General features: G+C 71.8%; 53 protein-coding genes and 2 pseudogenes (1 of these 55 running past the window's edge). 36 read left to right on the top strand and 19 right to left on the bottom strand.

Annotation, left to right across the window (positions count from 1 at the left end):
• Positions 1-557 carry the 3' portion of a DUF5995 family protein gene (locus ACIHEI_RS18815; RefSeq protein ID WP_392953687.1) on the top strand. It extends 118 nt beyond the left edge of the window, so 557 of the gene's 675 nt are visible here — the last part of the coding sequence; its start codon lies beyond the left edge, outside the window; the stop codon is at positions 555-557.
• An 82-nt stretch (positions 558-639) separates the two neighbouring features.
• Here the strand turns inward: ACIHEI_RS18815 and ACIHEI_RS18810 are convergent, their stop codons facing one another.
• Positions 640-2079: a GuaB1 family IMP dehydrogenase-related protein gene (locus ACIHEI_RS18810; RefSeq protein ID WP_392953690.1), complete on the bottom strand. Its 1440-nt coding sequence runs from the start codon at positions 2077-2079 to the stop codon at positions 640-642.
• Positions 2080-2269: 190 nt separating this feature from the next.
• The gene (locus ACIHEI_RS18805; RefSeq protein ID WP_392953693.1) at positions 2270-2899 is read right to left on the bottom strand and encodes a hypothetical protein; all 630 of its coding nucleotides are present in this window, start codon (positions 2897-2899) and stop codon (positions 2270-2272) included.
• Between the two features lie 203 nt (positions 2900-3102).
• Here ACIHEI_RS18805 and ACIHEI_RS18800 point away from each other — a divergent pair, with 203 nt between their 5' ends.
• Complete coding sequence (locus tag ACIHEI_RS18800; protein ID WP_396607388.1) at positions 3103-4386, top strand: hypothetical protein; 1284 nt, start codon at positions 3103-3105, stop codon at positions 4384-4386.
• A 59-nt stretch (positions 4387-4445) separates the two neighbouring features.
• Here ACIHEI_RS18800 and ACIHEI_RS18795 read toward each other — a convergent pair whose 3' ends face one another.
• The 4 genes from ACIHEI_RS18795 to ACIHEI_RS18780 form a co-directional block, all read right to left on the bottom strand.
• Entirely contained in the window at positions 4446-5090 is a 645-nt protein-coding gene (locus ACIHEI_RS18795; protein WP_392953698.1) for a response regulator, read from the bottom strand.
• Positions 5081-6253 carry a sensor histidine kinase gene (locus tag ACIHEI_RS18790; RefSeq protein ID WP_396607387.1) on the bottom strand — a complete coding sequence of 391 codons (1173 nt, stop codon included), beginning with the start codon at positions 6251-6253 and terminating at the stop codon, positions 5081-5083. Before ACIHEI_RS18790 ends, ACIHEI_RS18795 begins: the two co-directional genes overlap by 10 nt.
• 153 nt (positions 6254-6406) lie before the next feature.
• The gene (locus tag ACIHEI_RS18785) at positions 6407-7081 is read right to left on the bottom strand and encodes a DedA family protein (RefSeq protein WP_396607386.1); all 675 of its coding nucleotides are present in this window, start codon (positions 7079-7081) and stop codon (positions 6407-6409) included.
• A gap of 215 nt (positions 7082-7296) precedes the next feature.
• Positions 7297-8025 (bottom strand): transglycosylase SLT domain-containing protein, encoded by a 729-nt coding sequence (locus ACIHEI_RS18780; RefSeq protein WP_396607385.1) that lies wholly within the window; start codon positions 8023-8025, stop codon positions 7297-7299.
• Positions 8026-8778: 753 nt separating this feature from the next.
• On the opposite strand from ACIHEI_RS18780, the gene ACIHEI_RS18775 reads away from it, so the two are divergent.
• The 6 genes from ACIHEI_RS18775 (at position 8779) to ACIHEI_RS18750 (ending at position 15403) form a co-directional block, all read left to right on the top strand.
• Complete coding sequence (locus tag ACIHEI_RS18775; RefSeq protein WP_396607384.1) at positions 8779-9720, top strand: AEC family transporter; 942 nt, start codon at positions 8779-8781, stop codon at positions 9718-9720.
• A 112-nt stretch (positions 9721-9832) separates the two neighbouring features.
• Positions 9833-11332, top strand: a complete 1500-nt coding sequence (locus tag ACIHEI_RS18770; RefSeq protein ID WP_396607383.1) for an SDR family NAD(P)-dependent oxidoreductase — start codon at positions 9833-9835, stop codon at positions 11330-11332.
• Positions 11329-11835: an NUDIX hydrolase gene (locus ACIHEI_RS18765; RefSeq protein WP_396607382.1), complete on the top strand. Its 507-nt coding sequence runs from the start codon at positions 11329-11331 to the stop codon at positions 11833-11835. Before ACIHEI_RS18770 ends, ACIHEI_RS18765 begins: the two co-directional genes overlap by 4 nt.
• A gap of 581 nt (positions 11836-12416) precedes the next feature.
• The gene (locus ACIHEI_RS18760; RefSeq protein WP_396607381.1) at positions 12417-13964 is read left to right on the top strand and encodes a hypothetical protein; all 1548 of its coding nucleotides are present in this window, start codon (positions 12417-12419) and stop codon (positions 13962-13964) included.
• Between the two features lie 304 nt (positions 13965-14268).
• Entirely contained in the window at positions 14269-14808 is a 540-nt protein-coding gene (locus ACIHEI_RS18755) for a hypothetical protein (RefSeq protein ID WP_392953719.1), read from the top strand.
• Between the two features lie 4 nt (positions 14809-14812).
• Entirely contained in the window at positions 14813-15403 is a 591-nt protein-coding gene (locus ACIHEI_RS18750) for an O-methyltransferase (protein ID WP_396607380.1), read from the top strand.
• A 66-nt stretch (positions 15404-15469) separates the two neighbouring features.
• Here ACIHEI_RS18750 and ACIHEI_RS18745 read toward each other — a convergent pair whose 3' ends face one another.
• Positions 15470-16534: an LUD domain-containing protein gene (locus ACIHEI_RS18745; protein ID WP_396607379.1), complete on the bottom strand. Its 1065-nt coding sequence runs from the start codon at positions 16532-16534 to the stop codon at positions 15470-15472.
• 195 nt (positions 16535-16729) lie between these two features.
• On the opposite strand from ACIHEI_RS18745, the gene sigJ reads away from it, so the two are divergent.
• On the top strand, positions 16730-17608 hold the full coding sequence (gene sigJ, locus ACIHEI_RS18740; RefSeq protein ID WP_396607448.1) for an RNA polymerase sigma factor SigJ: 879 nt from the start codon (positions 16730-16732) through the stop codon (positions 17606-17608).
• Positions 17609-17655: 47 nt separating this feature from the next.
• Here sigJ and ACIHEI_RS18735 read toward each other — a convergent pair whose 3' ends face one another.
• Together ACIHEI_RS18735 and ACIHEI_RS18730 are read right to left on the bottom strand one after the other, a co-directional pair.
• On the bottom strand, positions 17656-18171 hold the full coding sequence (locus ACIHEI_RS18735) for a DinB family protein (RefSeq protein ID WP_392953726.1): 516 nt from the start codon (positions 18169-18171) through the stop codon (positions 17656-17658).
• A 43-nt stretch (positions 18172-18214) separates the two neighbouring features.
• Complete coding sequence (locus tag ACIHEI_RS18730) at positions 18215-18628, bottom strand: DUF6223 family protein (RefSeq protein WP_396607378.1); 414 nt, start codon at positions 18626-18628, stop codon at positions 18215-18217.
• Positions 18629-18820: 192 nt separating this feature from the next.
• Between ACIHEI_RS18730 and ACIHEI_RS18725 the strand changes: the two genes are divergently transcribed.
• Both ACIHEI_RS18725 and ACIHEI_RS18720 read left to right on the top strand, forming a co-directional pair.
• Positions 18821-19948, top strand: a complete 1128-nt coding sequence (locus ACIHEI_RS18725) for a sensor histidine kinase (protein ID WP_396607377.1) — start codon at positions 18821-18823, stop codon at positions 19946-19948.
• Positions 19945-20607 carry a response regulator gene (locus tag ACIHEI_RS18720; RefSeq protein ID WP_396607376.1) on the top strand — a complete coding sequence of 221 codons (663 nt, stop codon included), beginning with the start codon at positions 19945-19947 and terminating at the stop codon, positions 20605-20607. The genes ACIHEI_RS18725 and ACIHEI_RS18720 overlap by 4 nt, the downstream gene beginning before the upstream one ends.
• A 316-nt stretch (positions 20608-20923) precedes the next feature.
• Here the strand turns inward: ACIHEI_RS18720 and trxB are convergent, their stop codons facing one another.
• Both trxB and ACIHEI_RS18710 read right to left on the bottom strand, forming a co-directional pair.
• A complete protein-coding gene (gene trxB, locus ACIHEI_RS18715) occupies positions 20924-21919 on the bottom strand; it encodes a thioredoxin-disulfide reductase (protein WP_396607375.1) in 996 nt (331 codons plus the stop codon).
• 5 nt (positions 21920-21924) lie between these two features.
• A complete protein-coding gene (locus tag ACIHEI_RS18710; RefSeq protein ID WP_387861709.1) occupies positions 21925-22356 on the bottom strand; it encodes an arsenate reductase ArsC in 432 nt (143 codons plus the stop codon).
• 154 nt (positions 22357-22510) lie between these two features.
• On the opposite strand from ACIHEI_RS18710, the gene ACIHEI_RS18705 reads away from it, so the two are divergent.
• The 4 genes from ACIHEI_RS18705 to ACIHEI_RS18690 all read left to right on the top strand — a co-directional run bounded on the left by ACIHEI_RS18705 (position 22511) and on the right by ACIHEI_RS18690 (position 25649).
• Entirely contained in the window at positions 22511-22843 is a 333-nt protein-coding gene (locus ACIHEI_RS18705) for an ArsR/SmtB family transcription factor (protein ID WP_392956189.1), read from the top strand.
• On the top strand, positions 22834-23949 hold the full coding sequence (gene arsB, locus ACIHEI_RS18700; protein WP_396607447.1) for an ACR3 family arsenite efflux transporter: 1116 nt from the start codon (positions 22834-22836) through the stop codon (positions 23947-23949). The genes ACIHEI_RS18705 and arsB overlap by 10 nt, the downstream gene beginning before the upstream one ends.
• Before the next feature lie 72 nt (positions 23950-24021).
• A complete protein-coding gene (locus ACIHEI_RS18695; RefSeq protein WP_396607374.1) occupies positions 24022-25083 on the top strand; it encodes an ArsO family NAD(P)H-dependent flavin-containing monooxygenase in 1062 nt (353 codons plus the stop codon).
• Positions 25084-25409: 326 nt separating this feature from the next.
• Positions 25410-25649 carry a hypothetical protein gene (locus ACIHEI_RS18690; protein WP_396607373.1) on the top strand — a complete coding sequence of 80 codons (240 nt, stop codon included), beginning with the start codon at positions 25410-25412 and terminating at the stop codon, positions 25647-25649.
• A gap of 8 nt (positions 25650-25657) precedes the next feature.
• On the opposite strand, the gene ACIHEI_RS18685 is transcribed toward ACIHEI_RS18690, so the two are convergent.
• Entirely contained in the window at positions 25658-26020 is a 363-nt protein-coding gene (locus ACIHEI_RS18685) for an ArsR/SmtB family transcription factor (RefSeq protein ID WP_396607372.1), read from the bottom strand.
• A 105-nt stretch (positions 26021-26125) separates the two neighbouring features.
• On the opposite strand from ACIHEI_RS18685, the pseudogene ACIHEI_RS18680 reads away from it, so the two are divergent.
• Together ACIHEI_RS18680 and ACIHEI_RS18675 are read left to right on the top strand one after the other, a co-directional pair.
• Positions 26126-27458 (top strand): annotated as a pseudogene (locus ACIHEI_RS18680) (NAD(P)-binding domain-containing protein); the annotation flags it as partial.
• 214 nt (positions 27459-27672) lie between these two features.
• Positions 27673-28875: an MFS transporter gene (locus ACIHEI_RS18675; protein WP_396607371.1), complete on the top strand. Its 1203-nt coding sequence runs from the start codon at positions 27673-27675 to the stop codon at positions 28873-28875.
• A 371-nt stretch (positions 28876-29246) separates the two neighbouring features.
• Here ACIHEI_RS18675 and ACIHEI_RS18670 read toward each other — a convergent pair whose 3' ends face one another.
• Positions 29247-30074, bottom strand: a complete 828-nt coding sequence (locus ACIHEI_RS18670) for an SAM-dependent methyltransferase (protein WP_396607370.1) — start codon at positions 30072-30074, stop codon at positions 29247-29249.
• A 420-nt stretch (positions 30075-30494) separates the two neighbouring features.
• Between ACIHEI_RS18670 and ACIHEI_RS18665 the strand changes: the two genes are divergently transcribed.
• A complete protein-coding gene (locus ACIHEI_RS18665) occupies positions 30495-31019 on the top strand; it encodes an RNA polymerase sigma factor (protein ID WP_396607369.1) in 525 nt (174 codons plus the stop codon).
• A complete protein-coding gene (locus ACIHEI_RS18660; RefSeq protein ID WP_392956202.1) occupies positions 31016-31630 on the top strand; it encodes a hypothetical protein in 615 nt (204 codons plus the stop codon). Before ACIHEI_RS18665 ends, ACIHEI_RS18660 begins: the two co-directional genes overlap by 4 nt.
• Positions 31631-31638: 8 nt before the next feature.
• Here the strand turns inward: ACIHEI_RS18660 and ACIHEI_RS18655 are convergent, their stop codons facing one another.
• Positions 31639-32148 (bottom strand): SRPBCC family protein, encoded by a 510-nt coding sequence (locus ACIHEI_RS18655; RefSeq protein WP_396607368.1) that lies wholly within the window; start codon positions 32146-32148, stop codon positions 31639-31641.
• Positions 32149-32441: 293 nt separating this feature from the next.
• Between ACIHEI_RS18655 and ACIHEI_RS18650 the strand changes: the two genes are divergently transcribed.
• A complete protein-coding gene (locus ACIHEI_RS18650; RefSeq protein WP_396607367.1) occupies positions 32442-33116 on the top strand; it encodes a carbonic anhydrase in 675 nt (224 codons plus the stop codon).
• A gap of 43 nt (positions 33117-33159) precedes the next feature.
• Positions 33160-33714 (top strand): hypothetical protein, encoded by a 555-nt coding sequence (locus ACIHEI_RS18645; protein ID WP_387642862.1) that lies wholly within the window; start codon positions 33160-33162, stop codon positions 33712-33714.
• 52 nt (positions 33715-33766) lie between these two features.
• On the opposite strand, the pseudogene ACIHEI_RS18640 reads toward ACIHEI_RS18645, so the two are convergent.
• A pseudogene (locus ACIHEI_RS18640) lies at positions 33767-33931 on the bottom strand (pirin family protein); the annotation flags it as partial.
• Between the two features lie 203 nt (positions 33932-34134).
• Between ACIHEI_RS18640 and ACIHEI_RS18635 the strand changes: the two are divergent.
• The 4 genes from ACIHEI_RS18635 to ACIHEI_RS18620 all read left to right on the top strand — a co-directional run bounded on the left by ACIHEI_RS18635 (position 34135) and on the right by ACIHEI_RS18620 (position 40778).
• Positions 34135-35322, top strand: a complete 1188-nt coding sequence (locus ACIHEI_RS18635) for a transcriptional regulator (protein WP_396607366.1) — start codon at positions 34135-34137, stop codon at positions 35320-35322.
• Between the two features lie 328 nt (positions 35323-35650).
• On the top strand, positions 35651-36346 hold the full coding sequence (locus tag ACIHEI_RS18630; RefSeq protein WP_396607365.1) for a WXG100 family type VII secretion target: 696 nt from the start codon (positions 35651-35653) through the stop codon (positions 36344-36346).
• Positions 36343-40455: an RHS repeat-associated core domain-containing protein gene (locus tag ACIHEI_RS18625; protein WP_396607364.1), complete on the top strand. Its 4113-nt coding sequence runs from the start codon at positions 36343-36345 to the stop codon at positions 40453-40455. The genes ACIHEI_RS18630 and ACIHEI_RS18625 overlap by 4 nt, the downstream gene beginning before the upstream one ends.
• The gene (locus ACIHEI_RS18620) at positions 40452-40778 is read left to right on the top strand and encodes a hypothetical protein (RefSeq protein ID WP_396607363.1); all 327 of its coding nucleotides are present in this window, start codon (positions 40452-40454) and stop codon (positions 40776-40778) included. Before ACIHEI_RS18625 ends, ACIHEI_RS18620 begins: the two co-directional genes overlap by 4 nt.
• 88 nt (positions 40779-40866) lie before the next feature.
• On the opposite strand, the gene ACIHEI_RS18615 is transcribed toward ACIHEI_RS18620, so the two are convergent.
• Positions 40867-42399 carry a UDP-N-acetylglucosamine 1-carboxyvinyltransferase gene (locus ACIHEI_RS18615; protein ID WP_396607362.1) on the bottom strand — a complete coding sequence of 511 codons (1533 nt, stop codon included), beginning with the start codon at positions 42397-42399 and terminating at the stop codon, positions 40867-40869.
• A 280-nt stretch (positions 42400-42679) separates the two neighbouring features.
• Between ACIHEI_RS18615 and ACIHEI_RS18610 the strand changes: the two genes are divergently transcribed.
• The 3 genes from ACIHEI_RS18610 to ACIHEI_RS18600 all read left to right on the top strand — a co-directional run bounded on the left by ACIHEI_RS18610 (position 42680) and on the right by ACIHEI_RS18600 (position 44898).
• Positions 42680-42835: a hypothetical protein gene (locus ACIHEI_RS18610; RefSeq protein ID WP_396607361.1), complete on the top strand. Its 156-nt coding sequence runs from the start codon at positions 42680-42682 to the stop codon at positions 42833-42835.
• 75 nt (positions 42836-42910) lie between these two features.
• Positions 42911-44110 (top strand): JmjC domain-containing protein, encoded by a 1200-nt coding sequence (locus tag ACIHEI_RS18605; protein WP_396607360.1) that lies wholly within the window; start codon positions 42911-42913, stop codon positions 44108-44110.
• An 8-nt stretch (positions 44111-44118) separates the two neighbouring features.
• Complete coding sequence (locus ACIHEI_RS18600) at positions 44119-44898, top strand: aldo/keto reductase (protein WP_396607359.1); 780 nt, start codon at positions 44119-44121, stop codon at positions 44896-44898.
• Here the strand turns inward: ACIHEI_RS18600 and ACIHEI_RS18595 are convergent.
• Both ACIHEI_RS18595 and ACIHEI_RS18590 read right to left on the bottom strand, forming a co-directional pair.
• Positions 44882-45742, bottom strand: coding sequence for a hypothetical protein (locus ACIHEI_RS18595; protein ID WP_396607358.1), 861 nt, complete (start codon positions 45740-45742; stop codon positions 44882-44884). The genes ACIHEI_RS18600 and ACIHEI_RS18595 overlap by 17 nt on opposite strands.
• A complete protein-coding gene (locus ACIHEI_RS18590) occupies positions 45739-46119 on the bottom strand; it encodes a helix-turn-helix domain-containing protein (protein ID WP_396607357.1) in 381 nt (126 codons plus the stop codon). The genes ACIHEI_RS18595 and ACIHEI_RS18590 overlap by 4 nt, the downstream gene beginning before the upstream one ends.
• A 329-nt stretch (positions 46120-46448) precedes the next feature.
• Between ACIHEI_RS18590 and ACIHEI_RS18585 the strand changes: the two genes are divergently transcribed.
• Positions 46449-47561 (top strand): NAD-dependent epimerase/dehydratase family protein, encoded by a 1113-nt coding sequence (locus tag ACIHEI_RS18585; protein WP_396607356.1) that lies wholly within the window; start codon positions 46449-46451, stop codon positions 47559-47561.
• A 72-nt stretch (positions 47562-47633) separates the two neighbouring features.
• Here ACIHEI_RS18585 and ACIHEI_RS18580 read toward each other — a convergent pair whose 3' ends face one another.
• Positions 47634-48962 (bottom strand): DNA-binding protein, encoded by a 1329-nt coding sequence (locus ACIHEI_RS18580; protein WP_396607355.1) that lies wholly within the window; start codon positions 48960-48962, stop codon positions 47634-47636.
• A gap of 383 nt (positions 48963-49345) precedes the next feature.
• Between ACIHEI_RS18580 and ACIHEI_RS18575 the strand changes: the two genes are divergently transcribed.
• The 7 genes from ACIHEI_RS18575 (at position 49346) to ACIHEI_RS18545 (ending at position 56008) form a co-directional block, all read left to right on the top strand.
• Positions 49346-50326 carry a hypothetical protein gene (locus ACIHEI_RS18575; protein WP_396607354.1) on the top strand — a complete coding sequence of 327 codons (981 nt, stop codon included), beginning with the start codon at positions 49346-49348 and terminating at the stop codon, positions 50324-50326.
• Between the two features lie 58 nt (positions 50327-50384).
• Complete coding sequence (locus tag ACIHEI_RS18570) at positions 50385-51893, top strand: amino acid permease (protein ID WP_396607353.1); 1509 nt, start codon at positions 50385-50387, stop codon at positions 51891-51893.
• The gene (locus ACIHEI_RS18565; RefSeq protein ID WP_396607352.1) at positions 51890-53239 is read left to right on the top strand and encodes a glutamine synthetase family protein; all 1350 of its coding nucleotides are present in this window, start codon (positions 51890-51892) and stop codon (positions 53237-53239) included. The genes ACIHEI_RS18570 and ACIHEI_RS18565 overlap by 4 nt, the downstream gene beginning before the upstream one ends.
• Before the next feature lie 90 nt (positions 53240-53329).
• Complete coding sequence (locus ACIHEI_RS18560; protein ID WP_396607351.1) at positions 53330-54871, top strand: Mur ligase domain-containing protein; 1542 nt, start codon at positions 53330-53332, stop codon at positions 54869-54871.
• A gap of 26 nt (positions 54872-54897) precedes the next feature.
• Positions 54898-55398 carry a hypothetical protein gene (locus ACIHEI_RS18555; RefSeq protein WP_396607350.1) on the top strand — a complete coding sequence of 167 codons (501 nt, stop codon included), beginning with the start codon at positions 54898-54900 and terminating at the stop codon, positions 55396-55398.
• On the top strand, positions 55395-55724 hold the full coding sequence (locus ACIHEI_RS18550) for a hypothetical protein (protein ID WP_396607349.1): 330 nt from the start codon (positions 55395-55397) through the stop codon (positions 55722-55724). The genes ACIHEI_RS18555 and ACIHEI_RS18550 overlap by 4 nt, the downstream gene beginning before the upstream one ends.
• A complete protein-coding gene (locus ACIHEI_RS18545; protein WP_396607348.1) occupies positions 55721-56008 on the top strand; it encodes a hypothetical protein in 288 nt (95 codons plus the stop codon). The genes ACIHEI_RS18550 and ACIHEI_RS18545 overlap by 4 nt, the downstream gene beginning before the upstream one ends.
• Positions 56009-56044: the final 36 nt, after the last annotated feature.

Below are 56044 nucleotides of genomic sequence, written 5' to 3'. Positions count from 1 at the left end.
TGACCCGCCTGGTCCGCGACCATCTCGCCGTCGCGTACTTCGACGACCCCGCCACCATGGCGGAGCTCGACGCCGTGTTCGCCGCCCGCTACCTGGCCGCCGTCGACGACGACCGGGCGGGGCGGCGGCCGGCGGCCTGCTGGCGGCCGTTGTTCGAGCTGCGCGGCGCGGCGAACGTCCACCCGCTGCAGTTCGCGCTGGCCGGCATGAACGCCCACATCGAGAACGACCTGCCGCTCGCCGTCCTCGACACCTGCCGGCTGACCGGCCACCGGCCGGACCAGCTGCACGCCGACTACCTGCGGATCAACACCCTGCTGGCCGAGGTGGAGGCGCAGGTCCGCGCCACGTTGCTGCCGCTCCCGGCCGGTGACCCGCTGCTGCACATCGTCGGCGTCTGGAGCATCGACCGGGCCCGCGAGGCCGCCTGGGCGTCCGTCCTGGCGCTGTGGGAGCTGCACCGCCTGCCGCCCGCTTACCGCCTGGTGGCGGACGCGCTGTCGGGGTCGGTCGGCATGGTCGGCCGGGCCCTGCTCACCCCGCTGTCGCTCAACTGAAGCCCCCCTCGTACAAACCCGGGCGGGCCCCCCGCGAGGGGAGCCCGCCCGAAAAGCCCGAAAGCCCGAAAGCCCGAGACCGTCAGGCCCAGCTGGAGTGCAGCGGCTTGCCCTCGGCGTAGCCGGCCGCGCTCTGCACGCCGACGATCGCGTTCTGCCGGAACTCCTCGAGGTCGGCCGCGCCGGCGTAGGTGCAGGAGGAGCGGACGCCGGCCACGATCGAGTCGATGAGGTCCTCGACGCCGGGGCTGGCGGGGTCGATGAACATCCGGGAGTGCGAGATGCCCTCCTCGAACAGCCCCTTGCGGGCCCGGTCGTAGGCGGACTCCTCGGAGGTGCGGTTGCTCACGGCGCGGGCCGAGGCCATGCCGAAGCTCTCCTTGTACTGGCGGCCGTCGGCGGTGGTCTGGACGTCGCCGGGGGATTCCAGGGTGCCGGCGAACCAGGAGCCGATCATCACGTTGGACGCGCCGGCGGCCAGCGCCATCGCCACGTCGCGCGGGTGCCGGACGCCGCCGTCGGCCCAGACGTGCTTGCCGAGCCGGCGGGCCTCCTCGGCGCACTCCAGGACGGCGGAGAACTGCGGGCGGCCGACGCCGGTCATCATCCGGGTGGTGCACATGGCGCCGGGGCCGACGCCGACCTTGAGGATGTCCGCGCCGGCCTCGACCAGGTCGCGCACGCCGGCCGCGGAGACCACGTTGCCGGCCACGATCGGGACTCGCGGGTCGAGGGCGCGCACGGCGCGCAGCGCGGCGATCATTCCCTCCTGGTGGCCGTGCGCGGTGTCCACCACCAGCACGTCGGCGCCGGCCTCCAGCAGGGCCTTGGCGCGGCCGGCGACGTCGCCGTTGATGCCGACGGTGGCGGCGACCCGCAGGCGGCCGGACGCGTCGACGGCGGGGGTGTAGAGGGTGGCGCGCAGCGCGTTCTTGCGGGTGAGGATGCCGACCAGGGTGCCGTCGGGGGCGACCACGGGGGCGAGCTTGCGGTGCGCCTCGTTGAGGCGGTCGAACGCGGCGCGCGGGTCGATGTCCCGGTCGAGCAGCAGCAGGTCGCGGGACATCACCTCGGACAGACTGGTGAACCGGTCCACCCCCTGGCAGTCGCCCTCGGTGACGACGCCGACGGGCCGGCCGCCCTCGACCACGACCACCGCGCCGTGGGCGCGCTTGGGCATCAGCACCAGGGCGTCGGCGACGGTGTCGCCGGGGGCGAGGGCGAGCGCGGTGTCGTGCACGAGGTGACGCTGCTTGACCCAGCCGATCACCTCGGCGACGACCTCGATCGGGACGTCCTGCGGGATGGCGACCAGTCCGCCGCGGCGGGCGACGGTCTCGGCCATCCGGCGTCCGGCGATCGCGGTCATGTTGGCGACCACCAGCGGGATGGTGGTGCCGGTGCCGTCGTGGGAGGAGAGGTCGACGGCTTGCCGGGAGCCCACGGCGGAACGGCTGGGGACCATGAAGACGTCGTCGTACGTCAGGTCGTACGCGGGCTTGAGGTCATTCAGGAAGCGCATGAAGAGGCTCTCTGGCTGGGGAGGAACGTTTCACCTGGGGCGCAGGTACGGCTGTGCCATGAGACACACCGGGCGCGCCGCACCCAGCGTTCAATCCTCACCGATTCCCTGGTCGGAGGCCAGCCCACACGGGAATCCTGAAGATCGACACAAGCGGACGGCCACCGCTCCACAAGCGACTTGGAGGAAGCTACAAGAGCGTGGAGGTGAGCCGACGGCCCTCCGCCAGGAAAGCCGTGGTCGCCGACAGATCGCCCAGCTCGGCGAGGGTGCGGGCGGCACCGAACGGGGCGTTCCAGAACGCGCCGGTGCGCGGCGCCGACGGGCCGACGTACGCGTACGGCTCGGCCAGGAAGGTGTCGCCGGGCGAGACGCCGTAGTTCACCTCGTCCACCGTCACCGCAAGGTCGAAGTGCTCCGGCCACAGCACCGGATCGGCCTGCGCGAACAGCGCCCGCAACGCGGCATCGCCGTGCGCGAAGCAGGCGGCGACGGCGTCCGCACCCGCCGCGTCCAGCTCCAACGGCTGGTCGAGGGCCACGCCCGAACCGTCCCCGTACAACCCCTCGGGGCGGCCCGGCACGATCCCGACGAGCGCCCCGAGTTCCGCGCAGCTCGCCCCCGCGAGCTCCAACGACCGTCCGGCGCTGAGCAGTTGAGCACCACTGACCCGCAGCCGAGGCTCGAACCGAGTGGCGAACCCACCCGGATACGCACGCAACCTCACCGTCCCCGCCGCCCGGTACTGCGGACCGGCCAGCAGGTGCTCGGCCACCGCGTGCAGCGCGGTGCGGGCCTTGGCGAACCGCTGCGCATCCATACCGCCATCCTCGCGCGCGAGCCTGCCCGGGGCCAGGCCTGGAGGGTTCCGATCCGGTTGCCGAACGGGCCGATGCCGTGCGGCCGCGGCGCAACCCCCGGCGGGCCCGCGGCCACTGGGCGAAATGGCGACATTGATTCGATCTGGAATTCGATTATTTGACGATCCGTTTAAAGGGTCGGCCCAGCTCCCAATCTTTCGTCATGGCGAACGGCGTGTTCCACACCGGATACGGCATCGAGATCAACCTGACCGAGCCCGACCTCGGCCACCGCGACCGACCAGAGCTCCTGGCCCAGATCACCGCACCGATCGACCAACGCGAACGCGAACTCCTCGAATGCCTCCAGCACCACCACGAAGGCCGGTGCGAGGCAGAAGAACACGACGCGGAACGCTCACCCTGGATGACGATCCGGCGCCGCACCGTCCGCGGTCGCACCACCTGGGTCGCCGCACACCTGCCGATCCGCCGCACGCCCACGGCGGAGGAGAGCGACAAGCACAAGGCGATGAAGGAACGCATCGCCCGCGCCGCCGACCGCCACGGCTGCACCTGGGAGCTCGAGGCCCGCACCGCCGACGGCAAGGTGCGCACCGACGTCCTCGTCACCGGGCCGGGCGGGCTCCGGATCGGCTGGGAGGCGCAGTACTCGCCGATCACCGCGGAGACGGTGCGCCGGCGCTCCCGGAACGCGGCCGCGCACGGGATCGTGCCGCTGTGGGTGACCAGCAGCGACCGTGCCGCACTGATCGACCGGGCACCGTGGGCACGGGTCGACGACCTGTCGTGGCGGCAGATCGCCTCACCGCTGGCGATGGTCGTCCGCGCCGGAATCCGACACCTGCAGCAGTGGAAATGCACCGCGAGCAGCGTACGAACCTGCCCGGTGAACGGATCGTGGTGCGGGAAGATGCACACCGGCTGGTACCTGCCGGCACTGTGCCTGCCGGAGAAGGCACCGACCCAGGTGGACGAGCTGGTCGGGGCCAGCGCCACCGGCGAGTTCGTTCCGATGCGGGTGCCGATGCAGACCGACGGCAGCACCGTCTCCAGGATGTGGGTGCCGGCCGCCGACCGGGACCGCTGGAGAGCGACCTTCGCCGAGGACACCGAGCCGGGCACCGACGAGCAGGCCCCGGCCGACGCCGCGATCACCTACACCCGCGGGGAACTCGACCCCGTCTGCCGCTACGGCGAGGAGACCTACACCTTCAACGACCCGCGCCCCCGCCGGGGCAACGCCGACGCCGCGTCCCTGCACACCTTCGACACCGTCCCCGACCGGCTGCTGGCCATCCCCCGCCAACTCCGCCGCCTCGCCCTCACCCCCGAAGAACGCCACCGGGCCGCGGCCGCCCTCGGCTGCGACATCGCCGACCTCGGCCCGTGCGCCGGCTGCGGAGAACCCATCAACCGCTACGGCCCGTACGGCATCCACGCCTGCGCACCCTGCCGCCTGCGGGTGCTCACCCACCGTCCCTGAACCTTCGGGCCACCCGCGGACGGCCGGATTGTTCGCGCTGAACCGGCCGCAGGCGTGGCTCAGGCGCCGAGGTAGCGCAGGACGGCCAGGACGCGGCGGCTGTAGCCGGCGGTGCGGGGGAGGTCCAGTTTGTCGAACAGGGCGTTGAGGTGTTTTTCGACGGCGCTCAGGGAGAGGTGCAGGCGGGCGGCGATCGCGGTGTTGGTGTGGCCCTCGGCGAGGGCCTCCAGGACGGTGCGTTCGCGGGGGGTGAGGCGGGCCAGCGGGTCGGCGTGCTCGGTGCGGACGACCAGGCGGCGCACCACCTCCGGGTCGATCACCGTACCGCCGGAGCCGACCCGGGTGAGGGCGTCCAGGAACTCGTCCACCTCGGCGACCCGGTCCTTGAGCAGGTAGCCGACCCGTTCCGCGCCGGACGCCAACAGCTGGGCGGCGTAACCGCGTTCGATGTGCTGGGAGAGCACCAGCACGCCGACCTCGGGCCGGCTCCCGCGGATCCGCACCGCGGCCCGCACGCCTTCGTCGGTGTGCGTGGGCGGCATTCGGATGTCGACCACCACGACGTCCGGCGGGTCGGCGTCGACCGCCGCGAGCAGGGCCTCGGCGTCGCCGACGGCGGCCAGCACCTGGTGGCCCTCCTCGGCGAGCAGCCGGACCAGGCCCTCCCGCAGCAGGGTCGAATCCTCGGCGACGATCACCCGCATGGCAGCTCCGCAGTGACGACGGTGGGGCCCCCGGCGGGGCTGTGGACGTGCAGTGTCCCGTCGAGCGCGGCGACCCGGCCGCGCAGCCCGGACAGGCCGCCGCCCGCCGGGTCCGCGCCGCCCCTCCCGTCGTCCTCGACCCGGACGGTGAGCCGCGCGCCGTCCCGCCCCACGACGACCTCGACGGTGTTGGCGGCGGAGTGCTTGGCGGCATTGGTGACGCACTCGCTGACCACGAAGTACGCGGCGGTGAGCACCGGTTGGGGCAGCGTCCCGGCCTCCCGGGGGCAGTGCACCCGCAGCGGGATCGGGCAGCGCTCGGCGAGGCCGGCCAGCGCCTCGTCCAGCCCGAGGGTGTCCAGCGCGGACGGGAAGACCCGCCAGGCGACCTCGCGCAGCTCGGTCAGCACCTCGGCCGCCTCCCGATGCGCCTGGCGCAGCAGTTCGTCGGTGCGCTGCGGGTCACCGCCGCGCCGGGCCCGGCCGAGCAGCAGCCGCAACGCGACCAGCCGCTGCTGGACGCCGTCGTGCAGGTCACGTTCGATCCGGCGGCGTTCGGCGTCCACGGCGTGCAGCACCGCGGCCCGGCTGTCGGCGAGTTCGGCGATCCGGTGGCGCAGCAGCTCGGCCTCGGACGGGCCGAAACAGTCGCGGGCCAGCCGGGCGTCCAGGTCGGCGAGCGAGGCCAGGCCCTGAACGGCGAGAAACAGCAGCACACCGCCGAGCAGCACCTGCCCGAACAGATCGGCCACACTCAGCGTGCCGCGCAGCGCCCCCGCCGCGAGCAACACCACCAGAACGGCGCCGAACCCGATCAGACCGAGCACCAGCCCCGCCACCAGCCCGACGCCGGTGCGACGGGCCAGGTAGCGCAGCAACTCGCGGTCCTCGGCGCGGTAGTGGACGGGGAACCGGTCGCCGAACCAGACGGCCCGGCGCGCCCGTTCCACGGCGGCCAGCCGGACGGCCCCGCCCTGCAACGCGGCCCGGGCCCGCGGCCCGATCCGCGGCCACGGCAGCAACGGACCCAGCAGCGCACCCGCCAACACCAGGTACAGCGCGGCCGGCGGTGCGGTCAGCACCCCCAGCAGCCCGCCGAGAGCGCGCCGCGGCCACGGCGCCGGTGCGACGCTGTCCCCCACCACGATCGATCCCTCCCCCATGGACGGGAGCCTACTGTCCACCACGATCACCCCACCCCCACGGGCCACTTGAGCCACCACCGCCACCACCGGCCATCGGCGACACCCCGGTTGCCCGCAGCGATCGCCCCACCACCCACCGCCGGCCCCCACCCCTACCGCCCGCCGCAGGCGTCAGCGGGCGCGGCGGTGGCGGGCGTCGCGGCCGCGCAGGCGCAGGCCGAGGTAGACGGCGATCGCGATCAGGGCGAGCACCAGGACGGTCTTGGAGAAGATTCCGACGTAGCCCTCGACCACGTCCCAGCGGTCGCCGAGTACGTAGCCGGCCAGGACCAGCACGCTGTTCCAGGCGAGGCTGCCGATGGCGGTGAGTGCGGTGAAGCGGGCCAGGGCCATGCGTTCGACGCCGGCGGGGACCGAGATCAGGCTGCGGAAGATCGGCACCATCCGGCCGAGCAGGACGGCTTTGGTGCCGTGGCGGGCGAACCAGGCCTCGGTGCGTTCCAGGTCGGAGGCCTTGACCAGGGGCAGCCGGGCCCAGATCGCGTGCATCCGGTCACGGCCGAAGACGGCGCCGAGCAGGTAGAGGGCGAGGGCGCCGGCCACCGAGCCGGCCGTGGTCCAGCCGAGTGCGGACAGCAGGCTGAGGGTGCCGCGCCCGGCGGCGAAGCCGGTGAGCGGGAGGATCACCTCGCTGGGCAGCGGCGGAAACAGGTTCTCCAGCGCGATGGCGAGTCCGGCGCCGGGCCCGCCGAGGGTGTCCACCAGGCCGGCCGCCCAGCCGGCGACGCCGTCGGTGGGTGCCTGCTCGGTCGCCAGGGAAGCGGTCGCCAGGGAAATGAGCTGCATCGCCGGGGTTCTCCTCACGAGTGGGTGGCCCGCGGGCCGTTCGCCCGGGGTCGTCACTCATCCTGGAATCCGCAGCTCACCGGCGGTACGCGGTTTCCCACCCACTCCGATTACGGGTTTCCGCACCCCCGTCCGGAACGGTTCCGGACATGCCGCGGCCCCCTGCGGAACGAGTCCGCAGGGGGCCGAAGGGCAGAGCTGGCCCGGAAGCCGGCTTAGTAGCCCTTCCAGTAGGCGCCGTAGCCGCGGGCGGCGGCCATGTTGTCCATGGAGCCGTAGCGGGCGTCGCAGTAGCGCGAGCTGGCGATCAGGTTGTCGACGGGGTTCCGGATGTCCTTGTGGCCGGGCAGCGAGTAGGCGCGGAAGGTCGGCTCGATCATCTGGGTCAGGCCGATCGACGGGGTGCCCTTCTTGGCGTTGATGTCCCAGTTGTTGACGGCGTTCGGGTTGCCGGAGGACTCGGCGATCGCCGCGGCGTGCATCGCCTTCGCGGACGGGACGGGCTTGCCGGCGGCGGCCAGCGCGTCGCGGGCCTCGGCGATCCAGCCGTCCAGGTTGTTGGCGTAGGTCGGCTTGGCCGGCGCGGGGGCGGGCGCCGGGGCGGGGGCCGGCGCCGGGGCCGGGGCCGGGGCGGGAGCGGGGGCCGGCTCGGGCTGCGGCTGCGGCTGCGGCTGCGGCTGCTCGGCAGGCTGCTGCTGCGGCTGCTCGGCAGGCTGCGGCGCGGCCGGCTGCTGCGCGGCGCTCTGGCCGTCGGTGGCGACCGCAGCGGTCGCGGCGGGGGCGGGCGACGGGCTGGCGAACGCCTGGGTGGCGGGCAGCAGGGCGCCGACGGCGATGGCACCGGCCAGGCCCACGCCGAGGAAGGCGTCGGGCATGCGGTGGTGGCCCATGCGGATCTGGCGGATCTGCGGCAGTCGGCCCAGGTTGTTCTTGATGCGTCGCATTTCGGGTACCTCCGAGAGTCGTGTTCCAGGTCACGCCGCACCCGGTTTTGCCAAGGGGGGACCTCCGCAGGACTGCGGGGGTTCCTCGGCCCGGGACGGCCGGCCCGGCGGCTCGTGCTCACCGGGGACGCTGCGCCGCATGCGTGCTGCGGTCTGCTGCGCCGTGAAGCCCCGTGAGCAGCTGAACGGCTCGGGGCACAACCACGACATTGCCTGAGCGCCCAACCCGGCTGCAAACACCCCGAAATGGGACGACCCGGGCCGGTCGACCGGCCCGCATCCCTTGCGCCCCAAGGGAATTGGCACGTCGTCGCGGCCGGTTTTCCCAGCTGCTTATGAGCAGCCTCACAGCCGGCTCCCAGGAAGCGCCAACCCCGCCCGGCGCCACGGAATTTGGGCCGGAGCCCAGTCCTGCCAAGGGTTCCGCGCCATCGCCGACCGGTCTCCCGCCCGCCCCGAGCGGCGGGGCCCTGTGACCCCGGCCACCGCCCGTCCGCTGTGACCCGGCCCTCACCCCGACCACCCACCGCAGCCGCCCGGCCACCCGTCGCGGCGAGGCTGTGACGGGGGCCACCGGCCACCCCTGCCCGGCTGTGACGGGGGCCACCGACCGCCCTGCCGCACACCCGCGCCCGACTGTGGCCAGGGCCACCCGAACCGGCCGACGGCCGCCGCCCGGCTGTGACGGAGGCCACCGCCGACCCCGCCGAACGACCGTTCGGGCACGCCTGGTTGACTGCGGCGGGAGGTCAGGTGGAAGCGTTGGTCGCGGCGTTCGCGCCGATCTGGGTGCTGACTGCGGTCGGGTGGCTGGCGGCACGGACGGGGCTGCTGGGTGCGGACGCCGAGTCGGTGCTCGGCCGGTTCGTGTTCCACGTGGCGATGCCGGCCGCGCTGTTCACGGTGGTCGCCCGCACCGATCTGGCGGGGTTCGCCAACACCTCGATGCTGGCGTTCGCTGCCGGAACGCTGGCCGCCTCGGCGCTGGCCCTGCTGGCGGGCCGCCGACTGTTCAAGCGCGGACCCGCCGAGCGGACCATGGCCGTGATGGCGGCGGGCTACGTGAACTCGGGCAACCTCGGCATCCCGGTGGCCGCGCAGGTGCTCGGCGACGCGTCCTTCGTCGCGCCGGTGCTGCTGTTCCAGGTGCTGCTGGTGACGCCCGTCATGCTGGCCCTGCTGGACTCCGCGACCGGTTCCGCCGCCCCACCGGCCGAGCGGCTGCGGCGCCTGGCGCTGCTGCCGCTGCGCAACCCGGTGATCCTCGGTGCGGGGCTGGGCGCGGTGTTCTCGGCGGCCCACTGGCACCTGCCCGGGCCGCTGGCGCACTCCGTGGAACTGCTGGGCGGCGCGGCCGTCCCGGCGGCGCTGGTCACCCTCGGCCTGTCCCTGCACACCCCGCCCGGCGCGGCGGCGCAGCGTCCGGACCGTGCCGAGCTGGCCGTCACGGTACTGGTGAAGACCGTCGCCCAGCCGCTGGCCGCGCTGGCGGTGGGCGCGCTGCTGCTGCACCTGCCGGGGCCGCAGCTGCTGGCGGTGGTGCTCCTGTCGGCGCTGCCGACCGCGCAGAACGTGTACGTGTACGCCCGGCTGTACGGGGCGGCGCCGGCGCTGGCACGCTCCTCCGTCCTGGTCTCCACGGTGCTGTCGATGCTCACGCTGTCGGGCATCGCCTGGGCACTGGGCGGACGTTGAGCCCTCTCGGGCGTGCTGCACCGAAGTGCGGCAGGTCACAGGCTTCGCCCCGGCCCGGCCCGCTCACGTAGAGTTCGCCGGTATCCATGGGGAGATAGAGGAAGCATCCGCAGTGACGAACGCGCAGAGCCAGCCGGGCACCGAACCGGTCGAGGACGACATCGACTACGGCAAGGGCATCGACCCCGACCGCCTTGAGCTGTGCCTGAGCGTGATCGCCGAGCTGGACGAGATCCACGTGGACCACCCGGACGCGATCCGGGTCCGGATGGCCGTCGGCGGGATCTTCCGCACGCTGAAGCAGCGCCGCCGCCAGGAGACCCGGGCCCGCAAGACCGCCAACGACCGCGCGGTGACGTCCCGGACCGCGACGGGTGCGCCGGGCCGGATCGACGACGAGACGGCGGGTGTGTTCGGTCTGAGCACCGAGACCACCAGCGAGCTGGCGGGCATCCTGGAGCGGGCCCGCTCCTGCTACATGTGCAAGCAGCGGTACACCGAGGTGGACGCGTTCTACCACCAGCTGTGCCGCAACTGCGCCGCGCTCAGCCGGCAGCGGCGGACCGCCCGCGCCGACCTGACCGGCAAGCGCGCGCTGCTGACCGGCGGCCGCGCCAAGATCGGCATGTACATCGCGCTGTGCCTGCTGCGCGACGGCGCGCACACCACCATCACCACCCGGTTCCCGAACGACGCGATCCGCCGCTTCTCGGCGATGCCGGACAGCGCCGAGTGGATCCACCGCCTGAAGGTGGTCGGCATCGACCTGCGCGACCCGGCGCAGGTGATGGCGCTGGCCGACGAGGTCGCCGCGGACGGCCCGCTGGACATCCTGATCAACAACGCCGCGCAGACCGTGCGCCGCTCCCCCGCCGCGTACCGCGAGCTGATCGCCGCCGAGTCGGCGCCGCTGCCCGCCGGCGCGCTGCCCGCCTCCACGGTCATCGGCCGGTACGGTTCGGGCGCGGTGGACGTGCCGGCGCTGCCCGGGCAGACCCGCACCGAGCAGCCCGCGGTGAGCGCCGAGGAGGTCACCTCGCTGGCGCTGGTGACGGGTTCGGCCTCGCCGGAGCGGATCGCGGCGGGCACCGCGATCGACGCCGGCGGCCTGGTGCCGGACCTGGCGGACACCAACAGCTGGGTGCAGACCGTCTCCGAGGTCGGCCCGATCGAGCTGCTGGAGGTGCAACTGTGCAACTCCACCGCCCCGTTCATCCTGATCAGCCAGCTGCGCCCGGCGATGGCCGCGTCCCCGGCCCGCCGCAAGTACGTGGTGAACGTGTCCGCGATGGAGGGCGTGTTCGACCGCGGCTACAAGGGCGCCGGCCACCCGCACACCAACATGGCGAAGGCCGCGCTGAACATGCTGACCCGCACCAGCGCGCAGGAGATGTTCGAGACCGACGGCATCCTGATGACCGCCGTGGACACCGGCTGGATCACCGACGAGCGCCCGCACCCCGACAAGATGCGCCTGCACGAGGAGGGCTTCCACGCCCCGCTCGACCTGGTGGACGGCGCGGCCCGGGTGTACGACCCGATCGTCCGCGGCGAGCTGGGCGAGGACCTGTACGGTTGCTTCCTGAAGGACTACCAGAAGGGCAAGTGGTGACGGAAGCTCAACTCCCGGTCGGTCCGCACCCGTTGCCGCTGGTCGGCGCGGGTGGCCCGCACCCGGTTCCGCCGCTGGTCGGCGCGGGTGTGATCGTGCCGACCGGGGACGGCCGGGTGCTGATCGGACGGCGCACCACGGCCGGCGAGCCGCCGACCTGGAGCCTGCCGGGCGGCAAGGTCGACCACCCCGGCGAGTCCTTCGAGCAGGCCGCGGCACGGGAGTTGGCCGAGGAGACCGGCATCGTGCTGCCCGCCGAGGAGATGCGGGTGCTGGCGGTGCTGCTCGACCACGAGCTGGGCCGCACCCGGGTGACGGCGGCGGTGCTGGCCCCGCCGAGCCTGGCCGAGGCGCTGGTCACCGAGCCGCACGCGTGCGCCGGCTGGGAACGCTTCCCGGTGGACGCGCTCCCCGAGCCGATGTTCTACCCGTCCGCCCAGGTCCTGGCCGCCTGGCTGCCGAACCATCCGGCGCCCGGCGGCACTTGGCGCTACTCGACCTGACGGTCCGTCAGCTCCCGCTCACCGCGCGTAGCGTCGCGCCGCGACACTCGCCCCCCGGCCGTACGGCACCGGGTCCGAATGGTGCGGATGCGGATCGTCCGATTCTGCGAGCCGGGCCGCGGCGCCTCCCGGGCCGCGAGCCTCCGGCCCGCGGCCCCCTCGACCCGTCACCGCTCGCCGCGCAACGCCGAACGTTCGTCTACCGCCGCACCCAACGCGACCTGCGCGGACGACCGTTCAGCACTTTTCCGCGCGGCGCCCGGACCGGCTCCGGCCCGACCGCGCCCCCATGATCTCCACGCCATGCGCACACCGCCGCCAGGTACCGGTTCGCTGACGATGCGGCAAACACTGGGGCTTACCAGGTGGTCGGCGGCGTGCGGTATGTGTATCGTCGCAATGCGCTATCAGGGACTTACCGCGGGCAGCAGCTGGGGGCGGCCATGGCAATCCAACTACCACCGGGACTCAATGCCATCGTGGGCCTACTGGGCGTACGGTTCCCCGGTGCCAATGAAGATGAACTGAACCGACTGGCAGACCAGTTGGAGAAGTTCGCGGGCGCTTTGGACTCCGCCCAGATGACGGCCGACAGAGCGCTGACGATGCTCCACGAGGTGTACCAGGGATCCTCGGCCGACCGGCTGGCGGAGCTGTGGAGCACCATCACCAAATACTCCAAGGTGATCGTCGAGGCCTGCCACACGATATCCAAGGTGCTGCGGGCCGCAGCCCTGGTGGTCGAGGGAGCGAAGACCGCGTCGATCGTCCAACTGGCCAGCATCCAGGCGAGCTTCGCAGCCGCCTCCTCGACCGGTCCGTGGAGCTCCGCGGCGGTCCTGCGGCTCGGCCGCGAGATCATGAAGCAGCTGCTGAACCAGGCGGTCAGCCGGCTCGCCCACACGCTGCTCCAGCCGATCGAGGACATGATCGTCAAGGCGGCGCAGCAGATCGCGCCGACCCCGTCCAACAACTCCAACGGACAGGGCTTCAGCGTCGACCTCGACCAGGTCGCCTCCTGCGCGGCCGATCTGCGCCGCGGCGCGGACGACATCGAGTCGCACGGCCTGGACTTCAAGCGCATCGTCTCGGGCCTGAAGCTGGGCGAGTCCGGCGACCCGTTCGGCCGGTTGGCCATCCAGATCGCGGAGAAGATCCTGCAGACCATCGCCGAGGACGTGCTCAAGCGCATCCTGGGCTCGTTCCGCGACACCGCGGCCAAGATGGACAAGATGGCCGGCAACCTCAGCGACAACGAGGACAGCAACCGGACCTCGCTGAACAGCATCGCCTCCCTGGTGGCGAACCCGCTCAGCCCCAACCTCGCGACCGGCACCGGGGTCAACTCGGTCGGCGGCGGCTCGCATATCGGCGGAGGCCGCGGCTCGGCCGACGCCGGACTCGCCGCGTTCGCCGCGCTGTCGCCCAAGCTCGGCCCGATCGGCGGCGGAGGCTCGCGCGGCGGCAGCAGTGGCAGCGGGCTCGACATGCTGGGCCTGAAGAGGCCGAACCTCGGCGCCGTCGGCTCCGGCAGCCACGGCGGCGGCGGCGGTGGCGGCGGGGCGGGCGGCGGCTCCGGATCCGGCTCCTCGGGTTCGGGCGAGGGCATGGCGGGCGGCTTCGTCACCCGGCTCTCCGCTCCCGGCGGCGCCGGCTCCAAGGGCGGCGCCCTGCGCCTGGGCACCAACCTGGACAACGGCCACGACGGCGCTTCCGGCGTCGGCGGCAGCGGCTCCGGCGGCAGCGGCGGCACCGGCACCAGCACCGCGGGCCTGTCCGGCCGTCCCCCGATGGCCGGCGGCATGATGGGCATGCCCATGGCCGGCGGCGGCTACGGCCCGGTCGGCGGCGGCAGCGGCATCCGCGGCGCCCAACGGCGCGGCGGCCAGGTCGCCGGCGACAGTGCCGGCGGCAGCGGTGCGAACGGCGAGAACCCCGCCGACGGCGTCATCGCCGACGCGAGCTCGGTCGGCGCGGGCATGCACTCCTCCCTGCAACTCGGCCGGGTCGCCCCGGTCCGCAAGGAGCCCGGCGAGGAGCGCGCCGAACGCGACGACCGCTACGACGACGACTTCGACGCGGACCTCTCCGACCTCCCGGACTTCACCGAGTTCTCCGACCCCGCCTGATCACCGCACCACCCCAAGGGCCCCGCGCCCGGGCCACCGCCCGGGCGCGGGGCCTTCGGCATGCCCCGGCAACGGGCCTGACGGCCGGTCAATTCATCGCGCGCCCCATTCCCCACTACCGCCCCTCACGCCTCATCACACCCCCTGCGTTCCTCTCTTCCCTCCCCCATGTTTCCTCTGTACCACTTCCCTTGAATTGACCGTGAACGGTAAACTTTCCCCCCTGGTGGTGTGGACCACGAACGAAGGCGGTGGCTAGGGTCGATTCCGGCCCGCACCCTCGAACCTGCGACGGGACATGTCCGTGACCGACACTCTGGCGGCACCCGACGCCGACGGCGCCCGCTACGAAGCCGACCGGCTCGACGCGACCGCCGCCTGGGTGGCCCGGCACCGTCCGCCCGGCAGTGGGGCGCTCGCCGAACTCGGCGCCCGGGACGGCGCGTTGACCGGCCGCTTACTCAGGGCTGGCTACACCGTGCACGCCGCCGAGCCCGACCCGGCACTGCGCCAGCGCCTGCTGTCGGCTTTCGGCCGCCGCACCCGCCTGCGCCTGAGCGCGGCCGATCTCGCCGCCCCGCCGCCGGTGCGCCGCCGTTTCGGTGCCGTGCTGCTGATCGAGGCCCTGCAGGCCGGCCAGGACCTGGAGTTGCTGCACGCCCTGCCCACCGACCTGCTGTTCGTCGCGCTCGCCCCGACCGCGCTGGACGTGTGCCTGCGCCCCTGGCTCTCCGCCCAGCAGGGCTGGCTGCTGGTCGAGGAGATCGATCTCGCAGCCCCGCGCGCCGCCACCCGCCGCCCGGCCCCGGGCAGTCGCGGCATCCTGCTGCGTCGGGCATGCTGACGGCATGTCGATTCCCGGAACCTACGCCGACCGCACCGCCCTCCCCCAACTTGTCGTCCGGGCGGTCGAATTGGCCGAGCGGCTGGGCTTCACGCAGTCCTGCCGCCCGGAGCAGGGGCGGCTGCTCCAGGCGCTGGCGGCAGGCGCGGCCGGCCGGATCGGCGAGACGGGCACGGGCTGCGGTGTCGGCCTCGGCTGGCTGCTGGCGGGGCGGCGGCCGGGGGTACGGGTGGTGAGCGTGGAGCGCGAGGCCGAACGAGTGGCGGCCGTACGGGAGTTGTTCGCCGACGTGCCCGACCTGGAGATCATGCACGGCGACTGGACGGCGATCGCGCCGCACGGCCCGTTCGACCTGCTGGTCCTGGACGGCGGTGGCAACGGCAAGCAGTCGCCGCCCGCCGACCCGGATCTCCTGCTGACCCCGGCGGGCACCCTGGTGGTCGACGACCTGACTCCCCTCACCGCCTGGCCGCCGACCCACCAGGGCCGTCCGGACGCCGGCCGCACCGCCTGGTACGACCACCCGTCCCTGCTCACCACCGAGGTCCGGCTCGCCCCGGACCTCGCCACCCTGCTGGCCACCCGCCGCCCGTGAAACCCGTGAAACCCGTGAGGCATGAGGACCGTGAGGCGTGAGGCCCGTGAGGCGTGAGGCCCGCCGTCAGTACCCGACCGCCTCCCGGAGCAGCAGCACGATGCCCTCACTGAACCGGGTCGGGCTGTTGAACACCACCAGCTGGTTGACGGCGCTGGGCACCCCGTAGGCGGCCTCGGTGCGGGCGGTCTCCAGCGGGAGGGAGTGCTCCTCCAGGCGGCGCAGCGCGGTGGGCAGGTCGGGGACGATCTTCTGCGCGCCGGTGATCCAGATCACCCGGGCGGCGCCGCCGGTGTAGGCGGGCAGTTGGCTTCCGCTGCCGGAGGCGACCACCAGGGAGCCGGTCTCGGTGAGCGCGGCGACGCTGCCGATGACCACGTCGGGGGTGGCGAGCAGGTGCCGGATCCCGTCGGCCTCGGTCTCCCGGTCCATGGTCAGCACGCGGGGCTTGACGGAGCGGGGGTACTGGTCGCTGTTGAGGTCGTCGTCGATGCCGGACAGCCGGAGCGTCTCGCTGGCCGTGGTGAACACGCTCGCCTTCTCCGGGACGAGTTCCCGGACGCGGGCGCGGGCGGCTTCGAGGTCCGGCAGGATCTCGACTCCGAAGCCGCGGGCGGCGAGTGCGTCGGCCGCCCGCTCCAGGCGGTCGGCGGTGGCCGGTTCGGTCCAGCGGGCCGCGGGCGCCTCGGCGGTCTCGCCGGGGGCGGATCCGGCGAGCGGGGTGGTGTCCAGGTAGCGGAGTTCGTAGACCCGCTCGGTGAATCGCCAGCCCTCCGAGGTGCGCCGGTAACTGTCGTGGTAGATGGCGTAGTTGAGGCCTTCGATGCCGTTGCGGGTGCGGGCGATCTCGTGCATGTGGGCGCGGCCGGTGGCGGTGTCGCCGTCGATGGTGATGGCGCCGGGGTGGGTGTTCTGGACGAAGAACACCCACTGTTCCTGGAGTTTCTCGCCGCCGAGCCGGATCTCCTCGGGGCCGGTGAGCTCGATCGGGATGTTGGGCATCCGCAGCACGCCGTCCGCGGTGAACAGCGCGGCGAGGCGGGCGCGGTCGCGCATCGTCACCGCGTCGGTGAACTCGGCCTGCAGCGCCTGGATCTCGACGCGGTCGGCGATCGCCTGAAACGTGGTCATCGGATTCTCCGTTCGTCTTCCTGACCAGTACGACAGAGCAGCCGCGCGAAATGTGACGCGGTGGCGCGACGTCACATTCCGACGCCCTGCGCGGTCGTACCGATGAGAGACGAGAGCCACCGAGAAGGAGACGGACGCGTGCGGAACACCCTGGACCACCAGCCGGACAACGACCGCGACGACCTGGACGCGATCATGGGCGAGCGTCGCCGGCTGACCAATCTGGCGTACCGGCTGCTCGGTTCGCTGGCCGACGCCGAGGACGTCGTGCAGGAGACGTACGCCCGCTGGTTCGCGCAGTCCGAGCGGCAGCGGGCCGAAATCGAGTCACCGGGCGGGTGGTTGACGACGGTGGCGGGCCGGATCTGCCTCAACCTGCTGGGCTCGGCCCGGGTGCGCCGGGAGCGTTACGTGGGCGAGTGGATCCCGGAGCCGTTGCCCGCCCATCGCGAGGGAGCGGGCGGCGCGGCAGCCGACCCGGCGGACCGGATCACCCTCGACGAGTCGGTCCACATGGCGTTCCTGGTGGTGCTGGAGTCGATGACGCCGGCCGAGCGGGTCGCGTTCGTGCTGCACGACGTGTTCCAGTACCCGTTCGCCGAGGTGGCGCAGGTGCTGGGCCGATCCTCCGCGGCCTGCCGCCAGTTGGCCACCTCGGCCCGCCGCCGGATCCGCTCCTCGCCGTCGCCGACCACGCCGGCCGGCGCGCAGGCGGGCATCGTGCGGAGCTTCAAACGGGCCTGGGAGAGCCAGGACGTCCGGTCGCTGATGGACCTGCTCGACCCCGACGCCACGGTGATCGCCGACGGCGGCGGCCTGGTCGGCGCCCTGCTGGAGCCGCTCACCGGCCGCGACAACATCGTCCGCGCCTACCTCAGCATCGCTCACTTCATCCCCGCCATGACGTTCCTGGAACGCACCGTGAACGGCCAGCCGGGCCTGATCGCCCAACTCGACGGCGTCACCGTCACGGTGTTCGCGTTCCGGATCGTCGACGACCGGATCACCCACATCTGGGGCGTCCGCAACCCGGAGAAGCTCCGCCCGTGGACGGACGCGGACGCTCCGGCCTAGATACCGACTTGGCCTGGATACCGACTTGGCCCGGGTGCCGAATCGGCCTATTTGCCGGTCCGGCCGTCCAGCAGCTCGCGCACGATGTCGAGGTGCCCGTTGTGCCGGGCGGTCTCCTCGATCAGGTGCAGCAGGACCCACCGCAGGTCCATGTGCAGGCCGCCGCGCATCGGGCGGACGGCCCTCGCGTCGAGGTCGTGCTCGGCGACCAACTTCCGGAAGCGGACGGCCTGTTCCTCGTACTCCGCGAGCAGCTGCTCCAGCGGTACGTCGACGGCCGTCCGCATCTCCGGGTCGGGGTCCTCCTCGGTGGCGTCGACCAGCGGGCCGGCATCCTCCCCGCCGAAGAAGACCACGTGGAGCCACCAGTGCTCCACCCACCGCAGGTGGCTGATCAGCCCGCACACCGTCATCAGCGGGGAGTCGGGCAGCGGCGAACGCCGGGCGTCCTCCGCGGAGATTCCCTCGCACTTGGACCGTGCGGTGGCCCGGGCGTAGTCGAGGAAGGTGGTCAGCTGCGTGCGCTCGTCCCAGGCGGGAGGCGTATCGGTTCGCTCAGTCATCGCGCGTAGTCTGCCCGACCGCTGACGATCGGTCGACGAGATTTCAGCCGACGCGGCGGGAGCGCCTCAACTCCCGTGCGCACAGCACCGTGCCGGCCAGGCCCACCAGCATGGCCACGAAGGCGCCGCCGAGACCGTTGCCGGTGCCGAGCCCGCCGGACGCGGTGGCCGCGACCACGGCGCCGAGGGCCGTGCCGGCGATCGCCGCGCCCAGGGCAGCGGCGGCTCCACGCCGCCCGGGCCCGACGGCGGTCCTGCCCTTGCTGCGGGCCAGCGCGAGTCCGCCGGTGACGGCACCGGCCAGCGCCAGCAGCGCCGCCACGATGGCCCAGATCCGTCCGGCGCTGAAGGTGGTCACACTTGCTGCGACGGGTGCGTCGGCGGTGGCCGGTGCGGCGAGCGCGACGGCGGCGACGAGGACTGCGCAGGCCACAACGGTGAAGCGTCGTACGGACATTGGGGTGCCCCTCTCCTTCTGGCGGTGACCCCGATCCTGTCCGCCGCGCCCGCCCCGGTCGTCCGGCAGACGCAGACAATCGGCGCTGCTGCGGATGCCGCAGGGGCTACGGATGTACCGCGAACGCAGCAGCCGGGTGATCATCCGCTCGGATGACCCGCCCGCGCGGGCCTCCCGGCTAGGGTGCCGCGCATGGGTAGCGGACGGTCCGGCCTGCGGGCCGTAGCCATGGACTGGGTGATCGCCGTCGGCGTGGCGGTGGCCCTGCTGATCACCGGACTGTCCGAGCCACACGGCGCGACGGGCCCCGACCTGCTCGGCTTCGCACTGCTGGCGGCCGGCGGGCTCGCGCTGGCGGCGCGCCGCCGGGCGCCACGCACCGTCCTGGCCGTCACCGGGCTGTGCGCGGCGGGGTACCAGGCGGCCGGGTTCGACGTGCCGGCCGTCGCGTACCTGTTCGCGGTGTACGCGGCCGTGCGGGCGGGCCACCGCTGGTTCACGGTGGTGGCGAGTGTCGCCATGCTGGCCTCCCTCCCCGCCGCCGCGCTGCTCTCCGGCCTGCACGACACCGGCCAGGCGTTCGCGCAGGCCCGGGGCGCCCTGCAGATCGCCTGGCTGATCGCCGCCGGGGCCGCCGGGGAGGCGCTGCGGCAGGCCGAGTTCCGGGCGGACGCGGCCGAACGCACCCGCGAGGAGACGGCGTTGCGCCGCGCCGACGAGGAACGCCTGCGCATCGCACGGGAGTTGCACGACTCACTGACCCACCAGATCTCGGTCATCAAGGTACAGGCCGAGGTCGCCGTCCACGTCGCCCGCCGACGCGGCGAGCAGGTGCCGGACGCCCTGCTGGCGATCCAGGAGGCCGGACGCGAGGCAGCACGCGAACTGCGCGCCACGCTCGAGGCGTTGCGCGACGACGACACCGCCCCGCCGCGCGGCCTCGAAGACGTCCCCGACCTGGTCGAGCGGGCCCGCACCTTCGGCCTGCACGCCACACTCACCGTCGAGGGCCAACTCCCGGACGTACCAGCAGCGGTGGGCCGGACCGTCTACCGGATCGTCCAGGAGTCGCTCACCAACGTCGCCCGCCACGCCGACGCCGCAACAGCCTCTGTACTGATCGACTGCCGCCCCGACACCCTGGCGCTCCGCATCGACGACGACGGCACGGCCACCCCAACTACCGTACCCCCAGCGGGCGTTGGCCTGCTCGGCATGCGCGAACGGGTGACCGCCCTCGGCGGCCGCCTGCGCGCCGAACCCCGGGACGGCGGCGGCTTCACCGTGCAGGCCGAACTGCCCGTGGACCGGGCCTCGTGATCCGCGTCCTGCTGGCCGACGACCAGCCACTGATCCGCAGCGCCTTCCGCGCCCTCCTCGAACTCGAGGACGACATCGAGGTGGTGGCCGAAGCCGCGAACGGCCAACAGGCCGTGGAACTGGCCCGAACACACCTGCCCGACGTCGCACTCGTCGACATCCAAATGCCCGGCACCGACGGCATCGAGGCAACCGCCCGCATCGCCGCCGACCCCACCCTTACCAGGGTCCACGTCGTCATCCTGACCAACTACGGCCTGGACGAGTACGTCTTCCACGCACTGCGCGCGGGCGCCGCCGGATTCCTCGTCAAGGACATCCTCCCCGACGACTTCCTGCACGCCGTCCGCGTCGCCTCCCGCGGCGACGCCCTGCTCGCCCCGTCGATCACTCGCCGCCTGATCGACCGCTTCGTCGCCCAACCGCCAACCGCCGTCACCAACACCGGACTTGAAGAACTCACCGCCCGCGAACGCGAAGCCGTCACCCTGGTCGCGCAAGGCCTCTCCAACGACGAGATCGCGGCCCGCATGGTGATCAGTCCGGTCACGGCGAAGACCCACATCAACCGAGCCATGACCAAACTCCACGCCCGCGACCGCGCCCAACTCGTCGTCCTCGCCTACGAATCCGGCCTGGCCACCGCCCGCCGCCCCTGACCGCCCCGGCCCCCAGCCCATCCGATCAGGGTCGTCAACTCGCGCCACGCGGAAAGCACCCGGAAGTGATCTTGCCAACCCGAGGCACCTGTGACTTTCTGGAATCGACCCGAAACTGTCCGCATCGGGCAGTCGGCAACCAGTCCGCCCCCCACGATCAGCACGGCCGGGCACCGACGCCCACCACCAGCACTGGCGGCTGATCCCCGTGGGCGCCCCGGGCGTGTACGAGATCGCCAACCGCAGCAGCGGTCGGACGGCGACCACCGGAACCGCCAGTGGCAGTTGCTCCCCGCGTGATGCCCGACAGCAGGTGTCAGACCGCGACGGCGGCGCTCTCGGCCACGGTCTCGGCGCCGGTCAGCGCGGCAAGGTGGCGCTCGGCGTCCAGCGCGGCGGAGGCGCCGGTGCCGGCGGCGGTGATCGCCTGGCGGTAGACACGGTCCACGACGTCGCCGGCGGCGAAGACGCCGGGGATGTTGGTGCGGGTGGAGGGGGCCTCGACCTTGAGGTAGCCCTCGGCGTCGAGGTCGAGCTGGCCCTTGAACAGGTCGGTGCGCGGGTCGTGGCCGATCGCGATGAACAGGCCGGTGACCGGGAGCTCGCGCAGGTCACCGGTGTTGCCCCCGTCCTTTGTCACAGTGCGGAGGGTCAGACCGGTCAGCTTCGGGTCGCCGTGGATCTCCTCGACCGCGCTGTCCCAGGCGAAGCGGATCTTCGGGTCGGCGAAGGCGCGTTCCTGCATCGCCTTGGAGGCGCGCAGGGTGTTGCGGCGGTGGACCACCGTGACGCTGCGGGCGAAGCGGGACAGGAAGGTGGCTTCCTCGAGGGCGGTGTCGCCGCCGCCGACGACCGCGATGTCCTGGTCGCGGAAGAAGAAGCCGTCGCAGGTCGCGCACCAGGAGACGCCGCGGCCGGAGAGCTTGTCCTCGCTCGGCAGGCCGAGCTTGCGGTGCTGCGAGCCGGTGGTGACGATCACGGCGCGGGCGGGGTGCACGGTGCCCTCGGAGTCGGTGACGGTCTTGATGTCGCCCGTGAGGTCGACGGCGATGACGTCGTCCGGGACCAGCTCGGCGCCGAAGCGCTCGGCCTGGGCGCGCATGTTGTCCATCAGCTCGGGGCCCATGATGCCGTCGCGGAAGCCCGGGAAGTTCTCCACCTCGGTGGTGTTCATCAGCGCGCCGCCGGCCGTGACCGCGCCCTCGAACACCAGCGGCCGGAGGGAGGCACGCGCGGTGTACAGCGCAGCGGTGTACCCGGCCGGACCGGAACCGACGATGATCACGTCACGGACGTCAGTGGCAAAGGACACGGGAATCAACTCTCCTTGTTCTGGGTGGCGTTGGCGTCGATATCAGCGATCAGCCCCTCGATCAGGGTGCGGATCGCGTCGCGGATCGGGCGGACGGCCTCGACGCCCTGCCCGGCCGGGTCGTCGAGCTTCCAGTCGAGGTACTGCTTGCCGGGGAAGTAGGGGCAGGCGTCGCCGCAGCCCATGGTGATCACGTAGTCGGACGCCTGGACGGCCTCGGTGGTGAGGATCTTCGGCCGCTGGTCGGAGATGTCGATGCCGACCTCGGCCATCGCCGCGACGGCAGCGGGGTTGACCTCGCGACCGGGGGCGGAGCCGGCGGAGCGGACCTCGACGCGGTCCCCGGCGAGGTGGGTGAGGAACCCGGCGGCCATCTGGGAGCGGCCGGCGTTGTGCACGCAGACGAACAGCACGGAGGCGAGCGGCGCGGCGGTCATGGGTGGGCGGTTCCTTCGTTCGATCGGAAGTCGCGGGCCGGAACAGGCCCTTCGAACAACGGCGTCCGGGCCGATGCGCGGCAACGAGGGCAGGATCGCACAACAGCTCAGCCGCCACTGATATCAGCCAGGACTGATGCGATAGTATCAGCACATGGTGATGTCAGTCGAGAGTGATGTGAACGGCACGGTGGACCTGCTGAAGGCCCTGGCCGACCCCCTGCGCATGCGGATCCTGACGCTGCTCGCGCACGAGGCGCTCTGCACCAGCCACCTCGTCGAGGAGACCGGCGCCAAGCAGACCAACCTGTCCAACCACCTGAAGATCCTTCGGGAGGCCGGCCTGGTCGACACCGAGCCCTGCGGCCGCTTCACCTACTACAAGCTCCGCCCCGACGCCCTGGGGGCCCTCGCCGGCCTGCTCGGCGATCTCGCCGCCACCGCCCGCGCCACCGCGAGCGCCGACACGAAGAGGTCCTGCCCGTGACCCCGACCAGGACCACCGCTCCCCCGGATCATCCCGAGGCCGGACCGGTCGGCAAGCTTTCCTTCCTGGACCGCTACCTCGCGGTGTGGATCCTGCTCGCCATGGGCCTCGGCCTGGGCCTGGGCCGGGCGATCCCCGGCCTGAACGACGCGCTGAGCAAGGTCGAGGTCGGCGGCGTCTCGCTGCCGATCGGCCTCGGCCTGCTGGTCATGATGTACCCGGTCCTCGCGAAGGTCCGCTACGACCGCCTGCACACCGTGACCGGCGACCGGAAGCTGATGGTCTCCTCGCTGGTGATCAACTGGCTGGTCGGCCCGGCCGTGATGTTCGCCCTCGCCTGGATCTTCCTGCCGGACCTGCCCGAGTACCGCACCGGTCTGATCATCGTCGGCCTGGCCCGCTGCATCGCCATGGTGATCATCTGGAACGATCTGTCCTGCGGCGACCGCGAGGCCGCCGCCGTCCTGGTCGCGCTGAACAGCGTCTTCCAGGTCGTGATGTTCGGCGTGCTGGGCTGGTTCTACCTCGACGTGCTGCCGGGCTGGCTCGGCCTGTCCCAGGACAACCTGCACTTCTCCGTCGCGAAGATCGTCGTCAACGTCCTGGTCTTCCTCGGCATCCCGCTGGTCGCCGGCTTCCTCACCCGCCGCATCGGCGAGCAGAAGCTGGGCCGCGAGCGCTACGAGCAGAACTTCCTGCCGAAGATCGGCCCCTGGGCGCTGTACGGGCTGCTGTTCACGATCGTGATCCTGTTCGCCCTCCAGGGGAAGACCATCACCTCGCAGCCGCTCGACGTCGCCCGGATCGCCCTGCCGCTGCTCGCCTACTTCGCGATCATGTGGTTCGGCTCGTTCGTGCTCGGCAAGGGCCTCGGCCTGGCCTACGACCGCACCGCGACGCTGGCGTTCACGGCGGCGGGCAACAACTTCGAACTCGCCATCGCCGTCGCCATCGCCACCTTCGGCGTCACCTCCGGCCAGGCCCTCTCCGGCGTCGTCGGCCCGCTCATCGAGGTCCCCGTCCTGATCGCCCTGGTGTATGTCTCCCTCGCCTGGCGCAAGAAGTTCGCCGTCAGGACCACCGCTTCTGTGGAATCGTCGCGCTGAAGCCCCGCAGGTCGCCCGCACCCCCTTTCCGGCGCGGGCGACCCGCCCCGCCGCACCCCTGGAGCAACAGCGATGACCTTCCCTGACCGCCACACCCAGGTCCTGGTGGTCGGTGGCGGCCAGGCCGGTCTCGCGGCCGGGTACTACCTGCGCCGCGCCGGACTCGACTTCGCGATCCTCGACGCCGCCCGGCACCCCGGCGGCGCCTGGCAGCACTACTGGGAGAGCCTGCGCCTGTTCTCCCCCGCCGCCTTCTCTTCCCTGCCCGGCCGCCCGATGCCCCACCAGCCGGGACACGAGTACCCGGACGCCGCCCACGTGGTGCGCTACCTCGCCGAGTACGAGGAGCGCTACGAACTGCCCGTGCACCGCCCGGTCGACGTGACCAGCGTCGAGAGCGCCCCCGACGGGCTCATCGCCCTTACCAGCCACGGGACTTGGCGAGCGGACGCGGTGATCTTCGCCACCGGCTCCTGGCAGCGGCCGTTCACCCCGTACGTTCCCGGCCAACGCAACTTCGCCGGCCGCCAGCTCCACACCCACCACTACGGCACGGCCAGCAGGTTCGCCGGGCAGCGGGTGCTGGTCGTCGGCGGCGGCAACTCCGGCACCCAGATCGCCGCCGACCTCGCCGACGTGGCCACCGTCCGCTGGGTCACCCGCCGCCCGCCGCACTTCCTGCCCGACGCGATCGACGGCCGGGCCCTGTTCGAACTCGCCACCCGCCGCGTCAACGCCGCCGAACACGGCGAACAGCACGGCGGCGTCGCCTCGCTGGGCGACATCGTCGCCACCGGCCCCGTCCGCCGAGCCCGGGACAGCGGGCTGGTCGCCGCCCACCCGATGTTCGAACGACTCACCCCGACCGGCCCCGTCTGGGCCGACGGCAGCAGCTTCGACTGCGACACGATCATCTGGTGCACGGGCTTCCGCCCCGACCTCGCCGCCACCCGCCCCCTCGACCTCGGCCGCACCGACGGCCGCATCCCCACCGACGGCACCCGCACCCTCGCCGACCCCCGCATCCACCTGCTCGGCTACGGCGACTGGACCGGCCCGGCCTCCGCCACCCTGATCGGCGTCGGCCGCACCGCGCGCAGCGCCGTCCAGGAGATCAAGACGCTGCTGGGCTGACGACCCGCACAATCCGACGCCGGCTCAGGACGCGAGCGGAGCACTCGACCCACCCGCGTACGCGCACCAGTCCGAGACCGCGCCCGCCGCCACCACCCGGCCCAGCACTGCGCCCGACGCGACCACCGCGACGACCGCGACGACCGCGACGACCGCGACGACCGCGACGACCGCGACGACCGCGATGGGACGCGAGCCCGGCCCGGCCGGACTCCTCCCGGCCCGAGGCGTACGTCTCGGCGTCGGCCGCACCGCACGCGCCGCCGTCCAGGAGATCAAGACACTGCTGGGCTGACGACCCGCACAATCCGACATCGACTCAGAACGTGAGCGGAGCGCTCGACCCACCCGCGTACGCGCACCGGTCCGAGACCGCGCCCGCCGCCACCCGGCCCAGCACCGCGCCCGCCGCCACCACCCGGCCCAGCACCGCGACGACCGCGACGACCCGATGGAACGTGAGCCCGGCCCGGCCGGACTCCTCCCGGCCCGAGGCGTACGTCTCGGCGTCGGCCGCACCGCCCGCACCGCCCGCATCGCCGTCCAGCAGATCGACGCGCTGTTGAAGGAGCGGTCAGCAGGTGGCGGCGAGCAGCCCGGCCATGGCGGCCAGCACGCCGGGCGCGACGCGGTAGTACACCCGCGTGCCGCGCCGCTCGGAGGTCAGCAGGCCGGCCTCGCGGAGCTTCTTCAAGTGGTGGGAGACGGTCGGCTGGGACACGCCCACGTCCTGGATGTCGCACACGCACGCCTCGCCGCCCTCGTGCGAGGCGACCCGGGAGAACAGCCGCAGCCGCACCGGGTCGGACAGCGCCTTGAACATCGCGGCCATCCGCTCCGCGTCCGCCTCCGACAGCGCGGCCGACGTGACCGGCGGGCAGCAGGGCACGGCCGACGCGTCAACGATCGGCAGCTCCACGGAAATCAAGTTCGACATACGTCTATGTTGACACCTGTCGAATCAGTGGGCAAGCTCGGCTGTATCGACGAGCGTGGAATCAACGCTCATCCCTCACGCGACCGCACCACCCGGAGAACCGAGATGAGCGAGAACACTCCCGTCCCCCAGCTCCCCATAGCCGTCATCGGCGCCGGACCGGTCGGCCTGGCCGCCGCCGCCCACCTGATCGAGCGCGGCATCGAACCCGTCGTCCTGGAGGCCGGGCCCAGCGCCGCCAGCGCGGTGCGCGAGTGGTCGCACGTGCGACTGTTCTCGCAGTGGTCCGAGATCGTCGACCCCGCCGCCGAGAAGCTCCTCGCCCCCACCGGCTGGGTCCGCCCCGACGCCGACGCCTACCCCTCGGGCGGCGACTGGGTCGCGCAGTACCTCCAGCCGCTGGCCGACGTCCTCGGCGACCGAGTCCGCTACGGTGCCCGCGTTACCGGCGTCGCCCGCGCCGGACGGGACCGCATCGTCGACGCCGACCGCGCGGCACAGCCGTTCACCGTCCACCTCCGGCACGCCGACGGCTCCGAGGAACGCATCCTGGCCCGCGCCGTCATCGACGCCTCCGGCACCTGGTCCACCCCGGGCCCGGCCGGCGGCAACGGCCTGCCCGCCCTCGGCGAGCGCGCCGCGAGCGCGAAGATCTCGTACTACGTCCCGGACTTCACCGACCCCGCCACCCGCAAGCGGTACGCCGGCAAGCGCACCGCCGTCGTCGGCGCGGGCGCGTCCGCGTTCACCGCGCTCGCCATGCTCGCCGACCTCGCCAAGGACGCCCCCGGCACCCACGCCGAGTGGATCCTGCGCCGGGGCATCTCCGGCTCCACCTACGGCGGCGGCACCGCCGACCAGCTGCCCGAGCGCGGCGCCCTCGGCCTGCGCGCCAAGAAGGCCGTCGAGGACGGCCACGCCAGCGCGCTCACCGGCTTCCGCACCACCGCCGTCGAGCCCGACGGCGAGCAGCTCGTCCTGGTCGCCGAGGACGGGCAGCGCAGCGAGGCCGTCGACGAGATCATCGTCCTCACCGGCTTCCGACCCGACCTCTCCTTCCTCGGCGAACTGCGCCTCGGCCTCGACGAGCGCCTCCAGGCCCCGCTCGCCCTCGCCCCGCTGATCGACCCCAACCAGCACTCCTGCGGCACCGTCTACCCGCACGGCGCGGCCGAACTCTCCCACCCGGAGAAGGACGTCTACCTGGTCGGCATGAAGTCCTACGGCCGCGCCCCCACCTTCCTCGCCCTGACCGGCTACGAGCAGGTCCGCTCCATCTCCGCCCTCCTCGCCGGTGACACGGAGGCCGCCGCCCGCGTCGAACTCACCCTCCCCGAGACCGGAGTCTGCGGCGGCGCCGGCCTCTTCGACGACCCCGACGCCTCCCAGGGCGCAGGCGGCTGCTGCTCCACCCCCGCCGCCGAGCCCGAGACCGTCACCGCCCAGCCCGAAAGCGGCTGTTGCCCCACCCCCGCCGACTCCAAGCCCGCCACCACCCAGACCGACGCCGGTGGCTGCTGCTCGACGACGGCCGAGCCCGAGCTCCTCACCCTCGGCAGCAAGCCGAAGCCGATCCCCCTCGGAGCCCAGGAGTCCACCAACTCCACCAACTCCACCAACTCCTGCTCCCCTAGCGGCAGTTGCTGCTGACCGTGGCGAACACCACCCACACCACCACGCACGGGGCAGCGACCGGAACGCCCCTCCGGTCGCGGCCCCGCGCCGCACTGCCCGCCCTGTGCATCACCCAGATCACCGGCTGGGGCATCCTCTACTACGCCTTTCCCGTCCTGCTCTCGCACATCACCCGCTCCACCGGCTGGTCCACCCAGGCCACCACCGCCGCGTTCTCGGCCGCCCTGCTCACCTCCGCCCTCGCGGGCATCCCCGTCGGCCGGCTCCTCGACCGCCGCGGCCCACGCACCGTGATGACCGCGGGCTCCGTACTCGGCGCCGCCGCCCTGGCCGGGGTCGCCCTGGCGCCGAACCTGCCGGTCTTCTTCCTCGCCTGGTTCGCCGGCGGCACCGCGATGGCCGCCACCTTCTACCAGCCCGCGTTCGCCGCCCTGACCCACTGGTACGGCCCGGACCGGGTGCGCGCGTTGACCACCGTGACGCTCGCGGGAGGTCTCGCCTCCACCGCCTTCGCGCCCCTCACCGCCGCCCTGGCCGGCCACCTGTCCTGGCGTTCCACCTACCTGACGCTCGCCCTGCTGCTGGCCGCCGTCACCGTCCCGCTGCACGCACTCGGGCTGCGCCACCCCTGGCCACCACCTCCCGAGACGTCCGCAACTCCCGTCCAGGGCAGGGCGGTCGAGCGCGACCCCGCCTTCTGGCGGCTCTCCGCGGCCTTCGCCTTCTCCGCCCTCGCCATGTTCACCGTGATCTTCGGCCTCGTCCCGCTGCTGACCGCACGCGGTGCCGGCCCCACCCTCGCCGCCTGGGCGCTCGGCCTCGGCGGCCTCGGCCAGACCCTGGGCCGCACCCTGTACGCCCCATTCGCCAGCCGCATACCCGTCCGGGCCCGCACCGCCGTCCTGATCGCCGCCGGCGGCGCCACCACCCTCGCTCTCGCCGCAACTCCCGGACCGGCAGCCCTACTTGTCGCGCTGGCCGTCCTCGGCGGCACCGTCCGCGGCAACCTGACCCTCCTCCAGGCCACCGCCGTCGCCGACCGCTGGGGGACCGCCGCCTACGGCCGCCTCAGCGCCCTGCTCGTCGCCCCCGCCACCGTCGCCGGTGCCCTCGCCCCGTGGGTCGGCTCCGCCCTCGCCGGACCGGTCGGCGGCTACCCCCACCTGTTCCTGCTGCTGACCGCGGTCTCCGCCCTCGCCACCCTCCTGGCGCTCGCCTGACCGTCAACGCGCGCCACCCGGTAGCGATCTTGCCCGCCCGACCCCCTGCAACTTCCTGAAATCAGGCGAAGGGACCACGATGAGCACCGCCCAGGAGAACTCCGAACCTCCACCGGCGACGGCGTTCACCTGACCGCCCGGGGCGAGGACGGGACGTACGCGGCAGACGAGTCGGCCGTCAAGGCGACCACCGCCGGCGGACCGGTCGACCTGGTCGGCTTCGGCGGCCCCGGGGTGTACGTGGCGCGCAGCCTGGTCGGCTTCGGCGGCCCCGGGGTGTACGTGGCGCGCAACCTGTTCCGCCACTTCCGCACCCGTCAGGGCCTGTCCGGTGGGCGGCGGCCGCCGCCCACCGGTAGCCACCGCCGGCGTCACACGAGTTGCGCGACCCCGCCGTAGCAGCCCGCCTGCGCGTCCGTGACGGCCGCGTCCCCGGCGCCGTCGGGGCGCCACCGGGGGCTGGCGACGACGCCCGGCGTGAGCAGCCGCCAGTCCTGGAACAGCCCGACGATCTCCGCCTGGGTGCGGGCCTGCAGGTCGGTGCCGGAGCTGCGGTAGACGTTCTCCATCCGGGCGGTGGCCTCGGGGTCGAAGTCTGCGGTGAAGTGGCTGATGACGAGGTAACTCCCGCGCGCGAGACGCGAGATGAACGACTCGACCACATCGGTGGCACTCTCGCCCGGCCGGTCCGCGACGAAGTGCAGCAGCGCGACCATGCTGAGCGCGACGGGGCGCTCCAGGTCCAGCGTGTCGGCCGCGGCGTCGAGTATCGCCCCGGCGTCCCGGACGTCGCCCTGAACGTACGCGGTGCGCCCCTCGGGGGTGCCCTCCAGCAGCGCCTCGGCATGCGTCAGGACGATCGGGTCGTTGTCCGCGTAGACCACGCGGGCCGCGGCGTTGACGCCCTGGGCGACCTCGTGCAGGTTGGGCGAGGTCGGGATGCCGGTGCCGATGTCCAGGAACTGGTCGATGCCGAGTTCGGCGATGGTCCTGGTGGCGCGCCGCATGAACGCCCGGTTGGCGCCCGCGGCGAGCCGGGCGTTGGGGAAGGCGTCGAGCGCCCGGCCGGCGGCCTCCCGGTCGGCGGGGAAGTTGGTCACACCGCCGAGGTAGTAGTCGTACATTCGGGCCGAATGGGCCTGGTGGATGTTCAGATTGATGCCGATCTGCGGCGTCTGGTGAGCGGTTTCGTCAGCCATCGCGCGTCCCCCCTGGTCGCTGAGTCTTCGTCAGCGCTCGGGTGACGCGGCAGGACGCGCCACCCAGCGCGGAACTCATAAGATCATGCCCATGGAACAGCCGGGCAACCGGCCAGGTCGCACCCTGCCGACTGCATGCCCACCCCGGCCCCGGCCAACCCCCACCGAAGCCGAACGACCGGGTACGACCCATGTCGAGCCCCCAACTGGCCGCCCGGCTTTCACTTCTGTGCCCCTGATGTTCGTGGAGTTCCGTTTTCACCACAGGGATCCCGATACGCTGAAATGGTGGTGTGAGGGGAGCGACAATCCCCTCGTCGAGGCATCGGCGTCTGGCGCGAAGGGGGCGCGGGCCACGATCCGATCGGCGCGGGAGAGACTCTCCCGCTGGGAGGGGTGACGGTGGACCCGGAGTTCGGATTGGCGGTACCGCAACGGCGCGATCAGCTGACCTTCGACGCGTTCTGCGAGACCCACGAACAGGCGTGGCTCGGTGCCGCGCGGGCCTGCCGGCTGTCCGACGAGCAGGCCCACGCAGTGGTCGACGCGGTACGCGACTGGCTGTGGGGCGACTGGCAGATGCTGCTGCGCGAGGCAGCCCCCGCGGCCTCCGCGTGGAAGGTACTGAAGGACGAGATCGCCAAGGCGGGCCTGGCGGCGACGGCCACCGGCGACGAGCACTGGCCCCACGACCAGTGGCGGGTGGCGATACGCACGGCCATGCACCGCATGCGGATGGAGTTCACCCCGGACGTGCTCGGCACCTACGAGGCGATCCTGTCGCTGCCCGAGCGACAGCAGGACGTGATCATCCTCCGCTACGCTCTCGATCTCCGGGACGAAACGGTCGCGGAGTACCTGGGCTCGACGGTGGGGACGGTGCGCTCCAACGCCCGCCACGCCGAGGACCGCCTCAAGGAGAAGCTCGCCCGGAGGAACGCGTGAGTGGTAGATCCGCGGCAACCGAAGTGATGCTGGAACGCAGCCGGGGAGCCGCCCCGGCGCCGCTGCGTCTGGCACACCGTCAGGCCCGGCACGAGCTCGGCATGCTGTGCTCGCTGATCCTCGCCAACCCGGCGGCGGCGAGTTCGCTGGCCAAGCTCGTCGACAGCGAGGTCGAACGCCCGGACGGCGCGCTGGTCCTGGGCGTCCTGCTGAACCTCGCCGACTACGAGGAGGGTGCCCGCTTCTGGTGGGAGTTCGCGGCCGGCGGCGGCAGCCACCTCGCCGCCTCCTGCCTGTGGTTCCTGCACCAGTCGCGCGGCGAGCCCACGGACGCCAACTTCTGGCGCCTCCAGGCCGAGGCCCTGGCCGAACTCCCGCAACCCGACTGGCAGTTGACCTCCCCCGACCGCCCCCTGGTGTCCCGCAGCGTCCGCGCCGAGATACTCGCCCTCTGCAAGCAGGGCATGTCCCCGCGCCTCCCCCCGCGCCTGGCCGCCGTCCTCAAGTCCCTCCCGGTGGAGGACGACAACGGCGACTGGCCCGAAATCCCGCACTGGAGCCCCGACGTCGTCCACCACCTGCGCGCCGCCGCCGACGACACCCCCCGCTGACCAGTCGGTCAGGAACGGGTGACGTCCTCGGCGATGCCCGCCAGGACCGCCTCGATGCCGGTGCGGAGGGCGGTGAGACGGGCGCCGACGATCGCCTCCTCCTGGTCCGGGTTGGCCTCGATGAAGGCGTGCAGCGGAGTGCGCAGGTTGCCCATCCGCATGCCGTGCCGCACCCGGGTGCCGGCGCCCTCGGGGGTCAGCTCGTAGTACCAGCGGGCGAACGCGTCACCCTGGGCGGTGGCGATCTCCGGCAGGACCGACCAGCCGAAGCGCTCGTTCGGAGTGAATTCGGTGATCCGGTTGACCACCTGCCACTCGTACCCGTCCGGCCGGGCATTGTGCCCGGCGAAGTGGGCGCCCACGGCGGGCCCGTCCGCGCCCTGGAGCCACTCGGTGCGCTGGAGTTCCGGGCTGAAGCGGGCGGAGGTGGAGATGTCCGCCACCAGCTCCCAGACCCGCTCCGGCGGGGCGGGAATCGTCGCCTCGACCACCACGGCGAATTCGTCGGAGAGTCGCACGGTTGCCTCATTCCTGTTCACGTCGACCGGCCCGGCTCCCACCGGTGCCCTGCTCCCGCAAGGGTGTCATGTACCGTCCGGGCCACGGGCGTTGGGGCGCGATCGGGCTCGACCTAAGGCCTGCTAAGCCCGGGAGCCGTTCAGCTCGGATGACGTCCCGCACCTCGCAGCGCTCGGCATAGACACGACCAATGGCTTCCATGGTTAGCAACTCTTGGACGCTATGCGCGCTGGTCATGCATGGTGGATCTCACCAGCCCACAAGGGTCGATCGCCACCGAGAGGAGCGACCCATGCAGAACCTCACCGAGGGCGTCGCCCGCTTCCAGCGGCACGTCTTCCAGGCCAAGGCGGAGCTCTTCGCCCACCTCGCCACCCACCACACCCCCGACACGCTGTTCATCAGCTGCTCCGACGCCCGCGTCGTCCCCGAACTGATCACCGGCACCGAGCCCGGCGACCTCTTCGTCATCCGCACCGCCGGCAACCTCGTCCCGGCCCACACCCCCGAAGCCGACGGCATCTCCGCCAGCATCGAATACGCGGTGGCCGCCCTGAACGTGAAGGACATCATCGTCTGCGGTCACTCCGCCTGCGGCGCCATGACCGCCCTCGCCGAAGGCCACGATCTCACCGCCGCCCCCGCCGTCGCCTCCTGGCTCCGCCACGCCGACGCCTCGATCGCCCGCACCACCAAGGCCGGCGACGTCAACGCCCTGGTCCGCGAGAACGTCCGCACCCAACTCGCCAACCTCGCCACCCACCCCTCCGTCACCCGCGCCCTCGCCGCCGGCACCGTCACCCTCCACGGCTGGGTCTACGACATCCCCACCGGCAACATCGACGACCTGACCGCCTCATCGGCCAGGATGCCGGTCACCGCGATGATCACGGCACGGCCGTCGTCGGTGGCCCCGCCACAGGCGGGGGAGGGCCGGCTCAACTCCGTCCCCTTCAGCAACATTTGACCTCCCCCTCCCCGCCAATCGCGCCTTCGGTACGGTGACGACCATGACCGACACCTTCGCCCCGCCCGCCGACGCCGCCGACGCGATCGCAGAACGGGCCGTCCACCTGCGCCTCGAGGCACACCGCGCCTCGCACGCCGCCGCCGAGTGGGGCGGCAACTACAACTTCCAGGCGGACATGGCCCATCACCTCAAGGCCGCGCAGGACGACGTCTTCCTGGAATGCCTCAGCCAGGTCCTGGGCACCGACGAGCCCGCCGCCGAGGCCTACATCGCAGGCTGGGCCACGAGGAACGGAATCGACCCGGACCCGGCAACCGTCCGTATCCAGGACATGCCGACCGCCAGCCAGCTCTTCATCCAGCGCGCCGAAGCAGAAATCCTGGCCACCCTCCGCGAAGCAGGCACCGCCGGGCTCCCCAGGAAAACCCTGCTGCCCATGCTCGCCAAGCTCGGGTGGCGCGAGGAGGAGACGTGGATCAAGCGAACCCTCAACGCGGGCACCATGGTTGAACGCCAACGCGGGCGCAGCACCGTCTACGTCCACAGCGCCGCCACGGCTCCCCACCCCGAAGGACCGGCCGAACCGACGCCCTGACCAATCGGCGCCCAACCGCCGCACCCGAGTCCACAACAGGCGTCTCCGCAGGTCAGCGCGCCCACCCCCGCGACTTCAGCGGCATGTCGGGAAGCTCCGGAGCCCGCAACCGAGCCCCGTCGTAGCCGTGCACCTCCCCGAACCGGGCCCCCTTCTCCCAATCGGCCCGCGCCTGCGCGATCTCCTCGCCGGTGCGGCCGACGAAGTTCCACCACATACCACGGCTTTGACGTTTCTTCCCAGCCCAGGGACTTGACGGACCATCCGGCGTCAGCAAAAGGTCAGCAAGACGCCCAGAGAGTCGACAACCATGGCCACCATCAACCTCGTCCGCGGCATGGGCAGCTTCTGGCTGCGGGCAAGTCGAAGTTCAGCCGGTGGAAGGCCGGTGTCACACCGGAGCTGCCCACCCAGATCGCCATGGCCGACCTTGAGGGGCTGCCCGCCCAGGAGGTCGTCGACCGCGGCTGGCCCGGCTGGCTCCAACTCGTCGTCACCGAAGGCGACGACCACCTCTTCTTCGATTCCCCGTGGACCACGGCGGGTACCGTCACAGCATTGGAGAAGGTGGGAGCGCCAGTGAAAGCCAACAACGGGCGACGGGACTTCCTCATCCTCACTGCCGGCGGCCTCGGCGCCGTGGCGGCGAACTGGGCGTCAGCGACGCCTGCTTCTGCGGCCGACACGACCCGTGGCCGTCGCATCGGAGGCGATCGCGCCGCAGCGTTCGAGGGCAGACTCGCGGCACTGCGCCGCCTCGACGACCAGGTCGGCTCCGGCAGGGTCTATACGTCAGCCGTCACCGAACTCCAGATGATCACAGACACGCTCCGAACTGCTTCCTACTCCGAGCCGATCGGAAGCCGGCTCTTCGCCGCTGCCGCCGAGGCATCGCGGTCGGCGGGCTGGACCGCCTACGACAGCGGCCGGCACGCCACCGCCGAGCGGCACTTCGCCGCCGCACTGCGCGCTGCCGCCAGCGCCGGCGACCCGGTGGTCGGAGTGAACACCCTCGCGTTCTGGGCGATCCAGCACTACTCCACCGGCGACCCGCGCGGCGCCGTCGCCCTGGTAGAGGAGGCACTGCGCGTCGCCCCTCGGATCGGATCGGCCCGGATGACCGCGATGCTCCACGCCAGGGCCTGCCGCGCCTACGCCCACGCCGGCGACAGCCGGGCCTCCGATCGGCACGCCAACCTCGCGCTCGACGCCTACAGCGCCGCCGGTCCGATCGACGAGGACCCGGACTGCGTGTACTGGTTCAACCTGGGCGAGCTCTACCAACTGCTCGACTCCTCCGCGCTCAACCTCGACGACCCCCGCCGCGCGCTCGCCCACTTCGAGTCGGCCAGCACCGCCCGCGCCAGCGAGGCGTACGACGGGGAGGCGTTCCCGCGCGGCTTCGCGATCTACCTGGCACGCCAGGCCGAGGCCCGTCTGGGTCTGGGCGACGTCGACGGAGCCGTCGTCGCCGCGGAGACCGCCGTCGAGCACATGGGCGGCGTCACCTCGGCCCGCGGCACCGATACCCTCGGCGGCCTGCGCTCCAAGCTCGGCGCGTACGCGGCTGTCCCGGTCGTACCCGACTTTCTCGCGTCCACCCGCTGACCCGCGACCGGGGCTGCGCAGCCCTCTACTACCCGCATCACATGTCGCAGTGGAGCTCGAGCAAGTCTCTGACCTGCATAAATGACAGGCTCAACGGAATCATTTCGCAACTGGCGCACATGCGGATGCTTCACCTGATGAAGTGAGTCGAGAGGGTGCCGAGTGGCGGCGGGAAAGCGTGCTGGCCGTATGCATCCGTCCGCTGGCAGCAGCCCGGATCACGAGCCGCCGCGCCGCTGTGCGAATCGGGAACCGTTGGGGCGACATGTCCGTCTCAAGGCCCGGTCGGTTATGGTCAGCGGAAGTTCTACCGACATTGGGGGTGTCGATGGGCGTCGTACTACCCGACGAGCTGGCGTGGGTCCTCGATCTGATCGGGATCGACTGGCCAAACGTCGATGAGGACGACTACCGCGAAATGGCCGATGCTGTACGGCAGTTCGCGAGCGAGATAGACGATCACCGGACGGACCTGCAGCAGGCCGTCGAGCAGATGGCCGGGGAGAACGCGGGCGCCGCGGTGGATGCCTTCCAGGCGCACTGGGGGAAGGTCAACGGTACCCACATCCACCAACTCGCCGAGGGCTGCCGCTTGGTGGGCACGGTGCTGGACGGCGTGGCGGTGGTCATCACCGGGGCGAAGGTCGCAGCAATCGCCCAACTGGTCGTCCTGGCCACCGAGGTGATCGCTGCGCAGGCCGCCGCACCGTTCACCTTCGGCCTCTCCGAGGCGGGCGCGATCGGCGCCACGCAGGCCACCCGAATGATTGTCCGGCGGCTGCTCAAGGAGGCCGAGAGGCAGATCATCGACCAGCTGATGTCGGTGGCCACCGGGCCGATCGTCAGCGCGCTCGGCAGCATGGCGGGCGAACTGGTGCTGCAGCTCGGCGAGGAGGCTCTCGGCATCGGCGACGGCGTCGACCTCGGCCAGGTCGGCCGGGCGGGTCAGCAGGGCTTCAAGGACGGCGTGGACGACTCGCTGGGACAGGTCGGTATCAACCGCGGTACGGGGGCGACGGCATGAGCGACGGGTTCAAGCACAACCACGAGGAGACGGAGAAGCTCGCAGAGCACTTCAAGGCCGGGTCCTCCAGGCTCACCTCCGCCGGCGACACCCATCTGGGGCGGGCCCGGCACCACTTCGGCCGCACCCGGGGCCGCGGCGGGCTGGCGCAGGCCGCGGAAGCGGGCGTCGAGCAGCTGATCGAGAGCATCACCAAGGGGCAGAAGGCGCTCGGCAAGCACCTGGGCGACGTCGGCACCGGTCTGAAGAAGACGAGCGCCAACCACCGGGCCCACGAGCAGGAGCTGACCCGGACGCTGAGTAGCATCGCGGGCGGGAAGGGAACGCCGAAGGGCCCGGGCGGCGGCAAGCCGAGCTACGCCTCCGTCCTGGGCGGCGGCAACGGTACCAACGCACCCAAGCCGGGCCCGCCCAAGCCGGGTCCGCCCAAGCCCGGGCCGAGGCCCGGGCCTCCACCCATGCGGCTCAACAACACCAGGCCCAAGGTGCAGGGCAAGCCCTTGACGACCCGTCCGGCCAAGAGCGACCCGGTGGACATCGCTACGGGCGACGTACTGTTCCCGCAAACCGACGTCGGCCTCGACGCCGCGCTGCCGCTGGTGCTTTCCCGCACCCACATGTCCAGCTACCGGCTCGGCGGCTGGTACGGCCCGAGTTGGGCGTCCACGCTGGACCAGCGGATCGAACTCGACGGCGAGGGCGTGCTGTTCGCCGCCGAGGACGGCATGCTGCTGAGCTACCCGGTGCCCGAGCCGGGCGGCGCCGTCCTGCCGGTCGAGGGGCCGCGCTGGCCGCTGCACTGGGACAGCACCCCGGGTGGCGAGATACGGATCACCGACCCGCACAGCGGACTGACCCGGCACTTCGCCGAGCCCGCAGGCGGCCCGGGCCCGCACGCCCGGGCGGCCGGCACCCTGCAACTGCCGCTGCTCGCCCTCACCGACCGCAACGGGCACCGGGTGGAGGTGGTGTACGGCAGCGGCGGTGTCCCGGTCGAGGTGCGGCACAGCGGTGGCTACCGGATCGGCGTGACCAGCGAGGGCCCTCGGATCACCGCGCTCGCGCTGCTTCCCCACGAGGGCACAGAAGATGAGCCGGTCGAGCTGGTCCGGTACGGATACGACGGCAACGGCCGGCTGGCCACCGTCACCGACTCCTCCCGGATCGCCATGAGCCTCACCTACGACGGCTCCGGCCGGCTCACCAGCTGGACCGACCGGGTCGGCTACCGCTACCGGTACGTCTACGACCGGGCCGGACGCTGCGTGCAGACCCGTGGTGACGGCGGCTACCTGGACGCGGTGTTCAGCTACGACGACGAGCAGCGCGTCACCACGATGACCGACGCGGTCGGCAACCGGACCGTCTACCAGTTCGACGAGGCGGGCCGACTGGAACGCGAGACCTCCCCGCACGGCGCCGTCGCCACGTTCCAGTGGGACCGGTACGGCAGCCTGCTGTCGCGCACCGACCCGCTCGGCCGCACCACCGGCTTCAGCTACGACGAGGCCGGCAACCTCGAAGTCTCCACCCTGCCCGACGGCACCACCAGCAGCGCGAGCTACAACGAGCGGCACCAGGTCACCGAGCTGACCGCGATGGACGGCGCCCAGTGGCGCTACGAGTACGACGAGCACGGCAACACCGTCGCCACCATAGACCCGATGGGCGCCCGCACCGCGTACTCCTTCGACGAGTACGGCCGGCCCGTCGCGGTGACCGACGCGCTCGGCAACACCAGCCGGGTGACCTTCGACGCGGCCGGCCTGACCACGTCGCTGACCGAGGCTACCGGGGCCACCAGCCACAGCACCCGCGACGCGTTCGGGCGGCTCAACACCGTCACCGACGCGCTCGGGAACACCACCTCCTTCGGCTGGACCCTGGAGGGCCGCCCCGCCTGGCGGCAGGACCCGGACGGTGGCCGGCACGAATGGACCCACGACGCACAGGGCCGGGTGATCGCGTACCGCGACCCGGCCGGTGGCGTCACCCGCGCCGAGTACGGCCCGTTCGGCAAGCTCACCGCCCGCACCGGCCCCGGCGGCGACCGCTGGACTTTCGAGTACGACGGCCAGTTGCGGCTCACCGCCGTCACCAACCCGGTCGGCGAGCGCTGGACGTACCGGCACGACCCCACCGGCGGCGTGATCGAGGAGACCGATTTCGCCGGCCGCACCGTCCGCTACGAGCGGGACCTGACCGGTGTCCTGACCGCCCGCACCAACGCCGCCGGGCAGCGCGTCGAGTACGTCCGCGACGCCCAGGACCGCACCGTCGAAATGCACGCCGACGGCCGGGTCACCCGGTACACCTACGACGGCGCGGGCCGGGTGCTGACCGTCGGCGACGGGACCACCGGGCTGAGCCGCCGCTACGACCCGACCGGTCGGCTTATCGCCGAGGAGTGCGAGGGCCGGGTCACCACCTTCTCGTACGACCTGCTCGGCCGCCGCACCGGCCTGCGCACCCCCGCCGGCGCCGAGTCGCACTGGACGTACACACCGATCGGCCTGCCCGAGACGCTGACCGCGCCGGGCGGCGCGCTGCGCTTCCACTACGACCGGGCCGGGCGGGAGGTGCGGCGCGAGTTCGGCCAGGTGGTGTTCGACCGCCGCTACGACGCGATGGACCGGCTCACCGGCCAACAGGTCGGCGCGGAGGGCCGGTTGGTGAGCGGTCAGAGCTGGGCCTTCCGCCCCGGCGGCGCACTCGCCGAGACCACCGACCACCTGCTCGGCACCCGCACCACCGGCTTCGATGGCCGCGGCAAGGTCACCGAGCTGACCGGCGCGAACTGGCGCGAGGGCTACCTCTACGACCCGGCCGGCGACCTGGTCGGCCTCCAACTGCCGGGCAGCGGCGACGAGTCCGGCGAACTCACGGTGGCCGGCGGTCGGCCGCGGCAGGCCGGGCGCACCTCGTACGAGTACGACGCCCAGGGCCGGCTGGTGCGCCGCACCCGCCGACTGCTCTCCGGCGGCGAACACACCTGGCAGTACACCTGGGACTCGCACGACCAGCTCACCTCGGTCGCCCTCCCCGACGGTACGCTCGCCCGGTACCGCTACGACGCCTTCGGCCGGCGGCGAGCGAAGCAGCTGCTGGCCGCCGACCGGGTCACCGTGCTCGACGAGACGCTGTTCACCTGGGCGAACGAACGGCTGGTCGAACAGGTCCGGACCCGCGCCGACCGGCCCGGGCGGCACGTCACCGCCTGGGAGTGGACCCTCACCGGGCAGCGCCCGCTCACCCAGACCGACTGGCTGCTGCCCGCCGCGGACGCCCCGCAGCACGAGATCGACCGCCGCTTCCACGCCATCGTCACCGACCTGGTCGGCTCCCCGACCGAACTGGTCGACGAGCACGGCGCCGTGGCCTGGCAGCAGCGCACCACGCTGTGGGGCCGCCCGCTGCCCGGCGCGATCGAGAACGTCGGCTGCCCGCTGCGCTTCCCCGGGCAGTACCACGACGCCGAGACCGGCCTGCACTACAACGTCTTCCGGTACTACGACCCGGCGACCGCCCACTACCTCAGCCCGGACCCACTGGGCCTGGCCGGCGGCGCGAACCCGTACGGCTACGTCAACGACCCGCGCCGGATCTCCGACCCGCTGGGCCTCGACCCGGACCTGATCGACCTGTACCACGGCACCACCCACAAGGGCGCCACCAGCGTCGAGCAGAACGGCATCAACCCGCAGCACAGCCCCCGCCCGATGGACTTCGGCCACGGCGGCTTCTACGTGACCAACGACCCCAAGCAGGCCCGCGACTGGGCCAACACGCAGGATGAGCGTTACCCGACCCACGGCGGCCCGGCAGTCATGCATTTCCAGGTCTCCCGCTCCGAACTGGAGGCCCTGAATGGGAAACGGTTCAACAACGACCAGGAACTCGCCGACTTCATCGCCCATCACCGCAACGACCGCTACGGCAGGCAGATGCACGACTACGACAACGTCGAGGGCAAAATGCTGATGAACCTCCGCCCGTGGCAAAAGGACAACACCGTCCCGATGCGACTGAGAGGCCACCAGATAGCGTTCTACCAGCAGCCGGGCGTCGACCTGCTGTCCAACGGCTACATCGGAAGGCACCGACGGTGAGCGAGTTCCTCATGAAGGCGGACGAGGAGATGCTGGAGTTTTTCTCCGAGATCGCCGACGTCCTCCAGACCTTCGGCATCTCCCGGGCCGAGGCCGTGGCCCGGGTGAACCGCGCCTGGGGACACCGGAAGTTCGGCCCCTACCCCGACCTGATGTGCCACGAGGATCCCGAGTACTGGGCCCACGGCCTGTACTACGACAACGGCAAGGACGACGGCGGGCTAGTGCCCTACTGGGAAGAGAACCCCGACCGCAGCACCTGGCAGATCGTCCCGCCGCCGCCCGACGACTCCCCGGCCTGGACACTGCCCCGGGAACTGTAACCGCACAGCCCTTCGCCGGGGCGGCTCCTCTCGCACGAGCCGCCCCGCGAGGGCGGCTGACAGGTGCCGGCCCCGCACAGCGTCCGGTTTAGACGTCGTAGAACGTCTCGATCTGCGCGCCCAGGGAGTTCAGACGCATCGCCAGGTCCTCGTACCCCCGGTTGATCACGTACACATTCCGCAGCACCGAGGTGCCCTCGGCTGCGAGCATCGCCAGCAGCACCACGACCGCCGGCCGCAGCGCCGGGGGGCACATCATCTCCGCCGCGCGCCAGCGGGTCGGGCCGTCGACCAGGACGCGGTGCGGGTCCATCAGTTTGACCGTCGCGCCGAGGCTGTTCAGGCCGGTCAGGTAGATCGCGCGGTTGTCGTAGACCCAGTCGTGGATCTGGGTCGAGCCCTGCGCCATGGCCGCGATGACCGCGAAGAACGGCACATTGTCGATGTTGATGCCCGGGAACGGCATCGGGTGGATCTTGTCGATCGGTGCTTCCAGCTTCGACGGGCGCACCGTCACGTCGACGAGGCGGGTCCGGCCGTTGTCTGCGGGGTATTCCGCGCTCAGGTCGTAGTCGAGGCCCATGCCCTCCAGGACCGCGAGTTCGATCTCCAGGAACTCGATCGGCGCCCGGCAGACCGTCAGCTCCGAGGACGTCACCACCGCGGCGGTCAGCAGGCTCATCGCCTCCACCGGGTCCTCCGACGGCGAGTAGTCCACGTCGCAGTCGATCCGGGCCAGGCCGTGCACGGTGAGCGTGGTGGTGCCGATGCCGTCGATCCGTACGCCCAGGCGTTCCAGGAAGAAGCAGAGGTCCTGCACCATGTAGTTCGGGCTGGCGTTGCGGATCACCGTCACCCCGTCATGCCGCGCAGCCGCCAGCAGTGCGTTCTCGGTGACCGTGTCCCCCCGCTCGGTCAGCACGATCGGCCTGCCCGGCACCACCGACCGGTCGACCTCCGCGTGATAGACACCCGTGGTCGCCGCAACCTCCAGCCCGAACCGTCGCAGCGCCGCCATGTGCGGCTCCACCGTGCGGGTGCCGAGGTCGCAGCCGCCGGCATAGGGCAGCTTGAACCGGTTAAAGCGGTGCATCAGCGGGCCGAGGAACATGATGATGCTGCGCGTGCGGCGCGCGGCTTCCAGGTCCATCGCGTCCAGGTCCAGCTCGGCCGGCGGTTCCAGTTCGAGGTCGCTGCCGCCGTTGATCCAGCGGGCGCGGACCCCGATGCTGGTGAGCACCTCGACGATCCGGTAGACCTCCTCGATCCGGGCGACCTTGCGCAGCGTCGTCCGGCCGGTCGTCAGCAGCGACGCGCAGAGCAGCGCGACACAGGCGTTCTTGCTCGACTTCACGTCGATCCGCCCCGACAGGCTCCGGCCCCCGGTCACCCGAAGATGCATCGGACGTGCGGCGCCGACCGAGACGACCTTGATGCCGAGTGCACCTTCGAGGCGCTCGACCATCTCAAGTGTGAGATTTTGTCCGCCAGCTTCGATGCGGGCAACAGCCGACTGACTCGTACCCAACAGGCCCCCCAAGTGTCCCTGGGACCAGTTCTTTTCGAGGCGAGCCTCCTTGATCAGCATGCCGATCCGGGAGAGCGAGATTCCTTCGTTCATGAGCTGACGATATCTCACGTGAGATAGAAGCAGAGATCGACACGAGAGCCGACCGGTCGGCGCGCATCCTGCGGAACCGCTGCTGACGGGGTGGAGGAGCCCTCGGCCGCCCGTCACATTCGCGAAGAAATATGACGGGTGGTGACTCTCCGGTGATGATGAGCAACCAGCGCGGGGCCCGTCCCGCGTACGGCTCAGGCACGCTCATGCCTTGACGCGGGCGAGGCTCCGCTTCCCGATCGCCTCCGGCAACAGCGCGGAGGCAAGGAAGGAGCGAGAGATGACGGGCAAACCGATCAACGACGAGCTGCTGCTCGTGGCAGAAGAACTGGGTGCCGTGCACGACCGGTACGACAACCTCCGGTCGGACAATGCCGGCTCGGGCGGCGACGACCCGTGGCCCGGCGGAGACGGCAACCTGCACGAGAGCGAGTGAACTGGCCGGCCGGTGGACCAGCGGCTGCCGTTGGTCCACCGGCCGGTCCGGCAAAGGAACCCAGGGGAGGTACATGTGGAGCACAAGTTGATCGAGGCCGTCGAGACGGCGCTCGGATGGACGGGACCGAAGCCGATCGGCGACCGGTTCGCGCGCGGCCGCACGGGGGCGGAGGGACTTGCGGAGCGGCTGCTCACCCCGCAGCGGCTGCTCGACCTGGTGATGCGGCGCAGCCTGTACCGGCCGCAGTTCCGGGTGTTCCAGGAACAGGTCGAGGTTCACCCGGCGGTCTACTTCACGGACAATGTCAGCCCTCGGGGTCAGAGCATCCCGATGGTCAACATGAACACCCTGGGGCGGCTGCTCAGGGAGGGCGCGACGGTGATCCTCGACCAGGCGAACGTCGCGGACCCCACACTGGAGGTGGCGTGCCGGGCGTTGCAGTGGTGGAGCGGCGAGCGGGTCCAGGTGAACGTCTACTGGACCACCGGCGAGGCTGAGGGCTTCCCGCTGCACTGGGACGACCACGACGTCATTGTGGTCCAACTGGCTGGCGAGAAGGGCTGGGAGGTCCGCGGCCCGTCCCGGGTGGCGCCCATGTACCGGGACGCCGACCCCAACTCCACGCCGAGCGAGGACGTGCTGTGGTCCAGCGTGCTGCGCGCCGGCGACGTGATGCACATCCCGCGCGGACACTGGCACCGGGCGGGTCGTGCGGGACACGGGGCAGGCGGGCACTCCCTGCACGTCACGTTCGGTATCACCAAGCGCACCGGTGCCAGCTGGATGGCCTGGCTCGCCGACTGGTGTCGCGAGCAGGAGGTCTTCCGACTCGACCTCGACCGCACCCCGGACGCCGATGACAGCCGACTGCGTTCCGCGGCACGGGAGTTGGCAGATCTTCGGACACCTGCCGAGTTCCTCACCGCTTACGAGCGAGCGGCCGGGCCCGCCCGGCAGGTTCCGCACCTGGACATCTTCGGGCCGCTCGCGGCGGCGGTGTGCACAGCCAACTTCCGCCCGGAGATCCACTCGGCCGACAGCACTGTGGAGGTGCTGGCCGCCGGGCAGCGTCTCGTCTTCGCGGCCAAGGCCGAACCCGCGCTGCGGCTGCTGCTCAGCGGACGCCCCGTGGTCCTGGCCGACGTCGAGGCCGCCGTCGGCACCGAAGTGCACGCGGTGGCCGCCCTGTTGGTGAAGGAGGGGCTGTGCGCGCCGCTGACCGACGAGTTGTCCTCGGGCTACACCGGTCTGGTCACGAACGCCGGGTCCTGACCGCAGCGTTGGACCTCGGTATCACCGCGATCGACACCGCGTTCAACTACCGGGGTTTCACCTCGCATGTGACGCTCGCCGGTCTTGGTGGTGATCTGCTGTCCAGGTTCACGCTCTCCACCAAGGTCGGCTATTTCCCCGCCGCTGGCAGCGCCCGTCACAGCCTCGACCCGGCCGACCTGTGGGCCGCGCTCCGGCAGGCTGTCCGCGATCTCCGCCGGGAGCCGGACGTTGTCCTCCTGCACAACCCGGAGGCGTCGCTCGGCGTCGGTGAGCAGGGCCAGCAGCAGCTGGCTACCGCCTGCGATGTCCTCGTCGCGGCGACGAAGGCCGGTAACTGCGGGGCGTGGGGGATCTCGTCGTGGAACCCGCGCGCGCTGGTCGCGCTCGGGGCACCGCTGCCCTCGTCTCCCGAGGCCCTGATGACCCGGTCGGGACTGCTTGTCAGCCACGAGGTCCTGGCCGCTGCCGAGTTCCTCGCGGAGCGGTGGGGCATCGGTGCCGAGCGGCGATGGGGAATGAGCCCGTTCGGCGGCAGCCTCGCCGATCCGCCGTGGCGCACGAGCGACCCGCGCCTCCTCCTGGCCGGCGACACGACGGGGGCGACGAAGGTGCAGGCGGCGTTCCGGCTCGCCTTCGAACTGCCGGCGGTCGGGGCCGTCGCGGTGGGCGCCGACCGGGCCGACCACCTACACGAGCTGGTCGGTGCCACAGCTCTCGCAGTGGACACCGAACTTGTCGTCCGCTACCAGGAGTTGCTGGTGGAGCGAGCTACTCACGCTCGTTGAGTTCGTGAACCAGCTGCGCGGCCTCCGCCCGGGCAGGCCCAACTCGGGGGTCGTCCGGGTGAGCATGAGGACCGGCGATCTTCGCCAGCACGAACAACCGCATCACCTTGCCGTCCCGGCTCTCCAGGTCCGCCCGGCGCTCCCGCCGCACACGGTCGGCGAGCGCCGGGACGGCGAGCGACGCGGCCAGCAGCGACGCCGAGTCCAAGCCCCGCGGCGCCATCCCCCAATCCTCCCAGTCGAACATGCAGAACTGAGGCGCTGTGACGTTGGCCCAGTTCAGGTCCGCATGTGCCGGCAGCCAGGACTCCACCGCCGTATGCGTCGCCGACGGGAACGCATTGCGGATCACCTCGTCGACGTGCTGCTGGGTGATCGCCACGGTGTCCGGCGTCGCCACCCGCACGGTGTGCTGCTCCGCGAGCGCGTCGAGGGAGGCGCCCAGGGCAGCCCACCAACTCTCTGGAAGACATGGGTCGGTGGCCAGGATCGCGGTGCCGACCGGCGCGGCCGGGAGGAGGGAGGTCTCGTCCGCTCGCCAGATCGCCCCGTCGTCCGGTTCGGGCCAGGCGACCGATCCCGTCCACCGGGGCATGACCACTCCGGTCAGCGCTGCGGCCGCCTCGGTACCGGCCCAGCCCTGCTCGCGCGCTCGGCCCCACGGGCGGCGCTCGATGCGGACCCAGGTCGAGCGGCCGGTCGGTGCTCCGACCGTCCGACGCTTGAGAACAAGGCGGTCTCGATCCAGGGCCGTACCGAGGCGCTCCTCAACCAGGTCGAGAACGTGGTCGACCGGCTCCCTCCGAAGGTCCACCGGCCGGCCATCCGTGTCAGCGAGCGTCATGCCGGCGACCGTAGCAGGCCGACGCGAAGCAGGTTCACGGCCGGCGCAGGATCTGCCGGGGGTCCGGTACGCGCGGACGGCCTTGGCCGAGGAGTGATCTGGCTGTCGCGAGTGGCCGGGGCCGATGCAGCGCGGAGGGGAAGACGGGCCAGGTCGGGCGGGGTTCCGACCGCGTCGAGGTAGTCGACGATCCGGTCGATGTGCGTCAGCCGCACCTGCCCCGACTCCAACCGGGACACGTAGCCCTGCGTCAACCCGGTGATGTCCGCGAGCTCGTTCTGGTGAAGCTGGAGGAGGTCACGCAGGCGTTTGCTCAGCCCACCGAAGTCCAGTTCGGCCAGGCTGCCGAGCACCAGCGCGTCGCGCCACACCCACACCGGCACTGCGTCGGACGACGGCCCGAAAGCAGATCGCGCACACGGACCGCACACGCTGTCGCCAACGTTGTACCTGCTGAGCGCACAGCCGCAACGCTCGCACCGCCTTGCCCCCACTCCAACTCCCCCAACTCCGGGCCCTGATCGGACACCACGACGGCAGTGCGCCCAGTGCCGGCACCCAGAGCTGCCGCCCGACATGGGCAGGACGATCGAACTGCTCAGTCTTCCGATCGGCTGCCGGCAGGACCATGTCGTCCGCCTGTCATCTCGGGCCTCGACGCGCAGAGGGGTGTCTCCGGGGTGTCATCTCCGTCACGATCACGTTCATGAGCTGCGGCGTCTCAGGTCGGCCGCTGAAACGGCCTGGCCACCAGCCGCTCGTTCTGGGCAGGATTTCGGGCATGAAAATCTTGGTGGTCGGCGGGGGTTGGTTTCTGGGAAAGGCCGTCGTGGAGGAGGCGCTCGGACGCGGTTGGGACGTGACGACGTTCAACCGCGGGCGATCCGGCGTGCTCCTGCCCGGGGTGCGGCAAGTGCTGGGAGATCGGACGTCAGCCGAGGACCTGGCCCGTCTGGCAACGCAGGGCCCGTGGGACGCCGTGATCGACACGGCTGCCGCCGCACAGCCGCCGAACGTGGTGCTCGCGGGCGCGAGGGCGTTGGAGGGTGCGACCGAGCGCTACGTCTACGTGTCGACAGTCTCGGTGTACGAGGGGTGGCCGGACCATCCCCTCAAGGTGGGCGACCCGTTGATGGACGGGCCGGCCGATGCCGACCGGGACTACGGCCGGAACCCCGAGGGCTGGCGGGGGCCCAATCTGCACTACGGGAGGCAGAAGGCCGGCACGGAGCGAGCGGTGGTCGAAACGTTCGGCGCGGAGCGGTCCTGGCTGATCCGGCCCGGCGTGATCCTCGGACCCTGGGAGTACGTCGGCCGGCTCCCGTGGTGGCTTCGGCGAGCCGAACGCGGCGGCCGGATCCTGGCGCCCGGGAGTTCGAGCAAGGGCATCCAGCCGGTCGACGTCCGTGATGTCGCACGCTTCGCTGTCGATCTCGCCGCACGACCTGACGGCGGCATTTACAACGCCACCGCGCCGATCGGCCGGGACACTATGGGCAGTTTCCTGGAGGCATGTCTCGCGGTGACGGGCAGTCAGGGCGAGTTGCAGTGGGTTCCCGACGAGGTGCTGTCGAAGCACGGCGTCCGGCAGTGGACGGAAGTGCCGCTGTGGCGGACCGGCGCGGGCGTCTGGCTGGTCGGCTCCGAGCCGGCGTACGCGGCCGGGTTCACCTGCCGTCCCTTGGCTGAGACGGTTCGGGACACCTGGGAGTGGCTCCAGGCCGGCAACCTGCCGGTCCCACATCCGCGAGCAGCCGCGATCGGCATCGACTCGGACCGCGAACAGGCCATCCTGGCGGCGGCCAACCCTCTTCGCTGAACCGGACCTGCAATGGGTTGGGGCGGATCGACAAGACGCCGATCCACCCCAGCCCGTTGGGCCTGTGTCGTACTACTCGATGGCCAACCGCGAGGCGACACCTCCGAGCTGTCGCGGAGCCGCAACTCGGGTGTACTCCTCCAGCGCCTCTCGAAGGGCGACGGCAACCGGTGACGTTCGGACAGGCTCAGTGGTGAGCAGCCTGCCGACGTGCACGACCCGCTCGACCAGGCCCGTGGCACGCCGGTCGGGTGCCAGCGCCGCGATGGGCTCCAGGACTTCGGCTGCTTCCTCGATCTCGCCCGTGAGGATCAACGCTGCGGCGAGGTCGGTCCGAGCCTCCGCCTCAATTCTCGAAATCTCCTGCCCAGCGGTCAGGTTGGCCTGCACGTCGAGTACCTGCCGGGCGTGCCGCAGCGCGCCTGCTCCATCGCGCAGGAGCACAAACGTGGTCCCGTGCGAGCGGGCAAGCCGCTCGGGACCGTGGTGGAACTCGCCGGCCACCTCGTCATGGAGGTCGTCTCGTTCGACGGCGCCGACGTCGAAGAAGCGCTCGACTGCCGCCGCAGCTCTCCGCTGATCGCCCAGGTGCCCATACGCTCGGGCCTCGATCGAAGCGATACGCGCCTGGCCGGCCGTGCCGACACCCGGGAGCGACTGCGCCTGGCGGACGAAGCGGATCGCCTCGCCCGGCCGCCCGTCCCAGTAGGCGAGCAGGCCGAGCGTGCCGGCCGCGAACGCGGCGAGTGGGGTGAAGCCGGTCACTTCGGCGTACATGCCGGCGGAGCGGGCGAGCCGGTTGGCCTCGTCGAGGGCACCGAGCCCGAAGGCCGCCAGTGCCAGCAGCGCCGTCGTCTCACCGATCGCCACCAGCAACTGCTGCTTCTGCGCCGGGATGTGGGTGCGGTCCAGAAGGCCTTCGGCCTTTGTCCGGAGCTGTCGGGCTTCGCGCAGCACGTCGAACGGCGACCGGTTGTTGTAGGTGCGGGCGAGTTGGCGAACGTCGTCCTGGACCTGCTCCACAGACAGGTCCGACAGGAAGGCGGACGCGACGGAAGCGGCGTGGTCGGATGCTTCACGTGCGGTCATCGCGAGTTCTCTTTCAAGGTCTTGCCGGGATAGTGCGGTCGGGTCCCCCTCACGGGGCGGGGCCAGGAGTTCGGCGATCGGCCGCCCGTCGAACAGGCGCTGCATCGTCTGCACGAACACACTCGTCGGCCGCTTGACCTTTCCGGCGACCCAGCGCCGGAAGGTCGCCTCGGACATGTCCAGGTCGCGGAACCGGGGGTCCTTCAGGCCTCGCGCCAGATCGTTGCCGGCGTTCCTGAATTCCCTGTGGAAGTCCGGGAATTCCCATCCCGCCTTCTCGATCAGGGCTCCCAGTAGCGTCCTGCTCGCCATGTCGTGGCCTCCGCCCCCTTGGTCTCAACCTGGCTCGGCCGCCGCGTGCGCGAGGTGAGCCTGTTTCCAGCAATACCCGACACAGGGGCGACCTGGGACCAGATCTGACGAGATGACACCTCGATGACCGGTCGCCAACGTCGCGACCCGGCAGATGACGCCTCGCTGTCGTGGCGCTGTCTGTGGTCAGACCGACACAGTGAGTTGGCGATCACAGCCGCCGTCCACCGGATTCGCTGAGCACTTCCCGCTTGCGCACTCGACTTCTGATGTATCCGGCTACCCGCCGGCCGCCCTCCCGCGGCCCGTGGCTCTATCGCGGACCAGCGAGCACTCACTGGTCCACTCACCATGCGCCACGCCCCTGACTGGAGGACCATCCCATGATTGCCGCGCAGTCTGCCCGGCCGGTGTACCACCCCGCCGGGTTCGACGGTGCGCTTCGGGCCGCGGTGGACGATCTGTCGGCCGGCCGATGGCTGTCGACGGAACGACTGCTGGCCGCCCCGTCGCCGACTCCGGCCGTGTGGACGTTCCGGACCCAGGTACTGGGCCTGGTGGCGGCGCGGTCGACAGTGCTGGCCGACTGGGGGCGCGAGCAACCTGATTCGCGCGGTCTCGGCGTGCTCCGGATGCGGGTGGGCGTCGAGCACGCGTTGGCGGCTGCCCGGGAGCACCGGCCGGAGGCCTGGCGGCTGGAGCAGGAGGCACGCGCGTCGTGCTGGGCGGCGGCGCAGGCCGATCAGCAGGACCCCGTGCCGTGGGTGTGTCTGCTGGCCCTGGCTGCGCTCGACCCGAACCAATCGCTTCCCGAGCACCGGCACCGATCCGCGGACCCGATGCTGCCGGCGGGGCCGTGGGCGCTCCTCGACGGGGCACTGCGTCGGGATCCGGTCGGCCGGGAGGCGCATCACCGCATGTACCGGTACTGGCAGTTGGTGAACCGACGCAGCACGGCCCTGGACTTCGCGCACACCGTCGCCACTCGGGCGCCGCTCGGGTCGCCGCTCGCAGCCCTTCCGCTGTACGTGTCGGTCGACCAGTACCGCCAGGTGCGGCGCCGGGACACGATCGTCCGCGAGCAGTGGCGGCGCGATCCGCACTACTCGAACACCCAACGGGCGTACGAGAACTGGCGGGTGTCCGAGCCGGGGACGTGGACCGTCGCGGATCTCAGCCATCTCGCACACGCCCTGTGGGCGTCGGCGCGGATGCGCGCCGCTGTCGAGGTGTTCGAGGCTCTCGGGACGTTCGCCGCGCGTGCCCCGTGGATCTACATCGCCGACTCGCCGGACGAGGGCGAGACCGTTCTGCTGACCGCCCGTCAGCAGGCGCTCGCCGGCCGCGCGACCGCCCTCGCCTGACCGCCCATTCCCCCGTAACCGCTCTCCGTCCCCCTGCTTCTTCACCGGAGGTTGTTCCATGCCGGCCCACGCCGCACCGCCGCACGAGACCGACGAGGACCACCTCAGACGACTCGGATACGAGCCCAAACTGGCCCGCCGGATGGGTGAGTTCGGCAACTTCGCCTCGTCGTTCTCCGTGATCAGCATTCTGTCGGGTTGCATGACGATGTTCGCGTTCGGCCTGAACGCCGGCGGCCCGGCAGTGATGCTCTGGGGCTGGATCGGCGTCGGCGCAATGGTCATGTTCGTCGGCCTGGCGCTGGCGGAGGTGACCTCCGCCTACCCTACATCGGGCGCGTTGTTCTTCATGGCCACCAGCCTCGGCGGCCCCCGCTGGGGCTTCGTCGTCGGCTGGCTCAACCTCCTGGGCCTGATCGGCGGCATAGCCGGGATCGACTACGGAGCCGCCAGCTTCACCGCCGCCATCCTGAACATGCAGTTCGGCTACCAGCCGACCCCGCTGGGCCTGTTCGCGATCTTCACCGTGATCCTGCTGCTCCACGCCGCGCTGAATCTGCGCGGCGTGCGGCTGGTGTCGGTTCTCAACTCCGTCTCGGTGTGGTGGCACATCGGCGGTGTCGCGCTGATCGTGGGTTTGCTGGCGATCGTGCCCGCCCGGCATCAGGACATGTCCTGGGTGATGACGCACTTCGTCAACAACACCGGTTGGAGCAACCCGCTCTACGTCTCCTGCATCGGCCTGTTGCTGGCGCAGTACACCTTCTCCGGCTACGACGCGAGCGCCCACATGTCCGAGGAGACCACGAAGGCTGCGGTGGCGGCGCCACGCGGGATCGTCCGCTCGATCTGGGTGTCCTGGATCGCGGGCGCGGTGCTGCTGGCCGGCCTGCTGTTCGCGATCGGCGACTACAACACCGTCCTCAACTCCTCGACCGGGGTGCCGCCCGCGCAGATCTTCCTCGACGCACTCGGTCCGACGGGGGCGAAGGCTCTACTGGTCGTGGTGGTTGTAGCTCAACTGTTCTGCGGCAACGCGGAGACCGCGGCAAGCGCCCGGATGGTGTTCGCGTTCTCCCGCGACGGGGGGATTCCCGGATCGGCGTGGTGGTGCCGGGTGTCGGAGCGCACCGGGACCCCGGTGGCGGGAGTTTGGCTGTCGGTCGGTGCGGCGTTCGTGCTGGCGCTGCCGTCGCTGTGGAGCACGACGGCGTACGGGGCGGTGACCGCGGTGAACGTGGTGGGCATGACGCCGGCCTACGCGGTGCCGATCTATCTGCGTCTGTCCCGCAGGGGCCGACCGTTCGAACCGGGTCCGTGGAATCTGGGCCGCCGTGGGCCGCTGATCGGATGGATCGCGGTCGGGTGGGTGGCCGTGGTGAGCGTGCTGGTGTGCCTGCCACAGTCTTACCCGGTCACCGTCGACACCTTCAACTACGCCCCGGTGGCGCTGGTGGCGGTGCTGCTGGTCGCCGCCGGCTGGTGGGGTGCCCGGGCCAGGTTCGAGTATGCCCCGCCGGTTCAGCAGTCCGCCGAGCTGATCGAGCTGACCGAGGAGGTCGTGTGATCACCGCGGCGAAGAACGTGACCTCCCTCGCGGACCTGGTTCGCCGCAGCAAGGTGGAGACGGTGCTGCTCGCGCTGGTCACCACTCAGGGAGGCTTGAAGGGCAAGGCGGTGGACGCCTCGGTCCTGCTACGGCAGTTGGAGAACGGGACGCTTCGGCCCGAGGCGTGCGGCTACCTGCTCAACACCGACCTGGGGATGTCGGCCTCCGCTTGGGGCTCCGGCTTCGGGGACGTGGAGCTGCGTCCCGATCTCGACAGGGCGCGCCGACTGCCCTGGTTGCCCCGGACCGCGCTGGTCCTGGCCGAGCCGGTCACCGCCGGCGGCCGCCCGCTGCCGACCGCACCGGTGACGATCCTGCGCGACCAGCTCGCCGGACTGAAGGCGCTCGGCTACGAGCTGCGTGTGGGCCTGGAGACGGAGTTCGTCCTGTACCGGGGGACGGCGGAGCAGGCAGCCGACCGCGGCCACCGGGGCCTGGTACCACTCACACGCACCACCAGCGACTACGCACTCGATCTGCCCACCGAGGCGGCCGAGTTCACGGCCGAGCTGCGCCGGGTGCTGTCGGCGGCGGGGTGCCCGGTGGAGGCGGTGAAGTGGGAGTCGGCTCCGGGCCAGGTCGAGGTCACCTTCCCCTACGGAGATCCGCTGGCCGCCTGCGAGCAGCACCTGCTGCTGAAACACGCGTCGAGGACGATCGCCGAGCGCAGGGGGCTGACGTCCACCTTCATGGCGGCCCCGGAGACCGGCATCGGGTCCGGGCTTCACCTGCACGTCTCGCTGTGGCGCGACGGCGAGCCGGCGACCTGCCGGCCGGGCGCCGAGTACGAGCTGTCGTCGGACGGGCAGCGGGCGGTGGCCGGGTTGCTGGCCGTACTGCCCGACCTCGTGCCGCTGTTGGCGCCGTACGTCAATTCCTACCGCCGGCTGCAACCGAGGAGTTTCGCTCCGACGCGGTGGACGTGGGGACGCGACAACCGGACGTGCGCGTTGCGCGTGGTCGGGCGCGATCGGGGGCTGCGGATCGAGGCCCGGGTTCCCGGTGCCGACGCCAACCCTTATCTCGCGCTGGCGGCTGTCGCGGCCGGCATCCGCCACGGCATCGCGAACGACCTGACACCGCCCGAGCCCGTCGTCGGTGACGGCTACGGCGTCTGCGCGGCTCGGCCGCTGCCCTTCTCGCTGGCCGACGCCGTATCGGCCTTCGAAGGCAGCTTGCTGGCGGCCGACCTGCTGGGCGCCGATGTCGCCGGTCGCCTGGCCGGTGTCGCGCACCTTGAACTGGACCACCACGCACCGCTGGTGAGCACCGCCGAGATCGCGCGCGGCTTCGCCCACGCCTGAGCCCTCCGAGCCCCGGGCCGGCGGTGGGCCCAACCCGCTTCCCGCCGCCGGCCCGACACCACCTCACGATCCACTTCCCGCTGGAGAACCATGGACACCACCACCCCCCGAACCACCGAAGATCCCGGCGTCCAGCACAATGCCGCGCTCCCCGAACTACTGGCCGCGCCTCACTTGGTGGACGTCACCGCCGACGGGATGCTGGGCCTGGCACTGTGGCTGGCCGGGACCGGGGCTTCCGTCACCGGCTCCGTCCCGCCCGCCCTGGCCGACAGCCCCGCCGTGGCCACACTGCGAATCGCCGGAGTTCACGTCGACGTGGGCTTCGAGGCCCGCCACGTGCACTCCGACCGGACCGCGGTCGTGTGGTCGACCGCCGTGACGTGGTCGCACCCGGAGTTGGACGAGGCGCAGCAACGGCGGATCCCGGTGCTGGGGCGGGCCGACGCCCTCACCGAGATCGCCGCCCACGCCGGGGAACGGACGGTAGCGGTCGGCGGCAGCCACGGCACCGCGACGGCCGCCGCCGCGCTCGCGGCGGCGCTCGACGACGGCACAACCGGCTGGATCCTCACCGCCGCCGGCCGGGGCCAGTCCGTCGGCGGTTCCGGAGCCACACAGGGCAGGCTCGTCGTCGACGTGTGTCCGGACGCCGGGACGCACGAGGCGCCGCCGCCCGGAGGGTGGCAGCGCCGCCCCAAGCCCCACTACGCCCGCAGGCGGCCGGCACCGTCCTGCGCGCTGATCCTCACTGTCGGTGCGAACAGCCCCCACTTCGTGGACAACCTGGACGCCCTCAACGCCGCCGAGCAACTGGCGCTGTCCGCCCGGGCCGTGGTCCTACCCACCTGGAACAGGGGCATCACCAACCTGCGCGAGCGGTTGACCGACCGGGCCCGCAACCGCCTGCCCGTTCCCCGGATGTTCACCGTTGGCCTGGACCGCGACGCCGACGTGCGGATCCTGCCGCCCGAGTGGACCGGCACCGAGCACCGTGTCACGCTCCGCCACAACGGCGAGATGCACCTTTTCGTCCTGCCGGTGATCGGCAGGGCCCAGGCCCTGGCCGTGTGCGCGGCCATCGCCACTGCGCTCGTCCTCGGCGAGAGCGCGGATGCCGTCGCCGAACGCCTCCGCCACTTCGGAGTCGCGCGCTCCCTCACTGTTCTCGGCCGACAGGCCGGCATCACCGTGGTCGAGTCGCGCGCCCGCCACCCCCGCGAAGTCGCCGACGAAGTGATCGCCGCCCGGGTGATCGCCAAGGGGGCGGTGATCACCGTCCTGGAGCCCGACGGTGTGGCCCGTACCCGCGCCCACGCCCACGAACTCGGCGCCGCACTCGACTCCGCCGACCGCGTGCTGCTGCTGCCTGTCCACACGCCGCTGGACCAGGTCCTCGACGTTGACGGCCCGTTGGACGACGTCCACCGATCCGCCTGTCGGGTCGTCGGAGACGACGCGGTCCACCGGCTGCGCACCGCCCCCGGCGCGCACGGGGCCGCCCAGCAGATCGCCGAACTCGTCGGCCCCGGCGACCTGGTGTTGCTGATCGGACCCGCCCGGGCGGCCCGCATCGGGCCGTACCTGCTGGCTCACCTCGCCGCCGGCGCTCCGGTCCAGGGGCAACTGTGACCGACTCCGAGCAGCAGGAGGAGGCCGTGCCCCTCACGCCTCTGCGCGATCTCACGGACAGAGAGGTCAAGCTCGCCGTCCGGGTGGCAAGCGGCTTCGGCCCTCGCGACATCTCCGCCGCACCCGGCCCGTACAGGAGCACCGAGGCCGCCCGAAGCGCCGTCGAGGCCCTCCTGCGCAGGACAGGTGCCCGCACCCGTGCTCAGCTCGCCGGCTGGATGGCCACCGCCGGCCTCGCCGTCGCCCCGATCAGCGCTGCCGAGGCTCCGGCGACCGGCCCCGGCCTGCCGCCCCGATGCCTGACGATCCTTCAAGGCTGGACGGACGGCCTCACCACCGAGGCCGTCGCTCGCAGGCTCGGGCTCGGCACCGCACAGAGGTCGATGGCGGCCTGCATCCGGACGCTGTTCGTGCACCTGGGCGTGTGGACCCCGGAGGAGGCCGTAGTCGTCGGCGTCCTCACCGGCCTCGTCGAGCTCACCCGACCCGGGGCTCCGGAAGCACCGGCTTGCGAAGCGGCGCCGTGAGCGCCGCCATATTCGAGGAACAACTCGCCCGGAAGGACGCGGCGCTGCGGCGTTTCGAGCGCCTCGCCGCTGGCGCGCTGCTGGTCACCTCCCTCCTCTCGCTCGTCCTCGGATTCATCGTCGGCTTCGCGATCGGCAGCGCCCCCGCGATGCGAACCCGCGCCGACCAGCTCATCCTGCTCGCCCAGATCGTCATCGCCGTCTTCGTCGGCGCCCTGGAGTTCCGGGCCTACCGGGAAGGCCGCAGCCCGCTCTCACGGTGGTGCGCCCGACCCCCGGGCACCGCCGACGACACCGCCGCCCGAACCCGGCCGGGGGAACGATGACCGCTTCCCGCCGAAACGGCTGCGCTGCGGTGGCGATCGTGCGCTTCCTGCTCGGCGCGTCCACCGGCGCCTCCCTCCTGTTCCTGGTCGAACACCACAACCACGCCCAGCCGGTCTGGCTCGCCCTCGTCGCGGCACCCGCGCTCGCGGCCGCGGCGGTCTGCGACCTGCTGTTCCGCCGCCCTCCGGCGCACCGCACCACCACGCACCACCCGCACCACACCCATGGCGGCCGTCCAGGTCAGGGCCGCACCCCCAGCACCACCGACCGGATCCACCCGTGACCCCCACACACAGATGCGCTGGCCTGACCCGCCGCC

Source organism: Kitasatospora sp. NPDC051984 (assembly GCF_044593455.1).
GTDB lineage: Bacteria > Actinomycetota > Actinomycetes > Streptomycetales > Streptomycetaceae > Kitasatospora.
This window is presented reverse-complemented; position numbering and strand designations above follow the sequence as displayed.

Excerpts from the sequence above, each read along its gene's own strand:
- ACIHEI_RS18710 (WP_387861709.1), bottom strand. The coding sequence starts at position 22,356 with ATGACCGCCGCGCCGCTCGCCTCCGTGCTGTTCGTCTGCGTGCACAAC.
- ACIHEI_RS18585 (WP_396607356.1), top strand. The coding sequence starts at position 46,449 with ATGAGCTGCGGCGTCTCAGGTCGGCCGCTGAAACGGCCTGGCCACCAG.
- ACIHEI_RS18735 (WP_392953726.1), bottom strand. The coding sequence starts at position 18,171 with ATGACTGAGCGAACCGATACGCCTCCCGCCTGGGACGAGCGCACGCAG.
- ACIHEI_RS18695 (WP_396607374.1), top strand. The coding sequence starts at position 24,022 with ATGACCTTCCCTGACCGCCACACCCAGGTCCTGGTGGTCGGTGGCGGC.
- ACIHEI_RS18790 (WP_396607387.1), bottom strand. The coding sequence starts at position 6,253 with ATGGGGGAGGGATCGATCGTGGTGGGGGACAGCGTCGCACCGGCGCCG.
- ACIHEI_RS18800 (WP_396607388.1), top strand. The coding sequence starts at position 3,103 with ATGGCGAACGGCGTGTTCCACACCGGATACGGCATCGAGATCAACCTG.
- ACIHEI_RS18785 (WP_396607386.1), bottom strand. The coding sequence starts at position 7,081 with ATGCAGCTCATTTCCCTGGCGACCGCTTCCCTGGCGACCGAGCAGGCA.
- ACIHEI_RS18635 (WP_396607366.1), top strand. The coding sequence starts at position 34,135 with ATGGCCGACCTTGAGGGGCTGCCCGCCCAGGAGGTCGTCGACCGCGGC.
- ACIHEI_RS18745 (WP_396607379.1), bottom strand. The coding sequence starts at position 16,534 with ATGACCACGTTTCAGGCGATCGCCGACCGCGTCGAGATCCAGGCGCTG.
- ACIHEI_RS18795 (WP_392953698.1), bottom strand. The coding sequence starts at position 5,090 with ATGCGGGTGATCGTCGCCGAGGATTCGACCCTGCTGCGGGAGGGCCTG.
- ACIHEI_RS18560 (WP_396607351.1), top strand. The coding sequence starts at position 53,330 with ATGGACACCACCACCCCCCGAACCACCGAAGATCCCGGCGTCCAGCAC.
- ACIHEI_RS18810 (WP_392953690.1), bottom strand. The coding sequence starts at position 2,079 with ATGCGCTTCCTGAATGACCTCAAGCCCGCGTACGACCTGACGTACGAC.
- ACIHEI_RS18615 (WP_396607362.1), bottom strand. The coding sequence starts at position 42,399 with ATGAACGAAGGAATCTCGCTCTCCCGGATCGGCATGCTGATCAAGGAG.
- ACIHEI_RS18610 (WP_396607361.1), top strand. The coding sequence starts at position 42,680 with ATGACGGGCAAACCGATCAACGACGAGCTGCTGCTCGTGGCAGAAGAA.
- ACIHEI_RS18805 (WP_392953693.1), bottom strand. The coding sequence starts at position 2,899 with ATGGATGCGCAGCGGTTCGCCAAGGCCCGCACCGCGCTGCACGCGGTG.
- ACIHEI_RS18685 (WP_396607372.1), bottom strand. The coding sequence starts at position 26,020 with ATGTCGAACTTGATTTCCGTGGAGCTGCCGATCGTTGACGCGTCGGCC.
- ACIHEI_RS18670 (WP_396607370.1), bottom strand. The coding sequence starts at position 30,074 with ATGGCTGACGAAACCGCTCACCAGACGCCGCAGATCGGCATCAATCTG.
- ACIHEI_RS18595 (WP_396607358.1), bottom strand. The coding sequence starts at position 45,742 with ATGACGCTCGCTGACACGGATGGCCGGCCGGTGGACCTTCGGAGGGAG.
- ACIHEI_RS18630 (WP_396607365.1), top strand. The coding sequence starts at position 35,651 with ATGGGCGTCGTACTACCCGACGAGCTGGCGTGGGTCCTCGATCTGATC.
- ACIHEI_RS18780 (WP_396607385.1), bottom strand. The coding sequence starts at position 8,025 with ATGCGACGCATCAAGAACAACCTGGGCCGACTGCCGCAGATCCGCCAG.
- ACIHEI_RS18625 (WP_396607364.1), top strand. The coding sequence starts at position 36,343 with ATGAGCGACGGGTTCAAGCACAACCACGAGGAGACGGAGAAGCTCGCA.
- ACIHEI_RS18580 (WP_396607355.1), bottom strand. The coding sequence starts at position 48,962 with ATGGCGAGCAGGACGCTACTGGGAGCCCTGATCGAGAAGGCGGGATGG.
- ACIHEI_RS18750 (WP_396607380.1), top strand. The coding sequence starts at position 14,813 with ATGTCGATTCCCGGAACCTACGCCGACCGCACCGCCCTCCCCCAACTT.
- ACIHEI_RS18575 (WP_396607354.1), top strand. The coding sequence starts at position 49,346 with ATGATTGCCGCGCAGTCTGCCCGGCCGGTGTACCACCCCGCCGGGTTC.
- ACIHEI_RS18725 (WP_396607377.1), top strand. The coding sequence starts at position 18,821 with ATGGGTAGCGGACGGTCCGGCCTGCGGGCCGTAGCCATGGACTGGGTG.
- ACIHEI_RS18730 (WP_396607378.1), bottom strand. The coding sequence starts at position 18,628 with ATGTCCGTACGACGCTTCACCGTTGTGGCCTGCGCAGTCCTCGTCGCC.
- ACIHEI_RS18645 (WP_387642862.1), top strand. The coding sequence starts at position 33,160 with ATGACCGACACCTTCGCCCCGCCCGCCGACGCCGCCGACGCGATCGCA.
- ACIHEI_RS18545 (WP_396607348.1), top strand. The coding sequence starts at position 55,721 with ATGACCGCTTCCCGCCGAAACGGCTGCGCTGCGGTGGCGATCGTGCGC.
- sigJ (WP_396607448.1), top strand. The coding sequence starts at position 16,730 with ATGGGCGAGCGTCGCCGGCTGACCAATCTGGCGTACCGGCTGCTCGGT.
- ACIHEI_RS18705 (WP_392956189.1), top strand. The coding sequence starts at position 22,511 with ATGGTGATGTCAGTCGAGAGTGATGTGAACGGCACGGTGGACCTGCTG.
- ACIHEI_RS18570 (WP_396607353.1), top strand. The coding sequence starts at position 50,385 with ATGCCGGCCCACGCCGCACCGCCGCACGAGACCGACGAGGACCACCTC.
- ACIHEI_RS18760 (WP_396607381.1), top strand. The coding sequence starts at position 12,417 with ATGACGGCCGACAGAGCGCTGACGATGCTCCACGAGGTGTACCAGGGA.
- ACIHEI_RS18650 (WP_396607367.1), top strand. The coding sequence starts at position 32,442 with ATGCAGAACCTCACCGAGGGCGTCGCCCGCTTCCAGCGGCACGTCTTC.